Source organism: Saccharothrix lopnurensis (genome assembly GCF_042658445.1).
Classification (GTDB): domain Bacteria; phylum Actinomycetota; class Actinomycetes; order Mycobacteriales; family Pseudonocardiaceae; genus Actinosynnema; species Actinosynnema lopnurensis.
This window is the reverse complement of record NZ_JBHSQO010000023.1, coordinates 1-57,671: the sequence shown is the minus strand read 5'-3', so window position 1 is coordinate 57,671 and position 57,671 is coordinate 1. Positions and strand designations below refer to the sequence as shown.

43 protein-coding genes and 1 pseudogene (1 of these 44 running past the window's edge) are annotated in these 57,671 nt (G+C 74.3%); 28 read left to right on the top strand and 16 right to left on the bottom strand.

The genetic code is table 11. From position 1 onward, the window contains the following. From ACFP3R_RS22025 to ACFP3R_RS22010, 4 genes are all read right to left on the bottom strand, one after another. Positions 1 to 521: the 5' portion of a carbohydrate ABC transporter permease gene (locus ACFP3R_RS22025; protein ID WP_380638257.1), read on the bottom strand. The gene continues 430 nt to the left of window position 1, outside the view; only the first 521 of its 951 coding nucleotides appear in the window; the start codon lies at positions 519 to 521; its stop codon lies off the left edge, out of view. Beyond that, entirely contained in the window at positions 518 to 1,774 is a 1,257-nt protein-coding gene (locus ACFP3R_RS22020) for an ABC transporter substrate-binding protein (RefSeq protein WP_380638256.1), read from the bottom strand. Before ACFP3R_RS22020 ends, ACFP3R_RS22025 begins: the two co-directional genes overlap by 4 nt. Positions 1,775 to 1,917: 143 nt before the next feature. Next, positions 1,918 to 2,103, bottom strand: a complete 186-nt coding sequence (locus ACFP3R_RS22015; protein ID WP_380638255.1) for a hypothetical protein — start codon at positions 2,101 to 2,103, stop codon at positions 1,918 to 1,920. A 72-nt stretch (positions 2,104 to 2,175) separates the two neighbouring features. Further along, positions 2,176 to 2,703, bottom strand: a complete 528-nt coding sequence (locus ACFP3R_RS22010; protein ID WP_380638254.1) for a hypothetical protein — start codon at positions 2,701 to 2,703, stop codon at positions 2,176 to 2,178. Positions 2,704 to 3,362: 659 nt separating this feature from the next. On the opposite strand from ACFP3R_RS22010, the gene ACFP3R_RS22005 reads away from it, so the two are divergent. The 4 genes from ACFP3R_RS22005 to ACFP3R_RS21990 all read left to right on the top strand — a co-directional run bounded on the left by ACFP3R_RS22005 (position 3,363) and on the right by ACFP3R_RS21990 (position 8,974). Continuing rightward, on the top strand, positions 3,363 to 4,310 hold the full coding sequence (locus ACFP3R_RS22005) for an arabinan endo-1,5-alpha-L-arabinosidase (protein WP_380638253.1): 948 nt from the start codon (positions 3,363 to 3,365) through the stop codon (positions 4,308 to 4,310). Positions 4,311 to 4,351: 41 nt separating this feature from the next. Beyond that, positions 4,352 to 5,845, top strand: coding sequence for a family 43 glycosylhydrolase (locus ACFP3R_RS22000; protein WP_380638252.1), 1,494 nt, complete (start codon positions 4,352 to 4,354; stop codon positions 5,843 to 5,845). A 260-nt stretch (positions 5,846 to 6,105) separates the two neighbouring features. After that, on the top strand, positions 6,106 to 7,590 hold the full coding sequence (locus ACFP3R_RS21995) for a glutathione S-transferase family protein (protein WP_380638251.1): 1,485 nt from the start codon (positions 6,106 to 6,108) through the stop codon (positions 7,588 to 7,590). 250 nt (positions 7,591 to 7,840) lie between these two features. Continuing rightward, complete coding sequence (locus tag ACFP3R_RS21990; RefSeq protein ID WP_380638250.1) at positions 7,841 to 8,974, top strand: cytochrome P450; 1,134 nt, start codon at positions 7,841 to 7,843, stop codon at positions 8,972 to 8,974. 41 nt (positions 8,975 to 9,015) lie between these two features. Here the strand turns inward: ACFP3R_RS21990 and nhaA are convergent, their stop codons facing one another. Beyond that, positions 9,016 to 10,308, bottom strand: coding sequence for a Na+/H+ antiporter NhaA (gene nhaA / locus ACFP3R_RS21985; protein ID WP_380638249.1), 1,293 nt, complete (start codon positions 10,306 to 10,308; stop codon positions 9,016 to 9,018). Positions 10,309 to 10,503: 195 nt separating this feature from the next. Continuing rightward, positions 10,504 to 11,232, bottom strand: a complete 729-nt coding sequence (locus ACFP3R_RS21980; RefSeq protein WP_380638248.1) for an MBL fold metallo-hydrolase — start codon at positions 11,230 to 11,232, stop codon at positions 10,504 to 10,506. Between the two features lie 111 nt (positions 11,233 to 11,343). On the opposite strand from ACFP3R_RS21980, the gene ACFP3R_RS21975 reads away from it, so the two are divergent. Next, positions 11,344 to 11,922, top strand: coding sequence for a TetR/AcrR family transcriptional regulator (locus ACFP3R_RS21975; RefSeq protein ID WP_380638247.1), 579 nt, complete (start codon positions 11,344 to 11,346; stop codon positions 11,920 to 11,922). 92 nt (positions 11,923 to 12,014) lie between these two features. Next, positions 12,015 to 13,178: a M23 family metallopeptidase gene (locus tag ACFP3R_RS21970; RefSeq protein WP_380638246.1), complete on the top strand. Its 1,164-nt coding sequence runs from the start codon at positions 12,015 to 12,017 to the stop codon at positions 13,176 to 13,178. A gap of 49 nt (positions 13,179 to 13,227) precedes the next feature. Here ACFP3R_RS21970 and ACFP3R_RS21965 read toward each other — a convergent pair whose 3' ends face one another. Beyond that, a complete protein-coding gene (locus ACFP3R_RS21965; RefSeq protein WP_380638245.1) occupies positions 13,228 to 15,282 on the bottom strand; it encodes a PIG-L family deacetylase in 2,055 nt (684 codons plus the stop codon). Between the two features lie 357 nt (positions 15,283 to 15,639). On the opposite strand from ACFP3R_RS21965, the gene ACFP3R_RS21960 reads away from it, so the two are divergent. From ACFP3R_RS21960 to ACFP3R_RS21950, 3 genes are all read left to right on the top strand, one after another. Further along, on the top strand, positions 15,640 to 17,310 hold the full coding sequence (locus tag ACFP3R_RS21960) for a S1 family peptidase (protein WP_380638244.1): 1,671 nt from the start codon (positions 15,640 to 15,642) through the stop codon (positions 17,308 to 17,310). A gap of 242 nt (positions 17,311 to 17,552) precedes the next feature. Then, complete coding sequence (locus tag ACFP3R_RS21955) at positions 17,553 to 19,679, top strand: tetratricopeptide repeat protein (protein ID WP_380638243.1); 2,127 nt, start codon at positions 17,553 to 17,555, stop codon at positions 19,677 to 19,679. Positions 19,680 to 19,695: 16 nt separating this feature from the next. Beyond that, a complete protein-coding gene (locus tag ACFP3R_RS21950) occupies positions 19,696 to 21,120 on the top strand; it encodes a VWA domain-containing protein (protein ID WP_380638242.1) in 1,425 nt (474 codons plus the stop codon). A 48-nt stretch (positions 21,121 to 21,168) separates the two neighbouring features. Here the strand turns inward: ACFP3R_RS21950 and ACFP3R_RS21945 are convergent, their stop codons facing one another. Next, entirely contained in the window at positions 21,169 to 22,227 is a 1,059-nt protein-coding gene (locus tag ACFP3R_RS21945) for a transporter substrate-binding domain-containing protein (protein WP_380638241.1), read from the bottom strand. Further along, a complete protein-coding gene (locus ACFP3R_RS21940) occupies positions 22,224 to 23,486 on the bottom strand; it encodes a hypothetical protein (RefSeq protein ID WP_380638240.1) in 1,263 nt (420 codons plus the stop codon). The genes ACFP3R_RS21945 and ACFP3R_RS21940 overlap by 4 nt, the downstream gene beginning before the upstream one ends. A gap of 283 nt (positions 23,487 to 23,769) precedes the next feature. Here ACFP3R_RS21940 and ACFP3R_RS21935 point away from each other — a divergent pair, with 283 nt between their 5' ends. Further along, positions 23,770 to 26,877, top strand: coding sequence for an AfsR/SARP family transcriptional regulator (locus ACFP3R_RS21935; RefSeq protein ID WP_380638239.1), 3,108 nt, complete (start codon positions 23,770 to 23,772; stop codon positions 26,875 to 26,877). A 227-nt stretch (positions 26,878 to 27,104) separates the two neighbouring features. Here ACFP3R_RS21935 and ACFP3R_RS21930 read toward each other — a convergent pair whose 3' ends face one another. Then, positions 27,105 to 27,272 (bottom strand): hypothetical protein, encoded by a 168-nt coding sequence (locus ACFP3R_RS21930; protein WP_380638238.1) that lies wholly within the window; start codon positions 27,270 to 27,272, stop codon positions 27,105 to 27,107. A gap of 235 nt (positions 27,273 to 27,507) precedes the next feature. Here ACFP3R_RS21930 and ACFP3R_RS21925 point away from each other — a divergent pair, with 235 nt between their 5' ends. From ACFP3R_RS21925 to ACFP3R_RS21865, 13 genes are all read left to right on the top strand, one after another. Then, positions 27,508 to 28,437 carry a phosphopantetheine-binding protein gene (locus ACFP3R_RS21925; RefSeq protein ID WP_380638237.1) on the top strand — a complete coding sequence of 310 codons (930 nt, stop codon included), beginning with the start codon at positions 27,508 to 27,510 and terminating at the stop codon, positions 28,435 to 28,437. 56 nt (positions 28,438 to 28,493) lie between these two features. Continuing rightward, positions 28,494 to 28,868 (top strand): ectoine synthase, encoded by a 375-nt coding sequence (locus tag ACFP3R_RS21920; RefSeq protein ID WP_380638236.1) that lies wholly within the window; start codon positions 28,494 to 28,496, stop codon positions 28,866 to 28,868. Between the two features lie 75 nt (positions 28,869 to 28,943). Beyond that, positions 28,944 to 29,867, top strand: coding sequence for a pseudouridine-5'-phosphate glycosidase (locus ACFP3R_RS21915; protein WP_380638235.1), 924 nt, complete (start codon positions 28,944 to 28,946; stop codon positions 29,865 to 29,867). Continuing rightward, positions 29,864 to 30,535 carry an HAD family hydrolase gene (locus ACFP3R_RS21910; protein WP_380638234.1) on the top strand — a complete coding sequence of 224 codons (672 nt, stop codon included), beginning with the start codon at positions 29,864 to 29,866 and terminating at the stop codon, positions 30,533 to 30,535. The genes ACFP3R_RS21915 and ACFP3R_RS21910 overlap by 4 nt, the downstream gene beginning before the upstream one ends. Before the next feature lie 5 nt (positions 30,536 to 30,540). After that, the gene (locus tag ACFP3R_RS21905) at positions 30,541 to 31,929 is read left to right on the top strand and encodes an MFS transporter (RefSeq protein WP_380638233.1); all 1,389 of its coding nucleotides are present in this window, start codon (positions 30,541 to 30,543) and stop codon (positions 31,927 to 31,929) included. Continuing rightward, positions 31,926 to 32,714 (top strand): maleate cis-trans isomerase family protein, encoded by a 789-nt coding sequence (locus ACFP3R_RS21900; protein ID WP_380638232.1) that lies wholly within the window; start codon positions 31,926 to 31,928, stop codon positions 32,712 to 32,714. The genes ACFP3R_RS21905 and ACFP3R_RS21900 overlap by 4 nt, the downstream gene beginning before the upstream one ends. 38 nt (positions 32,715 to 32,752) lie before the next feature. Then, positions 32,753 to 34,159 carry a class I adenylate-forming enzyme family protein gene (locus tag ACFP3R_RS21895; RefSeq protein WP_380638231.1) on the top strand — a complete coding sequence of 469 codons (1,407 nt, stop codon included), beginning with the start codon at positions 32,753 to 32,755 and terminating at the stop codon, positions 34,157 to 34,159. Positions 34,160 to 34,165: 6 nt separating this feature from the next. Beyond that, complete coding sequence (locus ACFP3R_RS21890; protein ID WP_380638230.1) at positions 34,166 to 35,305, top strand: acyl-CoA dehydrogenase family protein; 1,140 nt, start codon at positions 34,166 to 34,168, stop codon at positions 35,303 to 35,305. 13 nt (positions 35,306 to 35,318) lie between these two features. Beyond that, positions 35,319 to 36,062 carry a transglutaminase-like domain-containing protein gene (locus tag ACFP3R_RS21885; protein WP_380638229.1) on the top strand — a complete coding sequence of 248 codons (744 nt, stop codon included), beginning with the start codon at positions 35,319 to 35,321 and terminating at the stop codon, positions 36,060 to 36,062. Continuing rightward, complete coding sequence (locus tag ACFP3R_RS21880) at positions 36,059 to 36,817, top strand: glycosyltransferase (protein ID WP_380638228.1); 759 nt, start codon at positions 36,059 to 36,061, stop codon at positions 36,815 to 36,817. Before ACFP3R_RS21885 ends, ACFP3R_RS21880 begins: the two co-directional genes overlap by 4 nt. Then, positions 36,814 to 38,454, top strand: coding sequence for a glycosyltransferase (locus tag ACFP3R_RS21875; RefSeq protein ID WP_380638227.1), 1,641 nt, complete (start codon positions 36,814 to 36,816; stop codon positions 38,452 to 38,454). The genes ACFP3R_RS21880 and ACFP3R_RS21875 overlap by 4 nt, the downstream gene beginning before the upstream one ends. Further along, positions 38,438 to 39,862, top strand: a complete 1,425-nt coding sequence (locus ACFP3R_RS21870; RefSeq protein ID WP_380638226.1) for a glycosyltransferase 87 family protein — start codon at positions 38,438 to 38,440, stop codon at positions 39,860 to 39,862. Before ACFP3R_RS21875 ends, ACFP3R_RS21870 begins: the two co-directional genes overlap by 17 nt. Before the next feature lie 188 nt (positions 39,863 to 40,050). Continuing rightward, a complete protein-coding gene (locus ACFP3R_RS21865) occupies positions 40,051 to 41,628 on the top strand; it encodes a PfaD family polyunsaturated fatty acid/polyketide biosynthesis protein (RefSeq protein WP_380638225.1) in 1,578 nt (525 codons plus the stop codon). 17 nt (positions 41,629 to 41,645) lie between these two features. On the opposite strand, the gene ACFP3R_RS21860 is transcribed toward ACFP3R_RS21865, so the two are convergent. Next, positions 41,646 to 41,807 carry a hypothetical protein gene (locus ACFP3R_RS21860; RefSeq protein ID WP_380638224.1) on the bottom strand — a complete coding sequence of 54 codons (162 nt, stop codon included), beginning with the start codon at positions 41,805 to 41,807 and terminating at the stop codon, positions 41,646 to 41,648. 330 nt (positions 41,808 to 42,137) lie between these two features. On the opposite strand from ACFP3R_RS21860, the gene ACFP3R_RS21855 reads away from it, so the two are divergent. Together ACFP3R_RS21855 and ACFP3R_RS21850 are read left to right on the top strand one after the other, a co-directional pair. Then, the gene (locus tag ACFP3R_RS21855) at positions 42,138 to 43,601 is read left to right on the top strand and encodes an MFS transporter (RefSeq protein ID WP_380638223.1); all 1,464 of its coding nucleotides are present in this window, start codon (positions 42,138 to 42,140) and stop codon (positions 43,599 to 43,601) included. 412 nt (positions 43,602 to 44,013) lie between these two features. Further along, positions 44,014 to 45,237 (top strand): glycosyltransferase, encoded by a 1,224-nt coding sequence (locus ACFP3R_RS21850; protein WP_380638222.1) that lies wholly within the window; start codon positions 44,014 to 44,016, stop codon positions 45,235 to 45,237. 15 nt (positions 45,238 to 45,252) lie between these two features. On the opposite strand, the gene ACFP3R_RS21845 is transcribed toward ACFP3R_RS21850, so the two are convergent. After that, positions 45,253 to 46,890, bottom strand: coding sequence for an FAD-dependent monooxygenase (locus ACFP3R_RS21845; RefSeq protein ID WP_380638221.1), 1,638 nt, complete (start codon positions 46,888 to 46,890; stop codon positions 45,253 to 45,255). Between the two features lie 347 nt (positions 46,891 to 47,237). Between ACFP3R_RS21845 and ACFP3R_RS21840 the strand changes: the two genes are divergently transcribed. Together ACFP3R_RS21840 and ACFP3R_RS21835 are read left to right on the top strand one after the other, a co-directional pair. After that, a complete protein-coding gene (locus ACFP3R_RS21840) occupies positions 47,238 to 48,782 on the top strand; it encodes a flavin monoamine oxidase family protein (protein ID WP_380638220.1) in 1,545 nt (514 codons plus the stop codon). After that, a complete protein-coding gene (locus ACFP3R_RS21835) occupies positions 48,779 to 49,960 on the top strand; it encodes a cytochrome P450 (protein WP_380638219.1) in 1,182 nt (393 codons plus the stop codon). The genes ACFP3R_RS21840 and ACFP3R_RS21835 overlap by 4 nt, the downstream gene beginning before the upstream one ends. A 51-nt stretch (positions 49,961 to 50,011) precedes the next feature. Here the strand turns inward: ACFP3R_RS21835 and ACFP3R_RS21830 are convergent, their stop codons facing one another. The 3 genes from ACFP3R_RS21830 to ACFP3R_RS21820 form a co-directional block, all read right to left on the bottom strand. Beyond that, complete coding sequence (locus ACFP3R_RS21830) at positions 50,012 to 51,166, bottom strand: cytochrome P450 (RefSeq protein ID WP_380638218.1); 1,155 nt, start codon at positions 51,164 to 51,166, stop codon at positions 50,012 to 50,014. A gap of 31 nt (positions 51,167 to 51,197) precedes the next feature. Then, positions 51,198 to 54,128, bottom strand: coding sequence for a ferritin-like domain-containing protein (locus tag ACFP3R_RS21825; protein WP_380638217.1), 2,931 nt, complete (start codon positions 54,126 to 54,128; stop codon positions 51,198 to 51,200). Positions 54,129 to 55,409: 1,281 nt separating this feature from the next. Continuing rightward, positions 55,410 to 56,129 carry a DinB family protein gene (locus ACFP3R_RS21820; protein ID WP_380638216.1) on the bottom strand — a complete coding sequence of 240 codons (720 nt, stop codon included), beginning with the start codon at positions 56,127 to 56,129 and terminating at the stop codon, positions 55,410 to 55,412. A 551-nt stretch (positions 56,130 to 56,680) separates the two neighbouring features. Here ACFP3R_RS21820 and ACFP3R_RS21815 point away from each other — a divergent pair. After that, positions 56,681 to 57,309: pseudogene (locus ACFP3R_RS21815) on the top strand (transposase family protein). Here ACFP3R_RS21815 and ACFP3R_RS21810 read toward each other — a convergent pair. Next, a partial coding sequence (locus ACFP3R_RS21810; RefSeq protein ID WP_380638215.1) for an integrase core domain-containing protein occupies positions 57,297 to 57,671 on the bottom strand: 375 nt, incomplete at its 5' end. The pseudogene ACFP3R_RS21815 and the gene ACFP3R_RS21810 sit on opposite strands and share 13 nt — an antisense overlap.

The following is a 57,671-nucleotide window of genomic DNA, read 5'->3' as shown; positions in this document are numbered from 1 at the left end:
GAGAAGTCGGGGTTGCCCGCCCAGCCGCCGGTGTCGATGCCCACGGCGCGCAGCAGCCGGTCCACCACCGAGTCGTCGCTGAACACCACCTTCCACACGATCGCGATGCTGACGCTGCCGCCGATGAGCGAGGGGCCGTAGAAGGCCGCGCGGTAGAAGCCCTGCCCGCCCCGCCGGTTGTCCAGCAGCACGGCCACGGCGAGCGCGGCGGCCAGCTTCACCGGCACGGCGAGCACCACGTACAGCGCGGTGACCTGGAGCGAGTTCAGCCAGCGGGAGTCGGAGAACATCCGCCCGTAGTTGTCCAGGCCGACCCACTCCGGTGTGCCGAACAGGTCGTAGTCGGTGAACGACAGGTACAGCGAGGTCAGCATCGGGCCGAGGGTCAGCGCGACGATCCCCAGTATCCACGGCGACAGGAACAGGTAGCCCGCCACGCCGTCGCCGGGCAGCCGGCCCCGCTCGCGCGCGGGGACCGGCGCCGCGGCGAGGTCGGGCGGGCGCGCCGCCGTCCTCGTCACGACCCGAGGGTTTCTTCGGCCTCGGCGAAGAACTGGTCGACCGCCTCGTCCACGGTGATCCGGTCGTACAGCAGCTCCTCGACGATCCGGACGAACGCCTGCTCCAGGCTGCCGGCGCCCTTCGGCGGCGCGGGCGGCGTCGGGCCGAAGCGCTCCCGCTCCGCGTCCTCGTAGGCCGCCACCGCCGCGAGCGGCCCCTCCAGCCGGGCGGCGGCGCGCTGGGCGTTGGTCGGGGGCAGGCCCCGGTTGGCGCCGAAGATCTGCCCGGCCTCGGGGTCGTTGACCATGAACGAGACCAGCTCGGCGGCGGCCTCGGGGTGCTCGGTGCGCCGGGACAGGCTCAGCATCATCGCGGGCTTGAGGTACTGGCCGCTGGAGCTCTCCTCACCTCCGGGCACGGGCCCCAGCTCCAGCTCGGCCTCGGTGGCGTTCGCGTAGCGGGCGGTGAAGTTGTCCCAGCCCAGGTCGCCCGCCACCAGGTCCAGCTCCAGCGCGAACGAGGGCTTGATCTGCACGCCCTTCTCGACCGGCAGGACGGCCCCGGCCTCGGAGAGGTCCACGCCCTCCTGGAAGAACCTCGCCAGGCGCGCCTCGTCGAAGCCGAGCCGGCCGTCCTCGGTGTACAGCAGCCCGCCCTCCTGGCGGAGCTGGAGTTCCAGGTTGTAGTAGCTGCCGATGTAGTTGCCGCCGCCGTGCACGCCGGTCCGCTCGGTGATCTGCCGCAGGGCGGCGCGGTAGTCGTCCCACGTCCAGCCCGGCTTCGGCTCGGCCACGCCGGCGCGGGTGAACAGCTCCGGGTTGTAGACGTAGCCCCAGGTGTTGGCGCCGACCGGCACGCCGTAGCGGCGGCCGTCGACCTCGCCCGCGTCCTCGAGCCCCTCCAGGAGGTCGTCGAACTCGATCTTCCCCTCCTGCTCGCCCAGGTCGTAGAGCGCGCCCCGGTCGGCGTACTCGCGCAGGTAGGCGAAGTCCATCTGGAGCACGTCCGGCGCGTTGCCGCCCGCGGTCTCGGTGGCCATCTTCTGCCAGTACGCCTCGAACTCCTGGAAGCTCGGCGTGACCCGGATGTCGGGGTGCTTGGTGTGGAACAGGTCGATGGCCTTCTGCATCAGCTCGGCGCGCTCGGCGTTGCCCCACCACGCGTACCGCAGCGTGACCGGCCCGGACGCCGCGTCGTCACCGCAGCCGGTCAGGACGGCGGCCAGGACCAGCCCCGCCGCCGCCACCTTCCTGAAGTGCCTCGTCGCACCCATGGGCCGTCCTCCGGGGTCGGATTCGTCCGGAACCACGCGCAATAGCGGAAAGCGTTTTCCGGGAGGCTACGAGCCCGTTCCCCCCACGTCAATGGCCGCTTCGGGGTGACGGCGCCGCTCCCGACCGCGGGGGCGGCCGCCCGTCAGGGGAGCATCCGGGCGCCGCCGAGCGGCCGGCCGCCGGCCCGGAACGCCCGGTCCGCGGGTTCGGCCTGCCACCGCACCGCCACCTCACCGGCCGCCGGGTCGACCCGGCCCGCCGCCTGCTGCTCGACGGGCCACCGCCGGCGCAGGTCGCCCCGGCCGTCGGGTGCTACGACCAGTCCCACCTGGCCCGGCACTCCCGCCGGGCACCGCGCCGGGCGCCTACGCGCGGTCGGGCGCCTCCCGGCCGGCGCCGGTCAGAGGCCCACGGTGAGGACGCCCAGCAGCGTCAGGCTGGGGATGCCCGTGGTGGCGCAGCTGATCGGGTCCGGGTTCAGGGCGGTGAGCTGCATCTTCGCCGGCTCGGTGGCGAACGTGCCCGAGGTGATCGACCCCAGCAGCAGGATGACGATGTTCGCGCCCACCCGGCTCGACGTCCGGTTGTAGGAGTAGGTGCTCGGCGGGACGGCCGGGTCGGTCCAGGTCAGGGTGCGGGTGCCGCTGCCCTGGTAGAAGAGCTGGGTGCAGCTGTAGTTCGGCAGCGTGGCGGTCTCGGTGTACGAGCCGGTGGCGGCGGAGCCGTTGAGGCAGTTCACGAGCTGGCCCTGGACGGTGACGGTGACCGTCTGCGGGGTGTTGGTGACCGGCTGGCTGAACGTCACCACCTCGTTGACCAGGCAGGTCTGCGCGACGACCGCCTGGGCGGTCGGCGCGACGCCGGTCAGCGCGGCGGCGGCGACCAGGCAGGGGACGGCGGTGCGCAGGGCGGCTCGAATCCCGTTCATCCACGGACCTCTCGGGTGTCGGACCGGCGCCGGGGTGGCCGGGGCGGGTCTCGGTGGTGGTCACGGGTCACATCGGGCAGGGTTGTCGCTGCGTTACTGGATGAACACCGCGAGTAGCGAAGTTGATCGACGGGAGGGGCGGGCTCGCGCCTTGGGCAGATGTGAGCGATAACAGAAGCGGCTTCGCGGAAGATCATCCGACACGAATCGATCTTGCCTTGTCGCAGCTGACAACATGATTCGTCGAAGCGCTGTCGAACAATTCGACTGCGCAGTGCTTGTTAGCGATAACAGAGTCCCTTGTCAGTCGGTGTCGGGATCGTTATCGTGCTGAGAACGCGCCGGTGGCGCCCGCTCGGAACACCACCCACCGCGCGCCACGATTCCTGCTCGCAAGGAGGCGAAGCATGGGTCCCCGCACGTATGCGACCACCCGGGTGGCCGGGGTCCAGGCACCGTGCGGATCAGCACACCGGTGCCGGACGCCCGCGCGCTGACGCCTGCCCCCGCACCCCGTTCCCCGCACCCCGTTCCCCACCCCCGTTCCCCGCTCCCGTTCCCCCGGGTGCGCGCCCGTCCACCGGACCGGCGCGCACCAGGCCGCGCCGCCGTCGCACCCACCCGCCAGAACAGAAATCGAGGACATCGTGGTCTCATCGATGAAACGCGTTCTGACAGCGCTGCTCGTCCTGTCCGTGACCGCCGTGGCGGCGCCGTCCGCATCGGCCTACCCCGGCCCCGGCCGGGTGACCGGCGACGTCGGCGTGCACGACCCGAGCGTGGTCAAGCGCCCCGACGGCAGCTACCTGGTCGCCCACACCGGCAACGGCATCGCGCTGAAGACCTCGGGCGACCGCACCGCGTTCCGCAACGCCGGCGCGGCCTTCCCCAACGGCACGTCGTGGGCGAACACCTACACCAACAACGGCCGCAACCTGTGGGCGCCGGACATCACCTACCGCAACGGCCAGTACTGGCTGTACTACTCGGCCTCCACGTTCGGCTCGAACCGGTCGGCGATCTTCCTGGCCACCAGCCCCAGCGGCAACTCCGGCACCTGGACCCACCGCGGCCTGGTGATCGAGTCGCGCACCAGCGACAACTTCAACGCCATCGACCCCGACCTGGTGGTGGACGACCAGGGCCGCTGGTGGCTGAGCTTCGGCTCGTTCTGGTCGGGCATCAAGATGATCGCGCTGAACTCCTCCACCGGCCTGCGGTCGGACAGCACGGTGCGCTCCATCGCCGGGCGCAACGGCGGGGCGATCGAGGCGCCGAACATCGTCAAGCGCGGCAGCTACTACTACCTGTTCGTCTCGTTCGACCGGTGCTGCCAGGGCGCCGCGAGCACCTACCGCGTCATGGTCGGCCGCTCCACCAGCGTCACCGGCCCCTACGTCGACCGAAACGGCACTGCCCTGACCTCCGGCGGCGGCACCGAGATCCTGGCGGGTCAGGGCGGCATCCACGGCCCCGGGCACCAGGACGTGCTGGCCGACGGCGACGGCGACGTCCTCGTCTACCACTACTACGCCGACAACGGCGCGTCGTTGCTCGGCATCAACCTGATGAGGCTCGACTCGGCCGGCTGGCCCTACGTCTACTGACCGTCCGGGCACAGCCCGTGCCGCGTCGCAGGGAGAAGACCTTGACACCGATCACCAGCGGTCCGCGTCGCCGACGGCGGACCGCGCTAGTCCTGGCCACCACCACCGTGCTGCTCGGCGGCGTCACCTCCGCCCTGCCGCCCACCGCGTCGGCGGCCACGGTGGACACCGGCGCCTCGTACGTGCTGGTCAACCGCAACAGCGGCAAGGCGTTGGACGTCTACGACCTGGCCACGGCCGACGGCGCGCGGATTTCGCAGTACACGCGCAACGACGGGGCGTGGCAGCAGTGGCAGTTCGTGGACTCCGGCGGCGGTTACTACCGGCTGAGGTCCCGGCACAGCGGCAAGGTGCTGGACTTCACCTCCACCGCCGACCGGACCGGCCTGGTGCAGAACACCGACGCCAACCGCACCGGCCAGCAGTTCCGCCTGGCCGACTCCGACGGCGGCCACGTCCGGCTGCTCAACCGGGCCAGCGGCAAGGCCGTCGACGTGCTCGACTCCTCCACCGCCGACGGCGCCCAGCTCATCCAGTGGCCCGACACCGGCGGCACCAACCAGCAGTGGCAGCTGGTCAAGCTGGGGTCGAGCGCGCCGGGGACGTTCACCAACCCGATCAAGCGCAACGGCCCGGACCCGTGGCTCCAGTTCCACAACGGCTACTACCACCTGGCCACCACCACGTGGAACTCCACCATCACCATGCGCCGCTCGCGGACGCTGGCCGGGTTGTCGAGCGCGGCCGACCAGGTGGTGTTCAACCTCTCGGGTCGCCCCAACGGGTGCTGCAACATGTGGGCGCCGGAGTTCCACCTGCTGGGCGGCCGCTGGTACCTGTACTACGTGGCCGGGCAGAACGTGCCGGACTTCAACCCCACCCAGCGGCTGCACGTGCTGGAGTCCTCCGGTTCGGACCCGATGGGGCCGTACTCGTTCAAGGCCGACCTGGGCAACACCTGGGAGCTGGACCCGAGCATCCTCCAGCACGGCGGGAAGCTGTACCTGATGGGCAGCGCGACCGACGGCACCCAGTCGTTGACCATCACCCCGCTGTCCAACCCGTGGACGATCAGCGGGTCGCGCCGGACCATCTCCCAGCCGACGCTGTCGTGGGAGCGGCAGACCCACCCGGTCAACGAGGGCGCGGAACCGCTGTACCGCAACGGCCGCACCATGATCGTGTACTCGGCCAGCGCCTGCTGGGGCCCGGACTACAAGCTGGGCCTGCTGACGCTGACCGGCTCAGACCCGCTGAACCGGTCGCACTGGACCAAGTCGCCGAACCCGGTGTTCCAGCGCAACGACGGCAACGGCGTGTTCGCCCCGGGCCACAACGGGTTCTTCAAGTCGCCCGACGGGACGGAGGACTGGATCGTCTACCACGCCAACGACAGCGCGGGCGGCGGCTGCGACATGAACCGCTCCACGCGGGCGCAGGAGTTCACCTGGAACTCCGACGGGACACCGAACTTCGGCACCCCGGTCCGGCTGGGCACGCAACTCCCCGCCCCCTCGGGTGAACCCGCCGCCTGACCTCGGCAACCCCGGTGGCCGGCGGCGCCCTTCCGTCGCCGGCCATCCCGGGCGGGTCCGGTGCCGTGCTGCCGGTGACCCCGGCCGGGTCCGGTGCCGTGCTGCCGGTGACCCCGGCCGGGTCCGGTGCCGTGCTGCCGCGACCACCCGTCGGGGATACGGTGGACCCCGGTGGCCGATCCCGGCCGCCGGGGTCTTCGTGGAAGGGGAATCGCTTGTGGGGTCGGTCGTCCGCACGGGAAGCGCGACACCTGGCGGCGGTGATCCCGCTCGTCCTGCTCGCCGGGTGCACGGCCGGGCCGACCGGCCCGGACCGGGCCGCGCCGAGCGCCGCGGAGGTCGCCGCGCCCTCGGCCGCGCTGACCGTCCTGGACGTGGGTGACGGCGGGGACGCCGCGATCGCGACCAGCGCCGCCCTGTTCCGCAGCGCGCCCGTCGTCGTGGTGGCCGGGCACCCGGACGCGGCGGGTGCGGGCGCCGTCGCGGAACGGCTCGGCGCCCCGCTGCTCCTCGCCCCCTCGGGCACACCCGTTCCGCCACCGGCGACCGACGCCCTGCGCCGCGAGCTGACCAGGCTGTCCCCGCGCGCCGTGCTCGCCGTCGGCGCGGGGGTGCGACCCGTGGCCGAGTCGACGGCGGGCGACGTGCCCGTGCTCACCGTCGACACCGCGACCGCCGAGCTGCCCGGGGGCCTGCCGCGGACCGACCCGCCCGCGCCGGTCGGGGTGACCGTGCTGGTCACCGCCACCCGGGACGACGCGGCGGCGGCCGCCACGGCGCGCGCGGCGGGCGCCCGGGTCATCGGCGTGCGCGGGGCCGACCCGCGAGCCGACCCGGCCGCGATCGAGGCGCTGCGCGGCGCCCCGCCGACGGCCGTCCTGGCGGTGGGCGGGGACTTCGGCCCGGCGGACCGGCTCCGGGCCCGGCTGGACGTGGCCTCCCGCGGCGTCGAGCTGCCGGGCGGCGGCCAGGTGCTGTTCCCCGGTCGGCGGCTGGTGTGCCTGTACGGCCATCCCGGCGCACCCGCCCTCGGCGTGCTCGGCGAACAGGGCGTGGACGCGGCCGTCGCGCGGGCCCGGGAGGTGGCGGCCGGGTACGAGCCGGTCAGCGACGTCCCCGTGGTGCCGGCGTTCGAGATCATCGCCACCGTCGCGCAGGCCGCACCCGGTCCCGACGGCGACTACTCGGGCGAAGCCGCCGTCGAGTCCCTGCGGCCCTGGGTCGAGGCCGCCGGGCGGGCCGGCCTCTACGTCGTGCTCGACCTGCAACCCGGTCGGGCCGAACTGCTGGACCAGGCGAAGCGGTACGCGCCGCTGCTGGAGCTGCCGCACGTCGGCCTCGCGGTGGACCCGGAGTGGAAGCTCGGGCCGGACCAGGTGCCGCTGGAGCGGATCGGCGGCGTGGACGCCGCCGAGATCAACGAGACCGCGGCCTGGCTGGCGGCCCTGACCGCCCGCAACGCCCTGCCGCAGAAGCTGCTGGTGGTCCACCAGTTCCAGCTCTCCATGATCCGCGACGAGCGGTCGCTGGTGACCACCCACGACGAGGTGGCCGTGCTGATCCACATGGACGGCCAGGGCACCACCGGTCAGAAGACCGCCACCTGGGACGCCGTCGTCGCGGCGCGCCCCCACGAGGGCGTGCCGATGGGGTGGAAGAACTTCTACGACGAGGACCGCCCGATGCTCTCCCCGGAGCAGACGATGCGCTACCGGCCGGCGCCGGCGATGATCTCCTACCAGTAGGCCGCACCGGTCGGGGCCGCAGGACGAAACGGGTGAACCGGTCGTGCGGTCCATTGCCCCCCGCGGACGGGTGTGGGAACACTGGGTCCCCCAACCACGTGAGGAACGGGTGCACATGAGGCTTCTCAAGAGGATCATCCGGCGTCGCCCCTTCTCGTCCCCCGGCTACTACGCCTACCCGGCGGTGTGAACCGGTGCCGTCCGGGGAGTGCCCGCCGACGGCGTCCCCGGTCGGCCCCGGCCCGGTGACGTGAGGGACCCCCGGGAGGAACTCCTCGCCGCGGCGAGGGCCGGTGACGGCGTCACCGAGCTGCGGCCCGGCCTGTGGCTGGTCACCGACCCTCCCTCGACCGCGCGGCTCCTGGCCTCGCCGGACGCGGTGACCGGCAGGAGCGCGCCGCGCCGCGACCTCACCTCGTGGGGCCCGGACGGCACCGCCACCTGGATGGCGGTCCGGCGCGCCCTGCGGCCGGTGCTGACCGCCCCGCACCTCGAACCCCTGCTCCCGGCCATCGCCGAGCAGGCCCGGCGGACCACCGCGGCCTGGCCCGTGCCCGGGGTCGTCGACGGGGTGCGCGCGGCCGTCCGCCTGGTGTCCGACGCCACCCTGGCCCACCTGCTGGGCGCGCCCTCGGCCACCCTCTCCGCCCTCGTGGACGAGGAGCTGTCCGCCGCGGGGCGCACCCGCGCGGTGCTCGGGCGGCCGGTGCTGGGTCGGCGCAGCCTGGACCGCGCCCGGCGGGCCACCTACGACGCCGTCCGCCACCGGGTCCGCGCCGACCCCGAGGGCCTGCCCGCCCTCCTGGCCGCCCACGGCTTCGAGGAGCACCACATCACCCTCACCGTGCGCACCCTGCTGCTGTCGGGCCACCACGTCCCCGCCTCCGCTCTCGCCTGGACCTTCCACCGGTTGGCGCTCCACCCGGACGCGCAGGACCAGGCCCGAGCGGAGGCCCTCGCCCACCCGGAGCCGGGCGCCGACCTCCCGTTCTGCCGGGGCGTGGTCCGGGAAACCCTGCGCCTGCACCCGCCCGTGTGGCAGTTGCGGCGACAGCTCCACGCGCCCGTCGCCCCCCTCCCGGCCGGCGCGACCGCGGTGTTCAGCCCCTACCTCAACCACCGGGACGCGGCCGCCCACCCCGATCCCGACGCCTTCCGCCCGGAGCGCCGGCACCTCCGCCCGGCCCCCGGCAGCTACCTCCCGTTCGCCCTGGGACCGCGCTCCTGCCCGGCGTCCCGGACGGCGCTCGTCCAGCTCACGGTGCTGCTGGCCGAGGTGCTCAAGACCCACCGGCTGAGCCGGCACCGGGACCCGGGCCCGTCGCGCGGCGTCCTCTACGCCCCGGACGGCCTCGCGCTCCGCGTGGTCCCCGTCAACGCGTAGCCCGGGAGTTGCGGAACGACCCGGACCACAGGAGACGAGCGTCAGTCGACGACGTCCCGCTGGTGGACGTCCGGGATGCCGTCGCGGTCGTCGTCCCGCGTCTCCTCCTCGTGGATGCGCCGGTAGACGCGGTTGCGGGCGCGCAGGATTCCCGTGGCGACCAGCGCGGACAGCAGCGAGCCGAGCAGGATGCCGATCTTGGCGTCGTCGTAGGGCGCGGTGCCCTCCCCGAACGCCAGCTCGCCGACCAGCAGCGACACGGTGAACCCGATCCCGCCCAGCACGGCCAGGCCGACCACGTCGATCCACGAGAGGTCGTCGTCGAGTTGGGCGCGGGTGAACCGGGACACCAGCCAGGTGGCGGCGGTGATGCCCACGACCTTGCCCACCAGCAGGCCCGCGATCACGCCGAGGGCGACGGTGTCGGTCAGCGAGGAGGTCAGGCCGTCGAGCCCGCCGAGGGCCACGCCGGAGGCGAAGAAGGCGAACACCGGCACCGCCACCCCGGTCGACAGCGGCCGGAAGCGGTGCTCGAAGTGCTCGGCCAGCCCGGGGCCCTCGCCGGGGCTGCGGCGGATCACCGGCACGGCGAAGCCCAGCAGCACGCCGGCCACGGTCGCGTGGACCCCGGAGGCGTGCATGAACCCCCAGGTCATCGCGGCCAGGGGCAGCAGCAGCCACCACGACCGCACGCGTCGCTGCACCAGCACGGTGAACAGTGCCAGCGGCACGGCCGTGAGCAGCAGCGGTGTCACCGCCAGGTCGTCGGTGTAGAACACGGCGATGATCACGATGGCGATCAGGTCGTCGACCACGGCGAGCGTGAGCAGGAACGTCCGCAGCGCCGTCGGCAGGCACCGGCCGATCACCGCGAGCACGGCGAGGGCGAACGCGATGTCGGTGGCCGTCGGGATGGCCCACCCGGACGCGGCGCCCGGTGTGCCCAGGTTGACCAGCACGTAGACCAGGGCGGGCACCGCCACCCCGCCGAACGCGGCCGCCACCGGCACCGCCGCCCGCCGCGGGTCGCGCAGGTCGCCGGCCACGAACTCGCGCTTGAGCTCCAGGCCCGCGACGAAGAAGAAGATGGCCAGCAGCCCGTCGGACGCCCAGTGCCCGACGCTCAGCTCCAGGTGCAGGGGGGCGAAGCCGAACTCGGCGCCGCGCAGCGCCTCGTAGGTCGGCGCCCACGGGGAGTTGGCCCACACCAGCCCGAGCAGCGCCGCGGCCAGCATGATGACCCCGCCGACGGTCTCCATGCGCAGCACGTCGGCGATCCGCTTGGCTTCGGGCCAGGTGCCCCGGTCGAACAGCTTGGTGGTGGCGCGAGGCACGGGCAGCTCCCGGGGTCGTCGGATCACATCGCCGACCAGGCTTCCCGGCACACCATGCCCGAACACGGGCAACACCCCGACCTTACCCGGTGGTGCGGCACATCCGGGTGTGGGCCACCGGTCCCGGGGTCGGCCTGCCCTGCCGTTCGGGACCCGCCCGCCGTTCCCCCGGGTAGGCGGCGGGTGAGGACCGGCTCACCGGGCTCCCGCGTCGGCGGCCACCGCCCGAATTCGGCGGACCGCCTCGTCGACACCGCCGTCCCAGGGCGCGCCGTGGCCGGGGACCAGCCAGGTCGCCCGCAGGTCGGCCAGGCGGTCGAGGGAGGCGAGGGCCTCTCCGGGGTCGTCGGTGAACGGGGCCGGCTGGGGACCGCGCCGGCCGGTCAGCACGTGGCGGGTGGTCAGCGCGTCGCCCGCGAAGACGGCGTCGGCGACGGGGACGTGGACGGCGATGCTGCCGGGGGAGTGGCCGGGCATCCCGATGACCCGCGGCGCGCCCGGGAGGTCGAGGACCTCGCCGTCCGCCACCTCGGTCACCTCGGTGAGGTAGGTGGTGCGCAGGCCGCCCTTGCGCGCCGTGTAGCCGAGGAAACGGGCCACCGCCCCGAGCTTCACCGGCCCCAAGGTGGGCCGGGACTTCGCCTCGCCGCGGGCTCGGGCGGCGTCGGCGCCGTGGACGTACACGGGAACACCGTGGTCGCGGCGGAGGCGTTCGGCGAAGCCGAGGTGGTCGGTGTCGCCGTGGGTGAGGACCACGCCCCGGACGTCGTCGGGGGAACGGCCCAGCGCGGCCAGTTCGGCGGTGAACTCGCGCCAGTGGCCGGGAAGACCGGCGTCGATGACGGTGACGCCCTCGTCGGTCGCGATCAGGTGGACCGCGACCAGGTCGTTGCCCACGCGGTGCAGGTTGTTGCCGAGCTTCACGGGTGCGCCTTGTCGTCGGGGGCGGGTGTTGATGGCTATGGTACATAGCCATCATGGCTATCGTCCATAGCTATGATGGGCGCGACACCACCGCCGACCGGAGGGGCACCGATGCCGACGCCCGAACGGACCACGCTCGCCGACATCGTCGGGGCGGCCCGGGACATCCTGGAGGAGGGGGGACCGGCGAGCCTGACCATGCAGGCGGTCGCCGTGCGCGTGGGCGTGCGGGCGCCGTCGCTCTACAAGCGGGTGCGCAACCGCGACGAGCTCGTCCGCCTGGTCACCGAGGCCGCCGTCCGCGACCTGGGCGGGCGGCTCGACGCGGTGGCGGCCGGCGGGGACGCCCGCGAGGACCTGGGGGAGCTGTGCCGGGCGTTCCGGGCGTTCGCGCACGCGCGTCCGGCCGGCTACCGCCTGATCTTCGCCGCGGGACCGGCGGGGAGCAGGCCGGACGTCGCTTCGCTCGCCGCGGCGGCGGCGTCGGTCCTGCGGGTCGCCGAGGAGCTGGCCGGGCCCGACGAGGCGCTGGAGGCGGCGCGGACGATCACGGCCTGGGCGCACGGCTTCGTCAGCATGGAGCTGGCGGACGCGTTCAACCTGGGCGGGGACGTCGGACGCGCCTTCGAGTACGGGATCGCCCGGCTCGCGGACTCGCTCGCGGGTCGTCGCACCCGGCCCTTCCCGTAGGTAAATGACGGTTAACCCGTTTGCATGGTGATTGATTCACCTGGCGGTCGCGATACTGGGTGTCCCCGCAACGCCTTCCCGTGGAGGCCGCCTTGACCACCCGAACTGTCTCCGGCGCGTCCCTCGCCCTCGCCCTCGCCGCGGCCCTCACCTGGTCGCCACCCGCCACCGCCGCCGAACCCCCCGACCTGACCGAGGTGGTCGTCGCCGAGATGCGCGAGCGCGCCCCGGTCGCCGCCGCCGGCGACCGGACCGCCCGGGTCGCCGCCGACCGCCAGGCCGGCGACTGGGCCTTCGGCACCGCGGTGCTGACCACCCGACCGGGCTCCGAGCAGCTGCCCGAGGGGTGGCTGTTCCTCGCCCACCGCGCCGGCGGCGCGTGGACGGTCGCGCTGGAGGGCGAACCCGCGTTCGCCGACCTCGCCGGCCGGACCCCGCTCGTCGGCGGCGAGGAGCGGGCGCTGCTGGTCCGCCAGGACGGTCGCCGGGACGTCGGCGCCACCGCGGGCAACGACCTGCGCACCGGCATGGCCCTGCCGTTCGCGGTCGGCCAGAGCTGGAGCATGACCAGCGGCCCGCACGGCTGGTCCGGCAGCGCGGCGCCGTGGAGCTCGCTCGACCTCGCGGGCGGCGACCAGCGCGTGCTCGCCGCCCGCGCCGGCGCGGCTTACACGATGTGCACCGGGTGGCTGCGCGTGATCCACGACCGGGGCTACGCCACCGACTACTACCACCTGTGGAACAGCATCAGCGTCAACGGCGCCGCCGTCGGCCAGGGCGCCTTCCTGGGCAACACCGGCACGGACGTCACGTGCGGCGGCTCCGCCTCGGGCCGGCACGTGCACTTCGGGCTGCGCCAGCACAACGCCTACGTCGGCATCGCCCAGCACAACATCGGCAAGTGGGTGCCGCAGGCCGGCGGGGCGGCCTACCAGGGCTCGGCGCTGCACGGCAGCGCGCGCGTCAACGCGGGCGGCGCGCTGTACAACTACGGCGCGCTCGGCTTCACGCAGGGCGTCGTCGACGCCAACGGCGGCGGGACCGTCAACAGGCGCACCGGCCCCGGCACCGGCTACGGCCTCGCGGGCGCCGTGGCGGACGGGACCACCGTCGGCATCGCCTGCTCGGCCAACGGCACCAGCCACACCGGGCGGTGGGGCACCTCCGCGCTGTGGAACCGGCTGACCGACGGCACGTGGGTCTCCGACGCCTACCTGTGGACCGGGGTGAACGGCGCGCTCAACGGCAACTGCTGACCCCTCGGGGCCCCTGCGCGTCCGGGGGCCCCGAGGCGGAACCACCGGGTCAGGGCGCCGTGAGCCTGATCCAGCCGCTGAACGTCCTGGTGCGGCGCGCGCCCTCCTTGGCCGCCGGCTCGCTGCTCACCACCACCCCTCCGTCGTCGGTCAGCCCGAACACGGAGACCAACCCCGTCGGGTCCACCGCGGTGGCGGGCTGGCCGACGACGAAGCCGCGCAGGTCGGTCCAGTCCGGGGCGAACCCCCCGTCCGGCGCGACCTGCCGGACCACGCTGACGCCGCCGCCCCGGTTGGCGGTGAAGACGTCCATCCGCCCGTCCCGCAGCGGTGGGCGGGGCGCGTCCGAGGCGGCCGGCGCGCCGACCCCGCCCTGGCCGGAGATCGTCTCGGGCCTCGTGCTCCAGCCCCCGTCGGGGAGCTGCCAGGTGTGGCCGACCGACCCGGCGCGGTCACCCTCCCTGTTCTCCGCCAGCCGGTAGAAGACGTCCTGCCTGAGGTCGTGGCTCCTGGCCGTCGACGGCGGCCCGGCGGGCTCGAACGAGACCAGGTCGGGTTGCGGCGTGAACGGCCCGATGGCCTTGCCCCTGCCCTGCGACGGCGCGGACCAGCGCCGGATGCGGCCGATGCCGTTGTCCGTCGCGTAGCCGAACACGTCGACCCCGCCGGAGCGGTCCAGCCCCACCGCGACGCCCTCCTGGAGCCCCCAGCCGCGCGCGTCCTCCCAGGTGCCGGCGAACGCGCCGTTCGGCTCGACCTGGGCCAGCACGCTCAGGCCGCTGCCGCCGTTCTTGACGAACACGTGGATCAGCCCGTCCGAGGTCAGCCCCGCCACCGGCGCGCTCACCTGCCCGGCCAGGTCGCCGCCCCGGTTCGGGTTGCCCAGCGCGGCCCATCCGGTGAAGGCGCCGTTCGGCTTGACCTGCCACGCCGAGACGATCTCGTGGTCGTCCAGCCGGAGGGCGAACACCTGGAGCCTGCCGTCCTCGTTCGCCGCCACCGACACCCCCGGCGCGAGCGGGCCCGGCACCTCGTGGACCAGGGGGTCGGACCACCGGCCCGAGCTCTTGCGCCACCACGTCACCAGCCGGTTGCCCTGGACGGAGAAGACCTGCGGCCGGCCGTCCAGGTTGACCCCGGCCCACGTGGTGCCGGTGGCGTGGCGGTGGACCATCCGCTTGGTCCAGGCCAGGTAGGGGTCACCCGTCGAGGTGCCGACGTCCCAGCGGTCGTAGGACTCGAAGACCTCCTTCTTGGCCTTCCGCCGGGTGTCGTCCAGGTTCACCTGGAGGTACTGCGTGTTGTAGGCGCGGTAGGGCGCCAGCCGCGTCACCGGGCGGCCGTCCGGTCCGTCGTAGCCCCGCACCGCCTCGGTCGTGAAGCGGGCGCAGATGACGTGGTCGCAGTGGTCGTGCATCCACTCGGGGTTCTCGTACCGGGGATCGGGGTCGGCGTCCAGGGTGCGGACCACGGTCGGCCGCAGCCGGGCGAACAGCTCGCGCAGCACCCCGACCAGGTGGGCGCGGTCGGGGTACCAGGTGCGGGTGTCGGGTCCGTACAGCCTGGTGCCGCTGGGCACGATGGTGCGCGAACCGCGCCGGTCGGACCACAGGTGGTTCAGGCTCGCCCCGAGCAGCTCCGGGGGAGAGTTCCCGCTGCCGTCGGGGACGGTCACGTCCTGGCTCACGTCCCCGAACTCCGGCAGGTCCAGGAACACCAGCCTGAGGTCCGGGCGCGCGTCCAGGGTGTGCACCTCGACGGTGAACCGGCGGTCGCCGAACGCGAGGACGACCAGCTCCTCGGTCCACCTGTCGGCCACGCCCGCCATGCGCGCGTGCGCGGCCCGCGCGCCCAGCTGCCGGCACCGGGCGTAGTCCTCCCGGTCCAGCTCGTCGTCGTCCTTGCACTCCTCGCACGGCGGGTCGCCCGGCCTCCCGGGCCCGGCCGGTCGGGTCGCCTCGCCCGCGGTGAGGAAGATCGTGGCGTTCGGCCGGCCCGCGGTGATCGCGTTCGCCAGGTCGGGGTTCAGGAAGAGGATGTCGTCGTCGGCGTGCGCGACCACGTTGACGTAGGACGCGGTGGGCTCGGCGGTGGGCGGGTTCACGGTGACCTCCCGGCGGTGGTGGGCTGTGGTACCGGTTCGCGGATCGGTCCAGCCCCACGATGGTGCGGTCACGCGCCGCCGGGCGACCGGTTTGTCGCACGACGGGGCAGAAAACTACCCGGTGAGGTGAGGTGCCGGCGTCCGGAGAAGTCCACACAGGACGAAACGGGGGTTTCGCCCGGGGCGTCCACCAGCCTGACTTCCTTTCCACACCAGGTGGAATCCCGGTGCGTCCGAATGCGGGCACTTCGCGGTTCCCGGCCACGCGGTGCAACGTTTTCGGTTTACCTTGCGATCGTCAGGTGTGCGTCGAGACGGGTGGGGGTCGGGGTGACGGGCGGATCGGTTCCGCGAGAGGTGCTCGACACCCACCGCGCCGGGGAGCGGGACGGCCGGGAGAAGTGGCGGGTCCGCATCCGGCGGGCCGAGGACGGCCGGGTGCTGGGCGCGGGGGTCCTGGTGAGCCGCACGAACGTCCTCACCTGCGCGCACGTGGTGGCCGACGCGGAGGAACTGCTGGTCGACCCGGTGGAGGTCCCCGGCGCGCCGTCCTCCCGCGCCCGCGTCGTCGACGGGTTGTGCGTCCCGGAGGCGGAGGGGCCGCGCGGGGACGTCGCGCTGCTGCGGCTGGAGACGCCGCAGCCCCCTGGTCACGTCGCCGCGCTGCGGCGCATGGCGTTCACCCGCGACCGGCCGGTGCACGCGCAGGGCTTCCCCCGCGGCCTGGACAACGGCGTGTGGACCAGGCTGACGCTGTTCGGCCACTCGGGGGCCGAGTGGTTGCAGATGAACCTCCGGACCGAGACCGAGCAGCAGGTGCGGGTCGGGTACAGCGGGGCCGGGGTGACCGACGACGCGACCGGCGCCGTGCTGGGGCTCGTGGTCGCCAAGTACCGCGACAGCGCGGCCGGCCTGTCCTGGATGATCCCGGTGGAGGCCGTCGTCGCGCACCTGCCGGTGGTGGAGAGGTGGGTCGTCGGCGACACCGGGATCGACCCGCTGTTCACCGACGTCTCGGCGGCGCCGGCGGGCAACGCCGACTGGGTGCGCGAGTGGCTGCGCCACCGCGGCCGGGGCGCGGCGGTGCTGGTGGTGCTGGGCCCGGAGCTGTTCGCGGTGCGGCAGGCGGTCGCGGCGTCCGGCGTGCGGTCCGACCGCGGCGACCCGGGCGGCGTGGACCTGGCGCTCGACGTGAGCGGCCGCACGGTGGACGAGGTGTCGCGGCGCATCGTGGACCGCGCGGGCCTGCCCACGTCGGCGGTGGAGAGCGCGAGCGACCGGCTGCGGGCCGACGCGCCCCCGGTGACGATCGTGCTGGACGGCGTCGACGAGGCCGAGGAGCCCGCGGCGCTGGTGGAGGAGGTGATCCGGCCGGTGCTCGACGGCGGCGGCCGGATCGTGCTCGGCTTCCGGCGCGACGACTCGGCGGGGCTGTCGGCGGCCGGCGCGCTGGTCGCCGGGTTCGTGGCGGAGCGGTTGGAGGCGCTGGCACGGCGCATCGACGTGCTGCCCGCCGACACGGACCTGCCGCTGCGGCTGATCGTGCTGCGCCAGGCGGTCAAGCGGTCCCCGGTGCTCGCCGCCCGGCGGCTGGACCAGTTCGAGAGCGCGGTGGAGCGGGCGGAGCGGCGGGCGCGCAAGGCCCGCGCGGTGGACGACGCACGAGGGTTGCTGGAGGCCACGCGCGCCGGCGCCAACGAGGCCGGGCTCGACGAGGACATCGTGCTCGCCGGGCTGTACCGGTTGGCCGACGAGGCGCTGAACGCCGACCCGCCGGACCGGGCCGCGGCGATCGCGGCGGTCCGCACCTACCTGGACGCGGTCCGCCGGGCCCGCGAGGCCGGGGGAGCGGCACCGGCGGGTGAGCCGGGTGGCGCGGGGAGGTCCGAGGAAACGGGTGGGCCCGGCGGACGGGGTGAGCCCGGAGGACGGGGTGAGCCCGGCGGAACGGGTGGGCCCGGCGGAGCGGGGAAGGCGGGGCGACCCCCGGGAGCGGGGCGGGCACGCCGAGCGGAGGAGGACGGATGACGGCCTGTGCCCGACCGGGGTGCGCCGGCTCGATCGACGAGACCGGGTACTGCGACACCTGCGACCTCCCGCCGCTCCTCGTCGCGCCACCGTCCGCCACCCCGCCGTCCGCCGGCCGGTCGACATCGGGTCGGCGCGGGTCGGGTCGGCGCGGATCAGGGCGGGGCGGGTCCGGGCGGCGCGGATCAGGGCGGCGTGGATCAGGGCGGGGCGGATCGGCCGGCCCGGTCGGCTCGGGGGCCGTGCCCCCCGCCGGCGCGGGCGCGGCGCGGCGGCCGGACGTGGCCGACGACCCCTTCCCGCTGCCCGACTTCGCCTTCCCGGACCCGGAGAGCCTCGTGCTTCCCGACCCCCGCGTGCCCGAGGGCGTGCGCCGGTGCGCCAACGAGGCGTGCCCGGACCGCACGAGGCTCCCGCCGAAGGACGTCGGCCACTGCCTGTCCTGCGGCACCCCGTTCTCGTTCCGGCCGAGCCTGGCGCCCGGCGACGTGGTCGAGCAGCGGTACGAGGTGTGCGGCCCCATCGCGCACGGCGGCCTGGGCTGGGTCTACCTGGCCAGGGACAGCAGGCTCAACGATCGCTACTGCGTCCTCAAAGGACTGATCGACGCCTCCCACGCGGCCCTGACCGCGTTCGAGGTCTGGGCGCTGACCCAGATGGACCACCCGAACATCGTCGGCATCTACAACTTCGTCAAGCACCCCGACGAGCGCACCGGCAAGGTGCGCGAGTACATCGTGATGGAGTACGTGCCGGGCCTGCCGCTCAACGTGGTGGCCACCGCGGCGCAGCAGGGGAACAGCCGGTTCGACGAACCGCTGCTGACCGAGCACGTGATCACCTGCGGCCTCCAGGTCCTCGCCGCGCTGGGCCACCTGCACGAGCGGGACATGCTCTACTGCGACCTCAAGCCGGACAACGTGATGATCCGGCCGGCCGACCGGAGCGACCCGGACACCCGGATCAAGCTGATCGACCTCGGCGGCGCGCGGCAGGCGGGCGACACCAGCAGGCCCATCGTCATCACCCGGCGCTACCAGGTGTCCGCGGAGGAGATCTCCGCGCGCGGGATGACCGTCGCCTCGGAGATCCACACCGTGGGGGAGACCCTCAACCAGCTGTACCGGGCGACCTCCGACCACACCGGCCAGGAGGTGCCCGCCGAGCGGCACGGGCGCGAGCAGCAGCGGATCGCGGTGGGCATCGAGTCGTTCAAGCTGGTCTGCGCGCGGGCCCGGCACCCGGAGCCCGAGCGCCGGTTCGCCGGGGCCGCGGAGATGGCCCGGCAGCTGCGCGGGGTGCGGCGGGAGATCGCCTCCCTGCGCGACGGCGTGCCCCGGCCGGAGCCGTCGGCGCTGTTCGCGGACAACGCCGTGCTGCTGGACGCCGGGCTGGGCGCGGTGCCGCCGCTGACCCGGTGGACCCGCCGGGCGGCCGACGTGCCGCTGGGAGCGCTGCCGCTCGACATCGGGACGCCGACCCCGATCGCGGTCGCCACCGGGCTGCCGATGCCCCGCCCGCGGCCCGACGACCCGGCCGCGGACGTGCCCGCGCCCCCCGCCACCGAGGACGCGCCGCGGCTGCTCGCCCAGCTCAAGGCGACCGGCCTGGACACCGCGGAGGTGGCGTTCGCCCGCGTCCGCGCGGGGCTGGCGGCCGGCGAACCCGACGCCGCGGCGGCGGGACTGGCCAGGGCACGCGAGCTCCAGGGGGACCGGGACTGGCGGCTGCGGTGGCACGAGGGCCTGGTGGAGCTGGCCGCGGCGGACACCGCCGCCGCGCGGTCGCACTTCGAGGAGGTGCGCCGCGCGCTGCCCGGGGAGATCGCGCCGGAGCTGGCGCTGGCCTGCTGCGCCGAGCTGCTGGGGACCCCCGAACCGGCGGAGCCCTACTACCTCGCGGTGTGGCGGCGCGACCGCTCGGTGGTCAGCGCCGTGTTCGGGCTGGCCCGGGTGCACCTGGCGCGCGGTGACCGGGCGGGCGCGGTCGCGCTGCTGGACGAGACGCCCGACGTCTCGCGGCACCACGACGCGGCCCGGATCGCCGCCGTGCGGGTGCTCAGCGGCACGCTGCCGGGCGACGACCACCCCACCGGGCCCGACCTGGACGACGCCGCCGCCCGGCTGGGCGCGCTCTACCTCGACGGCGGCGAGCCGGCGGGCGAGTCGCGCACCCGCCTGGAGACCGTCGTGCACGAGGCCAGGTTCGGCCTGCTGCCCGCCCCCGAGGCGGCCGGCCGGGCGGGGGACGACCTGCGGGCGCTGCTGGAGCGGGCCTACCGCGCGCTGGCCCGGCAGACCGCCGACCGGGGCCACCGCTCCGACCTCGTCGACCTGGCCAACGAGCACCGCCCGTTCACCTTCCGCTGACCGCGACGGAGAGACCGTGGAGCACCGAACAGACTTCGACCTGCACGTCAGCCAGAACCAGTACCTGTCCCCGGCGGACCGGGAGGTGCACGCCGCCCTCGTGGTGACCGCGCGCGGCGAGGCGTCCCCCGGCGCCGAACCCGAGGTGGCGCAGGTGATCCTGATCGACTGCTCGGGCTCGATGTCGTTCCCGATCACCAAGATCGGCGCGGCCCGGCAGGCGACCAAGGTCGCCGTCGACGCGCTGCGCGACGGCGCGCTGTTCGCCGTGGTCGAGGGGACCGAGCGGGCCCGGCAGGTGTTCCCCCTCAAGGGGTTGGCCGTCGCCGGCCCGGAGACCCGGCGGGCCGCGAAGGACGCGGTGAACCGCCTGTCCGCCACCGGCGGCACGGCCATCGGGACCTGGCTGACCCTGGCCGGGCGGCTGCTGCGGGAGCACCCGACCGCAGTGCGGCACGTCATCCTGCTCACCGACGGGCGCAACGCCCAGCACGAGGGCGAGCTGGAGCGGGTGCTCGCGGAGTTCGGCTCGGACTTCACCTGCGACGCGCGGGGCATCGGGGCCGACTGGCTGCCCACCGAGCTGCTGCGCATCGCCGAGGCCCTGCACGGCACGGCCGACGCCGTCCGCGCGCCCGCCGACCTGGCCGCGGACTTCGCCGCCATGACCCGCGTCGCCATGGGCAAGCTCGTGCCGGAGCTGCGCGTGCTGGTCCGGACGACGGCGGCGAGCCGGCTGGACTTCCTGCGCCAGACCCACCCCTCCGAGGCGGACCTGCGCGGTGAGGTGGTGGACGAGCGGACCACCGCGTTCACCACCGGCTCGTGGGGCGCGGAGAGCCGCGAGTACCACCTGCGGCTCACCGTCGACCCCACCGGCCTGCCGCACGGCAGCGGGGTCCGGGTCGCCCGGGTGGACCTGGAGGCGCGCGCGCCGGGCGCCACCGCGTTCACCAGGGTGGGCGAGGCGTCGTCGGTGGTCGTGCACTACACCGACGACCTGGAGCGCTCCAGCCGGATCGACGCCAGGATCGCCCGGTACACCGGGCAGACCGAGCTGCGCCAGGCGGTGCTGGAGGGCGGCGTGGCGCACGACCGGGGCGACCGGGAGGCCACCGCGGCGGCCTGGGGGCGGGCGGTCGCGCTGGCCACCGGGCTCGGGAACCGGAAGGTGCTGGAGCGGCTGCTGCGCCTGGTCGAGGTCGTCGGCGCGCCGGAGGAGGGCGTGGTCCGGGTCAGGGAGGGCCTCGCCACCGAGGACCTGCTGTCCGTGGCCGTGGGCTCGACCCTGTCCGGCCTGGCCTCGGAGTCGGTCGCGGGTCCCGCGACCGCGTCGCCGGTCGTGGCGGCGGGTCCCGACGTGACCTGTCCGGAGTGCTCGCTGCGGTGGCCCGCCGGGTCGGCGTTCTGCGGGGACTGCGGCAGCCCGATCGCGGTCTGAGGCGGGGGCCCGCCGGGGCCCGGTCGTCCCGAGGCCCCCACGACCGCCTCAGCGCCGGTACGGGTCCTCGGGCACCGGGAGCCGGTGGTGCGGCGCGAGCCCCCGGAACCAGGTGTCGTACGCCTGCTCCAGGCTGCCGTCCCGGCGCATGTCGTCGAGCACGCCGTTGACGAACCGGAGCAGGTCCTCCTGCTCGCCGCTCACCGCGACGGCCGCCTTGGTCGTCACCGGGCTGCGGTGGTCCAGCAGCACCGTGCCGGGGTCCTGGGCCTGGTAGCCGTGCAGGATCAGCACGTCGGAGTAGACCGCGTCGACGAGCCCGCGCTGGAGCAGCATCAGGCAGTCGCTGGTGTCGTTCACCGCCACCGGGACCAGCTCCCGCCGCCCCTCCAGGCGCTGCCGGTCCCGCACGTCGATCATCTCGTCGCTGTTGGTCGTGCCCCCGCCCGAGCACACCTTGCCGCCGGCCAGGTCCTCCGGTCCGGCCACGCCCGACAGGCCCGCCCGGACGAGCAGGCCGCTGTGGGTCCGCATGTAGGGCCGGGAGAACCGCAGGTCGTGCGTCTCCACCCGGCAGGCCGTCACGCTCACGCCGGCGATCACCAGGTCCACCTCGGGGACGTCGGCGAGCCGGTCGTCCCCCTCCTTGGCCGTGCGGTTGGCCCCGGTGTCCAGGGAGTACAGCCGGCCGCCGGTGGGCAGGCCGATCATGCGCAGCCCCTCGTCACCCGCCGGCACGCCCAGGGCGGCCGCGATCCGCCGGGTGATGTCGATCTCCAGGCCGGACAGCTCGCCGGTGATCAGGTCCCGCTTGCTGCGGAACTGCCCGGTCTGGCTCACCCCGACCCGCAGGCCCTGCTCGCGGACGCGGCGGACGTGGGGCCCGTCGGGTCGGCCGTCCGGCCCCAGCGGGCCGGTGGCGGGGTCGAGGCTGTCGGTCGGGGTGTTCGAGCAGGCGGCGGTGCGCTGGGGGTTCTCCTGGTACCCCGGGGGCAGTTCGAGCGCCGACCCGGACGGCAGGGTGGGGGTGGGACCGGGGACCTCGATGGGCGCGGCGCACGCGGTCAGGCAGGCGAGGGCGGCGACGAGGGCGAGGGCTCTGCTCACGTGTAGTACTCCCTGATCCGGACGCCGAGGCCGAGCACGGCGGACACGACCGCGGCGAGCAGGAGCGCGAGCACGACCGCGTCCCAGTTCGCCAGGGTCGCCTTGGCCGACCCGGCGGAGTCGGTCGCCACCGCCCGGTGCTCGTCGATCAGCGCGGTCAGCCGGGCGTCGAGCTGCCCGCCGAACGTGTCCGCGCTGCCCGGGACCGGGTCGATGATCAACTTCACCAGCTCGGTGAACACCGGCGGTCCGGCGTCGACGTCGCCCCGGACCCGGCCGAGCAGGGCCTGGTCGTGCTCGCGCCACGCCCGCATCGCCGCGAGGGCGACCTCGTCACCGCCCGCGGCCGTCACGCGCTCCTCGATCCCGGTGAACGTCTCGTCCAGCTCGGACACGTCGCCCGCCTTGGGGAAGATCAGGATGCGGGCCTCGGCCTCGTCCGCCTCCCGGCCGAGGTTGCGCGCCTCGGCCAGCGGCCCGACGATCGACAGCTCGCGCTCGCCGACGGCGCCGCGGGCGGCGACGAACCCGATGACGATGCCGCCGCCGAGCAGCGCGACGCAGGTCAGCGCGGTGGCCAGGGCCAGCCCGGGGTTGACCCGGCGACGGGTCCGGCGCGTGACGGACACCTGCGCCGCGACCAGCGCGACGAGCGTGGCCACGCCGGAGAGCAGGGGCAGCCACGGCACCGCGCCCGCGTCCCGCTGCGCCCGCACCACCGCGTCGCTCTGCGCCGCGTGCAGCCGCTCGGCGACGGGCAGGATCTCGGTGCGCACCAGCGCGGAGGCGTTGGACAGGTACGAGATGCCGACCGGGTTGCCCGCGTCGCTCTCGGTCCAGCCGATCTCCACCAGCCGGGTGTAGAGCGGCAGCACCCGGGACAGCAGCCAGACCTGGTCGTAGGCGTCGTCCCCGGTGCCCGCGCTCCTGGACGAGGAGATGTGCAACGCCTCGGTCGCGGCGGAGACGTCGTCGCGGAAGCGCAGCCGCAGCGGGGCGCTCCGCTCGGGGTTGACCAGCACCGCGTTGAGCGAGTGGGCGTCCGCGTCGGCCATGGCGCGGTACACGTCCAGCGCCGACGCGGTGAGCACCGCCCGCCGCTCCGCCGCGTCCGCGGCCCGCTCCTGCCGGAGGTCCAGCGCCGCCCACCCGGAGAAGGCGGTGAGCAACCCCAGGACCGAGATGAGGACGGCGAACGCCAGGAACCTGTGCTCGGTCCGCTCCACCACACCGCGTAATCGCGTTCGGATGACCGGCAACCCACCTCCCGGGGAGTGCGTGCGCGCTGATCACCAGGGTGTCGTCCGCGCCCGGGATTTCGTTACCGGCACCCGGCCGTGTCCGGCGCGCACTTCGTCAAGTCGGGCCCCGAATTCGACGTTTCCCGGATACCGGCGCGCAGGTGGAGGTGACATGATCGTGCGGTAACCGGTGGGGACTTCACGGTCGAGCGCGGGCGTCCGGGCCACGAGCCGCGGCCGGGGCGCACCGTTCCCGGGTCGCCGTCGCGACGACCGCACGAGGAACTGGGGGCGCTTCGACATGGGTCTCAGGTTGCTCGGCCCGGTGGAGCTGGTGCTGGACGGCCGCTCGCTCGACCTGGGCGGCCCGCGCCAGCGGGTCGTGCTCGCGGTGCTCGGCCTCAACGCCAACCGCGTGGTCCCCGTCGACCAGCTCATCGACGCGGTCTGGGGCGTCAACCCGCCGTCGACCGCGCGCGGCCAGGTCCAGATCTGCATCTCCGCGCTGCGCAAGCTGTTCGGCGACGCGGGCCGGTCCGGCGCGATCGCCACCCGCCCGCCCGGCTACCTGCTGCGGCTGGACGCCGACGAGGTGGACAGCCTCAGGTTCGCCGAACTGGTCGCCGCCTCCCGAGAGCAGGCGGACGCTGGCGCGCCGGCCGAGGCCGCCGCCACGCTGCACGCCGCGCTGGAGCTGTGGCGTGGCCCGGCCCTGGCGGACATCCCGAGCGACCTGGTGCGGCGCACCGCCACCGTGCTGGAGGAGGAGCGGCTGGCGGCCCTGGAGGCGCGCCTGCGGCTCGACCTGGTCCTGGGCCGGCACCGCGACGTGGTCGGCGAGCTGCACGCCCTGGTCGACGAGCACCCGCTGCGCGAGCGGCTGCACGGGTTCCTGATGCTCGCGCTGTACCGGGCGGGCCGCCAGGCCGAGGCGCTGGAGGTGGGCCGCCGGCTGCGCGCCGTCCTGGTCGAGGAACTGGGCCTGGAACCCGGCCGGGAGCTCCAGGACCTGGAGCAGGCCATCCTGCGCCGCGAACCGGCGCTGGGCGAGGCCGAGCCGCCGCCCCCGCCGCCCGTGCTCGCCCCGCCGCCCGCGACCGAGCGGCCCCCGCCCCCGGTGGAGGTGGTGCCCCGGCAGCTGCCCGCCAGCATCGCCGACTTCACCGGGCGCGAGGAGCAGCTGGACGAGATCATGCGGCTGCTGGACGTCGACGGCCGGGACCCGCAGACCTGGGGGATGCCGATCGTCGCCCTCTCGGGCAAGGGCGGCGTCGGCAAGTCGACCCTCGCCACCCGCGCCGCGCACCAGCTCAGCGCCCGCTACCCGGACGGCCAGCTCTACGCCGACATGTGCTCGGCCACCGCGGGCAACGACCACACCGCCAAGCTGCTGGCCCGGTTCCTGCGCGCGCTGGGCGTGCCGGGATCGGCGGTGCCCGAGGACGTGGAGGAGCGCGTCGAGCTGTACCGCAGCACGCTGTCGGGCAAGCGGCTGCTGCTGGTGCTCGACGCCGTCGCGGACGAGGCGAAGGTGCTGCCGCTGCTGCCGGGCAGCGCGTCCTGCGCGGTGGTCGTCACCAGCCGGGTGCGGCTGAGCGGCCTACCGGGCGCCCACCACCTGCACCTCGACGTGTTCGACGCGGCCGGGTCCCTGGACCTGCTGACCCGGATCACCGGCCCCGGGCGGGTCGAGGCCGAGCCGGGCGCGGCGGCCGAGCTGGTCCGGTTGTGCGGAGGGTTGCCGCTGGCGCTGCGGATCGCGGGCGCCCGGCTGGCCTCCCGCCCGCACTGGCGGCTGGCCGGCCTGGTCCGCCGGCTGCGCGACGAGGCCGGGCGGCTGGACGAGCTGGCCCACCACGGCCTGGAGCTGCGGCCGACCTTCGCCATCACGCACCGGGTGCTCGACGAGGGCGCCCGGCGGCTGTTCCGGCTGTGCTCGCTGGTCAGCGCGCCGGACTTCCCCGGCTGGACCGCCGCCGCGCTGCTGGACACCACCGCGGCGGACGCCGAGGAGGTGCTGGAGAGCCTGGTGGAGGCGCAGCTGGTGGACATCGTCCAGTACGGCGGCGCGTCACCGCGCTACCGGCTGCACGACCTGCTCCGGGTCTACGCCGCGGAGCAGCTCCAGCGGGACAGCACCGAGGAGGAGCGCGCCGCGGCGCTGGGCCGGGTGCTGGGCGGGTGGCTGGCGCTCGCGGAGGAGGCGCACCGCCGCGAGTACGGCGGCCACTACACCATCCTGCACGGCGGCGCGGCGCGGTGGCGGCCGGACGCGCGCGAGCTGGACGACCACCTCGGCGAACCCGCGCACTGGTGGGAGGGCGAGCGGCGGGCGCTGGTCGCCGCGGTCCGCCAGGCGGCCGGCGCCGGGCTCGACGAGCTGTGCTGGGACCTCGCCCTGACCTCGGTGACCCTGTTCGAGGCCAAGGGCTACTTCGACGACTGGCTGGAGTGCGCGCGGGTGGCCCACGAGGCGGCCCGGCGCACGGACAACCGGGTCGGCATGGCCGCGATGAGCTACTCGCTGGGCACCCTGCACATGTTCCAGACCCGGCTCGACGAGGCGGAGGAGTGCTTCGCGGACGCGCTGGAGCTGTTCCGCGCCGCCGGCGAGGAGCACGGGTGCGCCCTGGTGCTGCGCAACTCCGCGCACGTCGACGCCCTGCGCGGGGACACCGCGTCGATGGTGGCGAAGTACACCGAGGCGCTGGCCACCCTGCGCGAGGTCGGGGACCGCATCGGGGAGGCGCACGTCCTGCGCGGCATCGCCAAGCACCGGCTGGACGAGGGCGACACCGAGGCGGCGGCCCGGCTGCTGGAGCGGGCGCTGGCGATCACCAGGGAGACCGGGTGCCTGCGGGTCGAGGCGCAGGTGGCGCACCGGTTCGCCGAGCTGCACCTGGCCACCGGCCGGCTCGACCTGGCCCGCGACGCGCTGCACCGGGTGCTGCGCATCGTGCGGGACAACGGCGACCGGATCGGTGAGCTGTACGCGCTCTACGGGCTGGGTTCGCTGCGCCACCGCGAGGGGCGGCTGGACAGTGCGGAGACCACCCTGGGGCACGCGCTGGACCTGGCGCGCCGGCTGGGGGAGCGGTTGATCGAGGCCAGGTCCCGGTACTCGCTCGGGGAGGTCGCGCTGGCCCGGGGCGACGCGGCGGGTGGGGTCGGGCACCTGCGCGCGGCGGAGGAGCTGTTCGACGGGCTCGGGTCGGCGCTGGGGCGGGCCGGGGCGCTGGCGCTGCTGGCCGAGGCTTTGGGCGCGACCGGGGACCGCGCGGAGGCGGAGGAACTGGTGGAGCGGGCGTTGCTGCTGCTGGCCGACGCCGATTCCGCCGAGGCCGTGCGGTTGGTGGCCCGGCTGCGGGAACGCCTGGTCGGCGGGGCGGTCGTGCGCGACCTGGTCTGACCTCGCGAGCCGGGTGCCGGGCGTGCGCGGGGAGCGGGTGCCGGGCGTGCGCGGGGAGCAGGTGCCGAGGTCGGCCGCCGGAGCCGGCCGCCGGAGCCGGCCGCCGGGCGTGCGCGGCCGGGGTTGACCGCCGGCGTACACCCGGGCCGGCCGCCCGCGTGCGCCGGACCGGGCGTTGGCGTGCGCCGGGGTCGGCCGCCCGCGCGGCGCCCCGACCGGCGGCGTGCTCACCAGTGCGTGTCGTCCGCGCGCACCCGGCGCTCCTGGCTCCAGTGGGTGTCCTCGGTGCGGTCGGGCACCGCCGACGCGGTGGTGGGCGCCGGGGCGGCGACCGCGAGCGGGGCCGTGGTGGCGGCCAGGCCGATCGCGAACGCGGTGAGCGAGGACTTCAACACCGGAATCGCCTTCTCTCCGTGAACCGTGGTGCGGGGAACCGCGCTGCCGGGAACCGTGGTGCCGGGAACCGTTGTGCGGTGCAACCAGTGGACACCCCGGTTCCTTCCCCGCGCCTTCGATCGCCTTGAGCCGGGTGCCGCGGCACCGATAGCGCGTGGAAAGCGGATCGACAGAACGCTCCCGCACCGTGGTCCTCACACCGGCCAGGACGACCGCGGAAGGGAGCGCACCACCATGAACGGTTTCCCCGGACACCACAGGCGACACGACGGCGCCGACCCCGTGGACGCCCTGGCCGAGCGGCTGATGACCGGCGGCGGCGTCGAGGCGGCGCTGTCGTCGGTGGCCGCGCCGGAGCACCGCGCGGCGGTGCTGGCCGCGCTGTCGGCCCGGTACCTGCTCGCGCCCGGCGTGGTCACCGCGTCGGTCGTGGGTGCCGGGCGGGCGGTGCGGGCGCAGCTGGACGCCGTGGCCCGGCACGTGCCCGGCACCAGCCACGTCGCGGTCCGCCTGCTCGACGGCGAGCCGCTGGACCGCGACCTGGTCGACCGGCTGCGGCGGACGGGCATCGGGCTGTCCGTGACCGCCACGGCGGGCGAGGCGGTGTTCGGGGCGACCCTCGTGGTGGTCACCGACTTCGCCGACCCCGACACCTGGCCCACCCACCTGCCCGGCGGCTCGGTGCTGGTCAACGCCACCGGCGACGACCTGCCCCCGGCCGTGACCCGCGTGGCGGACCTCGTGTTCGTCGACGACCTGGGCCTGCTGCGCCCCGGCGGACGCCCCGTCGAGGCGGACCTGCGGCAGGTCGTCACCGGCGAGTGCGCGGGACGCACCAGCGCCGACCACGTGCTGCTCGTGGAGCTGCTGACCGAGGGTCGGCAGCCCGGACCACCCCTGGAGGGACTCCCCGTGTCGACCGAGAACGAGATCAAGCGCTTCGTCGTGACCAGCTTCGCCCCCGACCTCACCCCCGACCAGCTCCCGTCCGACCTGGACCTGCTGGACAACGGCGTGGTGGACAGCCTCGGCCTGCTGCGCCTGATCGCGTGGGTGGGCGAGCGCTACGGCATCCCGGTCGAGGAGAGGGACATCTCCCCGGCGCAGTTCAGCTCGGTGGAGGCCATCGGCGCCTTCATCCGGGAATCACGCAGCTTCGTCTGAAGCGGACACCCCTCAAGCAGACAGAACGACACCGCGGACAGGAGAGGTTCACGAGCATGATCGTGCGGGCCAAGGCCGGCGTGACCGGCGTCGACTGGGGGAACGGGCTCAGCTACCGGCTCCTGGTGGAGAAGGACAACATGGGCTTCACCGTCGCCCACACCGTGGTGAAGGCGGGCTCGAAGTCCCCGCTGCACTACCGCAACCACCTGGAAGCCTGCTACTGCATCTCGGGCCGGGGGCAGGTGATCGACGCGGACGGGACCGCCCACGACATCGAGCCGGGCGTCATCTACGCCCTGGACCGGCACGACCAGCACTTCCTGATCGCCCACCCCGAGGCGGACCTGGAGCTGATCAGCGTCTTCAACCCGCCGCTGCGCGGGGACGAGCGGCACAACTTCGACGCCGACGAGTTCTCGCACTACTGACCGGTCACGGGTGGGTGCGGGGAGCGTCCCCGTTCCCCGCACCCACCCGCCGACCCGACCACAGGAAGGACCGCAGTGTCCACACGCGACGAGTTGTTCTCGCTCTCCGAAGAGGTGGCCGACGCGCTGGCCTCGGGGTTGCCGGTGGTGGCCCTGGAGTCGTCCGGCGTGGTGCAGGGCCTGCCGCACCCGCTGAACCTCCAGACCGCCCTCGACCTGGACAAGACCATCCGCGCGGGCGGCGCCGTGCCCGCCCGCACCGGCATCGTCTCGGGCCGGTTCGTGGTGGGCATGTCGGACCGGGAGGTGGAGTTGTTCGCCACCACGCCGACGGTGCCCAAGGTCGGCGCCCGCGACCTCGGCCCCGCGCTGGCCGGCGGCGGGCACGGCGGCACCACGGTCTCCGCGGCGCTGGTCGCGGCCGGCCGGCTGGGCATCGAGGTGTTCGCGGTCGCGGGCATCGGCGGCGCGCACTTCGGCGCGCAGCGGAGCTTCGACATCTCCGCGGACCTCGTGGAGTTCACCCGCCACCGCGTCGCCGTGGTCTGCGCGGGCGCCAAGTCGCTGCTGGACCCCGCGCTCACGCTGGAGTACCTGGAGACCGCGGGCGTGCCGGTGGTCGGCTACCGCTGCGACGACTTCCCGGCCTACTACAGCGTCTCCAGCGGCGAGCGCAACCCGCGCCGGGTCGACGACCTGGCCGAGCTGGTGGCGGGCGTGCGCCTGCACTGGGCGGTCGGCAACCCCGGCGGCTTCCTCATCACCCACCCGATCGACGCCGCCGACGCGCTGCCCTCCGACGAGGTCTACGCGCTGGTGAGGCAGAAGCAGGCCGAGGCCGAGGCGGCGGGGGTGCGCGGCAAGGACATGACGCCCGCGATCCTCAGCGCGGTCGGCAAGGCCACCCGGGGGCGCACCGGCGAGGCCAACCGCTCGGTGCTGCTGTCGACCAGCGCGCTGGCCGCGGAGGTGGCCGTGGCCCTCAAGGAGCGGTCGTGAACACCGCGGTCCTGTTCGACGTCGACGGCACGCTGGTCGACACACCGGCCGGCATGACCGTCGTCCTGCGGGACGTGGTGGCGGAGTTCGGCGGCGCGGCGGACGAGCCCCGGCTGCGCGCCACCGTCGGCCGCCCGCTGGTCGCCTCCCTGGCCCTGCTGCTCGACCTGCCCGCCGACCACCCCGACGCGGCGCGCGCCGCCGACCGGGCGCGGGCGCTGTTCACCGAGCGGGTCGTCCCGGTGGCGACCGACCTGGTCTTCCCCGGCGTGCCCGAGCTGCTCGCGGAGCTGCGCGAGCACGGGCACCGGCTCGCCGTGGTCACCAGCAAGGTGCACCGCAGCGCGGTGGAGCTGCTGGAGGCCACCGGGCTGCTCGGCCACTTCGACGCGCTGTCCTGCCACGGCATGGCCGAGCGCGGCAAACCGCACCCCGACCTCGCCCTGCTCGCCGCCGACGCGCTGGGCGTGCCGCCGGAGCGCTGCGTCGTGGTCGGCGACGCCGTGGACGACGTGCTGATGGCGCGCGCCGCGGGCATGGACGCGCTCGGCGTCGCCACCGGCGTCGCCACCCCCGACCAGCTGCTGACCGCGGGCGCCCGAGCGGTGCACGCCGACGCGGCCCGGCTCGGCGAAGTCCTGGTACCGCTCGGCTCCCCCCAGAGGTGATCCCCATGACCAGCACCCGCACCGGAACGGTGCGCGCGCGCTCGGCGAACGCGACGCTCGCGATCCTCGCCGTGGCCCAGTTCCTCATCGCGCTCGACTACTCCATCGTCTACATAGCACTGCCCAGCGTCGGCGCGGAGATGGCGCTGACCGAGAGCTCCGTCCAGTGGGTGGTCAGCGGCTACGCGGTGTTCTTCGCCGGGTTCCTGGTCGTCGGCGGCCGGGCGTCGGACCGGTTCGGGCCGCGGAACCTGTTCATCGTGGCGATGCTGCTGTTCGGCGTGGCCTCGCTGGTGGGCGGGCTCGCGCCGGGCGCGCCGATGCTGCTGCTGGCCCGCGCGGTGCAGGGCGTGGCCGCCGCGGTGCTCCAGCCCGCGGTGATCGCGCTGATCAACACCTCGTTCGCGGCGGGACCGGCGCGCAACCGGGCGCTGGGCGTGTGGGGCACGGTCGGCGCGTCCGGGCTGGCCGCGGGTGTGGTCATCGGTGGCCTGCTGACCACGGTGTCGTGGCGGTGGGTGTTCCTGATCAACCTGCCGCTGGCGGTGCTGTGCGCGCTCGCCGCGCCGAGGCTGCTGCCGCGCAACACGACCGCGGGCCGCGAGCGCGGCGGGCTGAACGTGCCCAGCGCGGTGCTGTGCACCGGCACGGTCCTGTCCGCGGCGCTGGCGCTGACCCAGGCGTCGGGCAGCGGGTGGACCCACCCCGGCACGCTGGCCGCGTTCGGCGCGGCGGCCGTGCTGCTGGCCGCCTTCGTGCTCCAGGAGCGGCGCAGCGACCGCCCGCTGGTGGACCCGGTGCTGCGGGCCACCCGCTCGCTGCTGGTCGGCTGCGGCGCCACCGCGCTCTACATGGCCAGCGTCGGCAACCAGTTCTTCGTGGTGACCCTGCTGGTGCAGCAGCTGCGCGGGTACGACCCGCTCGCGGCGGGCCTCGCGTTCCTGCCCATGGCGGTGGCGATCGCGGTGGCCAACTCCGTGGCGGCCCGCATCGTGGCCGCGATCGGCGTGCGGGCGACGCTGGCGCTGGCGTTCGTCGCCGACGCCGCGGGCCTGCTGCTGCTGGCCCTCCAGGTGCACGGCGACGGCTACGTGCTCAACCTGCTGCCCGGCCTGCTCATCACCGGCTTCGCCCACGGCGTGACCTACGTGTCGATGTTCATCGCGGGCACCGCCGACGTGGCGGACCGCAACCAGGGCACCGGCAGCGCGTTGATGACCACCTCGCAGTACATGGCGGGCGCGCTGGGCGTGGCGGTGCTGGTCCTGGTGCTGGGCGTCGAGCCCGGTCCCGACGCCTTCGCCTGGGCGTTCGTCACCACGGCGATCGCGGCGGCGGGCGGCGCGGTGCTGGCCTGGTTCGGGCTGGCCCGGCGCGAGCGGAGCCGGTCGTGAGGGGCCGGGCCTGGGTCGCGCGGCTGGGGGTGCTGGTCGTGCACAACGACCCGGTGGTCGAGGCGGAGCTGTGGGACATGGCCCCGCCCGGGGTGACCGTCCACGCGGCCCGCTTCGAGAGCCCCACCAGCACCGGCGCGGAGTACACCAGCGAGTCCTGGGAGCGGGTGGTGAACGCCCCGGACGTGCGGCGCGGTCTGGTCCAGCTCGGCCAGCTGGACGTCTCGGCGATCTGCCTGTGCTTCGGCTCGGCCAGCTTCTTCGGCGGGCTGGGGTTCGACGACGGGTTCGCCGCCGCGGCGGTCGGGCTCACCGGCGGCACCCCGGTCTACACCGCCGGGCAGGCCATCCGCGCCGCGCTGACCGAGGTGGGCGTGCGCCGGCCGATGGTGCTCGCGCCGCCGTGGTTCACCGAGCCGACCTTCGCCGCGACCGGGTCCTACCTGACCGCGTCCGGGTTCGAGCCGGCCGCCCTGGTGCCCTTCCGGCTGGGGGCGCGCTGGGACGGCGTCGAGCGGCACCGGCTGTTCGACCGCGGCGGGCGCTGGGACGTCGACCCCGACGAGGTGCGCCGCCAGGTGGTGGCCGCGTTCCCGGCCCACGCCGACGGCGTGCTGCTGCCCGGCAGCGGGTTCCGCTCCTGGGAGGCCGTGGACGCGCTGGAGCGGGAGCTCGGCGTGCCCGTGGTGACCTCCAACCAGGCGTGCCTGTGGCGGTTGCTCGACCTGACCGACCTGGACGCGACCGTGCCCGGCGCGGGTGGCCTGCTGGCCGCCCGCCGGTAACCCGGTCCGCCCCGACCCGACGACCCGAGGGGAACCCCATGCCCACCCGATCCTTCCTGACCGCGTTCGCCGCGCAGGTGGACGCCCGACCGCACGCCCCGGCGCTGTCCTGGGCCGGGACCGAGGTGGACTACGCCTCCCTGGACCGGCTGGCCCGCGAGGCCGCGGCGCTGACCGCCGGCATCCCGGCCGACGTGCCGGTCTGCGTGCCCGCGCACAAGTCCCCGGAGACCGTCGCCCTGCTCATCGCGTGCTTCCGGCAGGGCAGGCGCGTGCTGCTGCCGTCGGCCTCGCTGGGCCCGGACGCGCTGCTGCGGCTGTGCGAGCAGGTCGGCTGCCCGCACGTGGTGACCCCCGGGGTCGTGCGCACCACCGGCGCGGACGCCGGGTCGCTGCCCGGACCGGGCCTGCTGCTCACCACCTCCGGCTCGACCGGCACGCCGAAGGTCGTCGTCCTGGCCGAGGAGGGCGTGGACAACTTCCTCGCCTGGGCGGCGCGGTCGTTCGGCATCGGCCCCGGCGTCGGGGTGCTCAACTACGCCCCGCTCAACTTCGACCTGTGCCTGCTGGACGTGTGGGCGGCGCTGGCCGCCGGCGCGTGCGCGGACCTGGTCGACCCGGCCCACGCCACCGACGGCGCCCACCTGGCCGGGCTGCTCGCCCGGCGGGAGCCCGCCGTGGTGCAGGCGGTCCCGCTGTTCTTCCGGCTGGTGACCGGGACCGGGGGAGTCTTCCCGAGCGTGCGGGAGGTCCTGCTCACCGGTGACGTGACGCCGCCCGCGCTGCTGGCGGACGTCGCGGCGGCGTTCCCGAACGCCCGGCTGTGGAACGTCTACGGCTGCACCGAGACCAACGACAGCTTCGTGCACCGCGTCGACCCGACCTCGGCGCACACGCCCATCGGGACACCCGTCGACGGCGTGGAGTTCCGCGTCCTGGACGAGGACGGGCGCGAGGCCGACAGCGGCGAGCTGGTCGTGCGCACGCCCTTCCGCGCCGAGGGCTACCTCGACCCCGGGCTGAACCGGGGGCGGTGGCGGGACGGCTGGTTCCGCACCGGCGACCTGGTCCGCCGCGACGGGGACGGGCTGGTGCACCTCACCGGCCGCAACGACCACCAGGTCAAGGTGCGCGGCGTGCGCACCAACGTCCAGGAGGTCGAACAGGTCGTGCTCGCGCACCCCGCGGTGCTGGAGGCCGCGGTGGTCGCGGTCCCCGACGAGCAGGCCGGGAACGTGCTGCACGCCGTGGTCCGCCGCGCGGCGGGCTCCCGGCTCAACGGGCTCGACCTGCGGGTGCACTGCGCCGCCGCCCTGCCCCGGACCGCCATCCCCGGCGCGTTCGAGATCGGCGACACCGCGCTGCCCCGCACCTCCACCGGCAAGGTCGACCGCCACGCCCTGCGCGCGCGGCGGGTCGCGGTCACGATCACGGGAAAGGTGTGAAGAACGGTGATCGAGTGGAACGAGGACCAGCGCGCGCTGCGCGCGGCGATCGAGGACATGGGCGCGGTGCTCGGTGAGGGCCACGTCGAGCGCGACGCCGACGGCGAGTTCGCCGAGGGCGCCTGGAAGACCCTGCGCGAGACCGGGCTGCTCGGCCTGCCCTTCGGGGAGGAGTGGGGCGGCCTGGGCCAGGACCTGCTGACCACCATGTACGTGCTGGAGGGCCTGGGGCACGCCTGCCGCGACGGCGGGTTCGGCTTCTCGGTGTCGACCCACGTGGTCAGCACCGGGGTCCCGTTGCAGCGCTTCGGCTCCCGCTACCTGAAGGACCGCTACCTCACCCGGGTGTGCGACGGCTCGATCATCGGGGCGCACGCCATCACCGAGCCCCAGGGCGGCTCGGACGTCATGGGGATGCGCACCGCCGCGGTCCGCGACGGCGACCACTACGTGCTCAACGGCAGCAAGGCGTTCATCAGCAACGGCCCCCTGGCCGACGTCTTCGTGGTCTACGCCCGCACCGGCAAGAGCGGCAGCCCCGCCGCCCTGACCGCGTTCCTGGTCGACCGGGACACGCCCGGCCTGATCGTCGGCAACCCGGTGGCCAAGATGGGCCTGCGGACCTCGCCGCTGAGCGAGCTGTTCTTCGACGACTGCCGGGTGCCCGCCGCCAACGTGCTCGGCTCGCCCGGTGCGGGGTTCCTCATCCTGGACCACGTGATGAAGTGGGAGATCCTGTGCTCCTTCGTCATCAACGTCGGGGAGATGCAGCACCGCCTGGAGCGCTGCGTCGACTACGCCCGCGAGCGGGTCCAGTTCGGGCAGCGGATCGGCTCGTTCCAGTCGGTGTCCAACCGGGTGGTGGAGATGCGCATCGCCGTGGACACCGCCCGCAAGTGGCTCTACGACACCGCGGTGAAGCTCCAGAAGGGGGAGAACGTCACCGTCGACCTCGCCATCAGCAAGATCGTCGCCAGCGAGGCCAACGTCAGCACCGCCCTGGCCGCGGTGCAGCTCTTCGGGGGTTACGGCTACACCGCCGAGTACGGCCTGGAGAAGGACCTGCGCAACGCCGTCGGCGGGACCATCTACTCCGGCACCTCCGACATCCAGCGTCAGCGCATCGCCTCCATGATCGGTCTGTAGAGGGAGAGCAACGATGTCAGTGCAAGCGGTCAACCCCGACACCACCAACACCGACACCGACACCACCAACACCGACCTGCCCCACCCCGGCCTGCTGGCGGTCACCGAGTTCCTCGACCACGACCGCGAGCCCGTCCGCGACCTCGTGCGCAAGGCCCTGCCCGACGGCGGCCGGGGCCTGACCGACGTCGAACGCGCGCAGGCCCTCTACTACGCCGTGCGCGACGGCATCCTCTACGAGGTCTACGGCGCCGACCTGTCCCGCGACGGCCTCAAGGCCAGCTCGACCATCCGGCGCGGCACGGGTTTCTGCGTGCACAAGTCCATCGTGTACGCCGCCGCCGTGCGCTCGGTCGGCATCCCCAGCCGCATCTACTACGGCGACGTGCGCAACCACCTCGCCTCGCCGAAGCTGGAGGAGCTGATGGGGGGCAACATCTTCACCTACCACAGCCTCACCACGGTCTTCCTGGACGGCAGGTGGGTGCGCGCCACCCCGGTGTTCAACAAGGTGCTGTGCAAGCTCTACCGGATCAAGCCGCTGGACTTCGACGGCCGCACCGACAGCATGTACCACCCCTACGACGAAGAGGGCCGCCGGCACATGGAGTTCCTGCGGGAGCACGGCGAGTTCGACGACGTCCCCTACGACCGGGTCGTCGACGGCATCCGGGCCAACCACCCCAGGCTGTTCGCCTCCCGGAACACCACCGCGCGCGGCTCGCTGGTCGCCGACGCCCAGGGGGACCCGTCGTGACCGCGCAGCCGGTCGACTCCCTGCCGCGACCGCGCGCGCCCCACGACCCGCGCCTGCGCTCGGCGGTCGACCTGGAGCTGGTCGTGCCCGCGTTCAACGAGGTGGGCAGGCTGCCCGGCACGCTGGCGGAGCTGACCGGGTTCCTGGCCGACCGGCCGTGGCGGTCCCGGGTCGTGGTGGTGGACAACGGCAGCACCGACGGCACCGCGACCGCCGTCGCGGACCACCCGGACGTGGTGGTCATCGGCTGCGCCCGCCCCGGCAAGGGCGCGGCGGTGCGCCGGGGCATCGAGAGCAGCACGTCCCGGTTCGTCGGGTTCCTCGACGCCGACCTCTCCACCCCGGTCGGGACGCTGACCAGGGCGGTGGCCGAGCTGGAGGCGGGCGCGGCGGCGGCCATCGGGTCGCGGCACGCGCCGGGCGCGCGGCTGGTGCGCCCGCAGCCCCTGGGCCGCCGCGTCGGGGGCGCGGTGTTCCGCGCGCTGGCCCGCCGGCTGGTGCCCGAGGTGCACGACACCCAGTGCGGGTTCAAGCTGTTCGAGCGGGTCGCGGTGCAGCGGGCGCTGGCGCACTGCCGGGTCGACGGGTTCGCGTTCGACGTGGAGCTGCTGCGCCGCATCTGGCTCGCGGGCGGCCGCATCGCCGAGGTCGCGGTGGCCTGGACCGACGACGAGCGCTCGACCTTCCGCCCGCTGCACGACGGCCGCGTGGCGTTCGCGGACCTGCTGCGCCTGTACCGGGTCGAGGCGCGATGAGCGCCGGGCGCCGGGTGCTGCTGGTCGGCGAGCGCGACGTGCGGCACCCGCTGGCGGGCGAGGAGGAGCGCTACCTGCACGAGGTCGCGCGGCGCTGGGTCGCCGAGGGCACGCGGGTCACGTGGGCCGTCGGCCGGCCGGCCGGGGCGCCCGCCCGCGAGGTCGTCGACGGCGTGGAGGTGCTGCGCTCCGGCGGGCCGCTGGGCCCCGGTCCGCTCGCCGCGCTGCGGCTGCGGTGGTGGGAACCCCGGTTCGACGCGGTGGTCGACGCGACCACCCGGCCGGCGTTCGCGCTGCCGCCGGTCGCCGGGTCGGCGTTCACGGCGCGGCCGGCCGCCGGGCAGATGTTCACGGCGCCGCCGGCCGCCGGGTCGACGTTCAGGTTGCCGCTGGTCACCAGACCGGCGTTCGCGGCGCCGCTGATCACCAAACTGTCGTTCGCGGTGCCGTTGGTCGCCAGGCTGTCGTTCGCGCTGCCGCTGGTGGTCAGGTCGGCGTTCGCGGCGCCGCTGGTCACCGCGTCGGCGTTCGTGGTGCCGCTGGTCGCCGGTCGCCGGACCCCCGTCGTGCGGGTCGCGCACCGGGCGCGGTCCCGCGCGGGCGCCGGGACGCGCGGCCGGGCGCTGGTGGACGCCCTGTCCCGGCGGCTGGCGCGGTGGCACCGCGACGACGTCGCGACCGTCGTGCCGTCCCCGTCGACGCGCCACGAGCTGCGCCGCCGCACCGGCCTGCGCGGTCCGGTGTTCGTCGCGCCGCCCGGCACGTCGGCCGGCCCGGGGGAGCGGGCCGAGGACCCGGTGGTCGTGGTGGTCGCGCCGCTGGTGCCCGAGCAGCGCCTGGACCTGCTGCTGCGCCGGCTCCCGGGGGTGCTGGCGCGGGTGCCGGGGCTGCGCGTCGAGGTGATCGGCGCCGGGCCGGAGCGCACCCGGCTGCTCCGGGTCGCGCACGAGGAGGGCGTGGCGCGGGCGGTGGTGTTCCGCGGTGCCCTGCCCGACGCCGAGCGCCGCGCGGCGCTGGGCCGGGCCTGGCTGGCGGTGACCGCGGCCGACGAGGTGTCCGGCGCCGCGGTCCTGGAGGCCGCCGCCCACGGCGTGCCGTGCGTGGCGCTGGAGGCCGTGGGCGCCCGGGACTTCGTGCGCGTCGGCGAGGTCGTGCGCACGCCGGACGCCCTCGGGCCGGCCCTCGTCCGGCACCTCGCGGAGGCCGCCGACCCCGAGCACGCCCGGCACGTCGCGCGGCGGTGCCGCGCCTGGGCCGACCGGTTCCACTGGGAGCGCACCGCGCGGCTGCTGGCCGCCGTGGTGGAGCACCAGGTCACCGCGTCCCGGCGACCGGGCCAGCGCCGCCGCGCCCGTTCCGACATCTCCGCGCTGGTGCGGCTGCCCGCGGGTGTGCGCCCGCCGGCGGGCGCGCTGCGCGTGACCGACGAGGTCGACGAGACCGGCGGCGTGGTCAGCGCGCTGCTCAACGGCTGCGACGACCACGACGCGCTGGGCGTCCTGGAGCGCCTCGGCTGCGAGGGCGCGCAGGTGCGGCTGGCCGGCCACGACGACCTGCTGCTGGGCCCCCGCCCGGCCCCCGAACCCCTCGTCCCCACCCTCCCGAGAAAGGTCGACTCCCATGTCAGGTCCTGCTGACCCCCGAGCCGCGGTCCCCGCCCCGGCCGGCACCCGGGCCCGGGTGCTCACCTGGTCCGCGGTGACCGTCACCGCGTTCGCCCTGGCGCTGGTCGCCCAGGCCGTCTACACGAGCGACCCGCACTGGGGCATCCGCTACATGGCGGACCTCTGGGTCTACGTGGCCAGCGGGCAGGCGGTGCGCGACGGGGTGTCCCTGTACGACGTGGTGATCATGTCGCCGCTGTACGGGCCCATGCCGTACCTGTACCCGCCGCTGACCGCGGTGGTGCTCTTCGTGCCCCTGACGTTCCTGCCGTTCGGGGCGGCCGGCCTGGTGTGGAACACCGCGACGCTGATCGCGCTGGGCGCGGTCGTGTGGATCTCCCTGGGGATCGCCGGCGTCCTGCGGACGAGGACGCGCACGGTCCTGACCGTCGTCGGCCTGGTGCTCGTGTTCTGCCTGCTGCCGACCCGCATCCACCTGATCTTCGGCCAGATCAACGCGTTCCTGGTGCTGCTGGTGCTGCTGGACTTCCGCCGCGGCGCGGGCCGGTGGCGCGGCATCGGCATCGGCGTGGCGGCGGCGCTCAAGGTGACGCCGATGATCTTCATCGTCTACCTGCTGATCACCGGCCAGTGGCGGGCGGCGCGGACCGCGGTGCTGGCGTTCCTGGGCACGGTCGCGATCGGCTTCGCCGTCGCGCCCCGGGACTCGCTGGAGTACTGGGGCGGGCTGGTCTTCGAGTCCTCGCGGGCCGGCGCCGTGTACGCCACGCCCAACCAGTCGCTGGCCTCCGCGATGGCCAGGGTGTTCCGGAGCGAGGTGTTCGCCACCTGGTGGCTGGTCGTGCTGGCGGTGGTCGGGGTGCTGGGGCTCGCGGTGGCGCGCCACGTCCACCACCGGGGCTCGGACTTCCTGGGCTTCTGCGCGGCGGTCCTCACCGGGCTGCTGGTGTCGCCGGTGAGCTGGGAGCACCACTGGGTGTACGTGGTCCCGCTGCTGGTGTGGCTGGCGGTGCGGGCGCACCAGCGGCGCTCGGCCGGGCTGGCGGCGGTGACGGTGCTGCTGTCGGCGGTGTTCACCCTGCGGGTGTTCTGGTGGGTGGGCGTGCAGGAGTTCCCGCCCGAGCCGATGGACCTGAACCCGTGGCAGCAGCTGGCCTCCTCGATGATGCCGGTCGCCGCGCTGCTGCTGCTCCTGCTCGGGCCGCTGTGGGCGCGCCACGAGTTCCGCTCCCGCCCGGCGGGTGCGGGTGCGGGGGCCGTCGCCCAGGCCCAGGCCCCGACTCGTGCCCCCGCCCCCGCCTCGCCTGCGGTCCCTGCCCCGGCGGCGACCCCTGCCCCCGCCTCAGCCCCGGACCCGGCCGCGACGCCCCCGGCCACGTCCACCACCCCCGTCGTGCCGGAGCCGACCCGATCGGGGTGAGGTGGGTGCGGTCCGCGGTCCGGTCACCCACGACCGGACCGCGCGCGGTTAGCTCGTCACGGTGATCTTTCGCCCGGATGTCCTCGATCGGGCGAAAGATCGCCGTGGTGGCCCGGCGGTCTGTGCCACAGTTCCCTCCCGTCCCGGCCCGGCGGCGGGGAGGCCACCGGATGTTTTGGAGCAGCGTGATGTCGGTGCCGGCGCCCCCGGTCGTCGCGGGAGCGGGCGCGTCCGCCTTCACCGCGAGCGCTGTGGTGGACTCCGTGCGGCGGTTCCGGGAGCACGCGCACGTGGTGACCGACCCCGCCGGCCGCCGGCTCGGCGTGCTGACCGGGCCCACGCCCCGCGAGCACGTCGTCGGGTCGCTCCCGCCGCTGTACCCGGAGTGGCTGGGCGGCCGGGGGTTCTGCCAGGCGCACGGCGTCCGGTTCCCCTACGTCGCCGGGGAGATGGCGAACGGGATCGCCACCACGCGCCTGGTGGTCGCGCTGGCGAAGTCCGGGATGCTCGGCTTCTTCGGCTCGGCCGGCCTGGACCCGCGCGAGGTCGAGGACGCGGTGCACGAGCTGGCCACGGCGCTGCCCGGCCGGGCGAACTGGGGCGCCAACCTCGGCCACACCCCCGGTGAGCCCGAGCTGGAGCGGCGGGTGGCCGAGGTGCTCCTGCGCGCCGGGGTCCCCCGGATCTCGGTGTCGGCGTTCACCGACCTCACCCCGGCGGTGGTGCGGTGCGCGGCGTCCGGCCTGCGGCTCGACCGCGACGGTCGGATCGTGCGCCAGACCCGCCTGCTGGCCAAGGTGTCGGGGCTGGAGGCGGCCGAGAAGTTCCTCTCGCCCGCGCCCGCCGCCCTGCTGCGGGCGCTCGTCGGCCGGGGCGACCTGACCGAGGAGCAGGCGCGGCTGGCGGCCCGGGTGCCGGTGGCCCAAGACCTCACCGTGGAGGCCGACAGCGGTGGCCGCACCGACAACCGGCCGCTGACCGCGCTGCTGCCGGCGGTCCTCGCGCTGCGCGACCGGCACACCCGGCGGCACGGCCACCACGTGCGGGTCGGCGCCGCCGGTGGGCTGGGCACGCCCGAGGCGGTGGCCGCGGCCTTCGCGCTGGGCGCGGACTACGTGGTGACCGGCTCGGTCAACCAGGTCGCGGTCGAGGCCGGGGTCTCCGAGACCGCCAAGCGGATGCTGTCCCGGGTGGACATCGGGGACGTGGCGATGGCCCCCGCGGCCGACGGGTTCGAACTGGGCGCCCGCCTCCAGGTGACCAGCCGCGGCACGCTGTTCGCCGCGCGGGCGGCCCGGTTGGAGGAGGTGTACCGGGACCACGCGGGGCTGCACACGCTGCCCGCCGCGGTGGCGGCCCGGCTGGAGCACGAGGTGTTCCGCCTGCCGCTGGCACGGGTCTGGGAACTGACCCGCGAGTTCTGGCAGCGCCGCGACCCGGCCCAGCTCGTGCGCGCGGACCGCGACCCGAAGCACCGGATGGCGCTGGTCTTCCGCTGGTACCTGGGCAGCTCCGCCCGGTGGGCGATCACCGGCGACCCGGACCGGCGCACCGACTACCAGCTGTGGTGCGGCCCGGCCCTCGGGGCGTTCAACCGCTGGGTCGTCGGGTCGTTCCTGGCCGATCCGGGCAACCGGACCGCGGTGCAGATCGCGCTCAACCTGCTCGAAGGCGCCGCCGTGGTGACCCGCGCCCACCAGCTGCGCACCCACGGCGTGGCGGTGCCCGCCGCGGCGGCGGTGTTCCGGCCCGTGCGCCTGGCCTGAGCCCCGGTAGGGCCTGGTCACAGCCGCGTGGCCGTGCGGACTCGGGCGAGGGCGGGGGCGGGGGCGCGGCTGCGCGTCGGCCCGGCGATGGGGGTGGTGACCAGCGGCGCGTCGGTCACGGGAACGGCACCGTGGTCGAGCCGCAGCCAGGCGCGGCTGGGGACGGGAATGGCGACCACAGCGCGCCCGAGGGTGATCAGCTGGGTCGGACGATCTCGAAGAGGTCGTCGAAAGACCTGTCCGGCGGCAACGACAACCTCAACCAGCTCCTGCCGTTGTACGACAGCGACCCGCACCGCGCAGCGCCGGCGCGGTAGCCCGTCGACCTGCCGGCACGTCCACCGCGTACCGCGGAACACGCCGCTGCTGGGCGCACGGGTGCCTCCGAACGGGTTAAGATGCAGTCCTGCTCGGCCACGGGGTCGAGGTGGTCCGGCCCGCCGGTGCGCGAGCTGATCCGAGGCTTGAAACCTCCAGCGTTCCGTCGTGCGGAAGCAGGAGGCTTCACCGTGTCCGTCCCCGTCCCCGTCCCCGTGCCCTCGCCCGATCCGCGGCGCTGGTGGGCTTTGGCCGTGCTCTCCCTGACCCAGCTCGTGGTGGTGCTGGACGCCACGATCGTGAACGTCGCCCTCCCGCGCGCCCAGGAGGACCTGGGGATGAGCGACGCGCAGCGCCAGTGGGTCGTCACCGCCTACGTCCTGGCGTTCGGCGCGCTGCTGCTGCTCGGTGGCCGGGTCGCGGACTACTGGGGCCGCAAGCGCGGCTACGCGGTCGGGATGATCGGGTTCGGCGTCGCGTCGGCGTGGGGCGGGCTCGCGCACAGCGGCACCGAGCTGATCGTCGCCCGGGGGCTGCAAGGCGTGTTCGCCGCCCTCCTCGCGCCGGCGGCGCTGGCCCTGCTGACCGTGACGTTCCCGTCCGGGCGGGAACGCGGCACCGCCTTCGCCGTGTTCGGCACGGTCGCCGGGACGGGCGCCGCGGTCGGCCTCGCCCTGGGCGGTGTGCTCACCCAGTTCGCGGGCTGGCGGTGGTGCCTGCTGGTGAACATCGTCTTCGCGGTCGTCGGCCTGGTCGGCGCGCTGGTCTTCGTCTCCGAGAGCAAGGCCGAGGGCGACAACCGCTACGACGTCGCCGGGGCCGTCACCGTCACCCTCGGTCTGGGCAGCCTGGTCTACGGGTTCACCCTCGCCGAAGGCGGCTGGTCGGACGCGGGGACGGTGGCCTTCCTGGCGCTGGGCGTGGTGCTGCTGGCCCTGTTCGCGTGGGTCGAGTCCCGGGTCGCCCAGCCCCTGCTGCCGCTGCGCGTCGTCCGGGACCGCGTCCGCGCCGGCGCGCTGCTCGTCCAGGCGGCGGTGGGCGCGGTCTTCATCGGGATGACCCTCTACCTGGCGCTCCACCTCCAGCTCGTGCTCCGCCTGAGCCCGCTGCCGGCGGGCTTGGCCGCCCTGGGCATGACGCTGGCCACCACGGCCACCGCGCCGGTCGCGGCGAGGCTGTTCGCGAGGTTCGGCGCGCGGGTCCTGATGACCGCGGGCCCCCTGGTCGCCGCGGCCGGGGTGCTGTACCTGACGCGCGTCACCCCGGACGGCGGTTACTGGGACGAGGTCCTGCCCGGGCTGCTCGTCATCGGCGTCGGCATCGCCTCCACCATCGTCCCGCTCCAGAACGTCGCCCTCACCGGCGTCGCCCCGCACGACGCGGGGGCCGCCTCGGCGCTGGTCAACTCGGTCATGCAGATCGGGGGCTGCATCGCCCTGTCCGTGTTCACGACCATCTACGCCGCCAAGACCCAGGACGTGGCCGGGGCGGGCGGCTCGCCCCTGCTCGCGTTGACCGAGGGCCACGCGGCCGTCTTCCTCGCCACGGCGGTCCTCCTGGTGCTCGCCGCCCTCGTCGCCGCGACCACGCTCCGCGGCCACCGCGCGCCGCCGCACCGCGCGGCCCGGGACGAACGGCTCACCCACACCGGCTGAGGTCGTCCGCGCCGGGGGCGCACTCGTCGGGGACGTGGGCGCCCGCGCTTGTTCCGGAATTCGTCGTGCACGCCTCAAGCCGGCTGCGTCGATCTCACGTCCGGGACGTGGTCGATCTGACGGGAGGTGACCCGGACGGACGACGGCAGGGGCGCCGGCACACCCGCGTCCCGGTCGGGCACCGTCACCGGCTTCGGGCCGCCGCGGGCGTCGACGAAGGGAAGTCCCGCAACGCCGGGCGAGGGGGGACCCGGTCGGCGGTCGGGGCCCGTCTGCCCGTCGACCCGTTCGGGTGCGTGCCCAGGTGGCGCGACCTGGTTCGCCTTACCGTGGTCGTCGACAGGTGACGGTCACCGGGCGGTGGTCGGATCAGGGGCAAACCGAGAGGCACGCCATGCGAGTGCTGTGCTGCGTGGCCACCGCTGTCTCCCACGCCAGGGCGCTGCTCCCGGTGGCGCGGGCCCTGGCGTGCGCGGGGCACGAGGTCCTGGTGGCGACCACGGTGCCGCTGCTGCGCGTGTTCGACGGCGAACCGTTCCGCGCCCGAGCGGACCTGCCGCCGCTGATCCCCGACGTGAGCCCGGCCCTCGCGGAGGCGGGCCAAGGCACCGAGGAGGACGCGATCACCCTCGCCCGCAAGGTGGGCGTCCGCCTCTTCGCCGGTCCGCACATCGTCGAGGGGTACCACGCCCTCGCCGCGGTGGCCGAGCGGTTCCGCCCCGACCTCGTGCTGCGCGGCGAGGCGGAGTTCGCGGCCGTGCTGCTCGCCGAGGACCTCGGTGTTCCGCACGTCCCCGCCCCGGCCGGTAGCGCCAACGCGCTCCTCCCGGACTACCTGCTCTTCCTGCTCAACGCGCGCAGGCGCGAGCTCGGCCGACCGGAGTGGGACGACCTCGAACCGCTCCACCGCCACGGGCGGCTCGACTTCATGCCCGCGTCGTACTCGTTCGCCCCTCCCCACCTGCCGGCCGCGATCACCTGCCGGCAGCCGGACGCCATCGACCGCGCCGAGGTCCTGCCGGACTGGGTCCTCGCACTGCCCGCGGACCGCCCCCTGGTGCTGGCGTCGTTCGGGACCGTCATCTCCGTGCTGCACGCGCAGGCTGTCGACCCGTTCACGGTCGCGGTGCAGGCCGACACGCGGTCGGCCCTGCTGGCCGTCGTCGCCGCGCTCGCCGAGACCGACTGCGTCGGCGTGGTCGCCACCGGCGGCCTGATCCCGGCCGACTCCCCGGTCCCCGGGAACGTCCGGCTCGCCGACCACGTCCCCCAACCCCTGCTGCTGCGCTGCGCCCGGCTGTTCATCACCCACGGCGGCTACAACGGTATCCGGGAGTCGATCGCGGCCGGCGTGCCGATGGCCGTGCTGCCCCGGTACGGGGACCAGTTCGCCAATGCCCGCCGGGTCCGGGAACTCGGCCTGGGCCTGCACGTGACCGACAGCTCTGCGGGGGCGATCGCCGCGGCGTGCCGGACCCTGCTAGCCGACGCGGCGGTGACCGCGCGGGCCCGACTCGCCCAGCGCCACATGCTCGCCCTGCCGCCGGTGGAGGACCTCGTCCCGCGCCTGGAGCGGATCGCCGCCGGGACCGGTGCCCCGGTGCCCGTGGGCACCGGGGCTTTCCCGGTCTCATAGCACGGGCCCGTGCCGTCAGCCCGACGGCACGGCCGCCGGGACCGAACCGCGGACCGCGTCCACGAGCCCGACCGGGTCCGCGGGCAGCCGCTCATCCCGCCAGGCGACGTGGCCGTCCGGGCGGACCAGCACGAACGGGCACGCGTACAGCCGCGCCACCTCCGGGTCGTCGCACTCGACGACCCGGAGCGGGACGCCCCGCGCGTCGAACGCCTCCCGCACCTCCTGGGTGCCCCACGGGTCGTGCTCGAAGCACAGGAGGACGAATTCCCCACCGAACAGGTCCAGCAGGGACACACCCGGCCGCAGCCAGGCGTGCGCCGCCCGGGAACCGGGGTCGCTGCCCGGTCGCCACTCCGGCGTCAGGTCGGCGCCGGCGCCGATGACCAGCGGGGACCGGTAGCGGTAGCCGAAGTGGACCTCGGGGTTGTCGAACTCCTTGTCGGCGCCACTGGTGCGCAGCCGTTCGGCCATCTCGGCGCGCCGTCGCCCGCCCTCCGGCGTGTCCGCGCGCAGGTCGACGGGCAGCGCGCGGGTCAACGTCCGCTGGAGGTGCCGGTTGGCGGCTTCGAGGCTGTCGAGCGCGACGGGCCGCCGCTCGGCCTCGTAGCCGGCCAGCAGGTGCTCCCCACCCCAGCCGTGGAGGTGCGCGGCCAGCTTCCAGCCCAGGTCGGCGGCATCGGCGATGCCGATGTTCATGCCGAACCCGCCGGACGGCGACACGGTGTGGGCGGCGTCCCCGACCAGGAAGACCCGGCCGTGCCGGTAGCGGTCGGCCACCCAGTGGGTGAGGTGCCACTCGTCGTCGGCCACGGGTTCGACCGGTGTGTCGAACGCGATCGCGTCCCGCAGCAGCGCGGTCGAGTCCGCCGTCAGCGCCGGGCCCGACACGGTCAGGTTGAACAGCTCCCCGCCGTCCATCGAGCGCAGCGGGTAGCGCAGCTCGTCGGAGAGCATCAGGAAGTAGACCATGGCCGGGCGGTGGCCGCGCTCGCGCAGGCGACGGGTCAGCTCCGGCGCGCGGAACAGGATGTTGCGCAGCACCCTGGCCTCGTGCCGCGCCGGCGCGTCGATGCCGCACCAGCGCCTGACCGGGGACGAGGCGCCGTCGCAGGCGACCAGGTACCGGGTCCGGATCACGCTCGTCGTGCCGTCGCCGAGGTCGGTGACGCGCGCGGTGACTCCGTCGTCGTCCTGGGTGAACGAGTCCAGCCGGTGGCTCAGCAGCAGCGGGCCGTCCGGGGCCTTGCCCACCGCGCCCACGAGCAGCGGCTGGAGCCAGTGCGCGGGGCAGACCTGGTCCGGTTCCGGCGTGTGCCGGAACTCCGGGCGGGTGGCGACGCTGCCCCGTTCGAAGCGGTGCAGCTCGTGCCCGCCGACCCGGGTGACCCAGGCGATGTCCAGCGGGTGGTCCGGCGGCCAGCCCGCGGCGCGGATGTCGTCGGCCAGTCCCCACCGCCGGAACAGCTCCATGGACCGCGGTCCGATCGTGCTCACCCCGGGTTGGGGCACCCGTCCGTCCCGCCGCTCGACGACCAGGTGGTCGATCCCCCGGTAGCGGAGGTCCAGCGCCATCGCCAGGCCCACCGGGCCGGCTCCGACGACCAGGACGTCCGATTCGCGGGTCGAGGGTGGTGCACTGGCTGAGGGCACGGGAGCCACCTCCGGGGCATCGTCGTGATCGGTCCGCTCCTCCCCTGGATTCTGCTGGCCGCACGGGGTGCGCACATCTTCGGCCATCCGATCGGGTAACGACCCGGGGCTCGTCGCCGTGTCCACTGGGGACAGGAGGGCGGTGGGACGGCGTTCCCCGGGCGACTTCCCCACCCGGCGCGCGCCGGTTCCGCTGTGTGACCGGTGTCCTGGAATCCGCTCTGACGGTGGGAATTTCGAGTGGCGCCAAGGGCAGGGGGGTTGCTGGGGCAAGGGAACTCTGCTCACCGTGGTGGTGCAACGAGGGCGGGACGTGGTTGCTGAGGTGCCTTATCTGAGGAGAGTTCATGCTCGGCATGCACGTGGTCGACCGTCGTTCCACCACCGATCACCCCGACGGTGCGGCAGGACCCGATCCGCTGCGCGGTGTACGCGTCGTGAGCCCGGTCGGCTGCCCGGCGGCCGACCGGTGTCCGGACGCCCCGCCCATCACGATCCTGGGTGCGGGCATCGCAGGGTTGGTGGCCGCACACGAGCTGGAGTTGTTGGGGCACCGGGTGGAGGTGCTGGAGGGCAGCGGACGCGTGGGCGGTCGCATCCTCACCCACCGCTTCGGCGCCGGCGGGCCGCTGGTGGAGCTCGGCGCCATGAGGGTGCCCGGCGATCACCGGTACACTTTGGACTACTTCGCCCGGCTGGGCCTGTCCGGGAAGGTCCGGCCGTTCCGGACCCTGTTCTCCGAACCGCAGGCGTACCACGCCACCAGTCGGGGCTTCGTCCGCCTGGGCCAGGCCGCGCGCATCCTGGTCGAGGACTTCCGCGCGGAGCTCGCCGACAGCCGTTACCGCGAGGAGACCGTGCTGTTCGGCGCGTGGTTGACCGCGATGGGGAACGCGATCGGTCCGGCCGGTTTCCGCGAGCGCGGTTTCACCGCGGAGCTGCTGGACGCGGTGGACCGCGTCGACCTGGCGCCGTTCGTGGTGGGCGCCGACCGCGATCAGGTCGACCTGCACGCCTTCTTCGCCGCGCACCCCGGGGCCCGGGCCGGCTGCGGTGGCCGGTTGGCCCGGTTCATCGACGACGTGCTGTCGGAGACCAGCCCCGACCTGGTGCGGCTCGAAGGCGGGATGGACCAGCTGGTCCAGGCGCTGGTGTCGCGGTTGCGGTCACCGGTGCGCCTCGGGTGCGAGGTGGTCGGGCTGGAGGTGTGCGCCGAGCGGGTGCTGGTGCAGGTCCGCACCGGCGACCGCGTGGTCACGCGGAGCTGCCCCGAGGTGCTGTGCACGCTGCCGTTCTCGGTCCTGCGCCGGATCCGGTTGTGCAACCTGAGCCGGGCCAAGGTCGAGGCCGTCCGCGGTATGACCTACTGGCCGGCCACGAAGGTCGCCTTCCACTGCCGGGAGGCGTTCTGGACCGGGGACGGGATCTCCGGCGGGGCGTCGTTCAGCGGCGGGCGCGTGCGCCAGACCTACTACGTGCCGGCGGAGTGCGACCCGGCGCGGGGGGCCGTGCTGCTGGCCAGCTACACGCTGGGGGAGGAGGCCGAGTCCTTCGGCCTGATGCCCGCGGAGGACCGGCACGAGGCGGTGTTGCGGGAGGTGGGCCGGATGCACCCGGAACTGCTGGAGCCCGGCATGGTGATCGGCGCGGCCAGCATGGCCTGGGGCCACCACTGGTGGAGCAGCGGTGCGGCGGTCAGCCAGTGGGAGCTGGACGACGCCGGCCGGGCGGAGGAGCGGCTGCGGGCGGCGAGCCCGGAGAACGGGTTGTACTTCGCGGGGGACCACTGCTCGGCGAACCCGGCGTGGATCGACGGCGCCATCCGGTCCGCGGTCGACGCCGCGCAGCAGATCCACCTGGACAGCCGGACGCGGACGGCGGTGTCGGCGTGAGCGTGCCCCCCGTGCCCCGGTCCGACCTGCCGCCGTTCGACCACCGCTCCCTGGGGCAGGAGGAGATCATCCGGCCCTACCCGCTGTACCGGCGGTACCTCGCGGAGGAACCGGTGCACTGGAGTTCCGGGAGCGGTGCGTGGTACGTGTTCGGCTACCGGCCGACGATGGAGGTGCTGGGGAGCCCGGACTTCACCCGCGGCGGGTTGGTCTTCCCCCCCGGCTGCGACGCGCTGGCCCGCCTCGTGCGCGACTGGCTGGTGTTCCTCGATCCGCCGCGGCACACGCGGCTGCGGTCGGTGCTCGCCGGCCGGTTCACCCTCGCCGCGGTGCGCTCCCTGCGCCCGCAGGTGCAACGGGTCGCCGACGGCCTTGTCGCCGCCCTCGCGGGCCGACCGGAGATCGACCTGGTGGCCGACTTCGCGACCAGGCTGCCGCTGCACGTCATGTGCGACCTGCTCGGCCTGCCCGCGGCCGACCGGGAGTGGCTGCACCAGCGCGCGCTCGTGCTCCAAGAGGCCAGCTCGACCCGTCAGGGCGACTACGCCGCCGCCGAGGAGGCGGCCCGGGACCTGGGCGACTACTTCCGCCGGGCCGCCGCCGACCCGGCCGAGGACGGGCTGCTCGCGCCGCTCGTGCGGGCCGGGTGCACCCCCGACGAGGTCGCCGGCACGGGCGTGCACCTGCTCACCGCGGGCCACGAGACCACGGCCCACCTGATCGGCAAGTCCGTGCTGGCGCTGCTGGACCACCCGGGGGTGCTGCGCTCGCGGCCGGTGTTCACCGCCGACCACGTGGACGAGCTGATCCGCTACGACGGTCCGGTGCAGATGGTGAGCCGGCGGGCCGGGCGGGACGTGGTGCTGGGCGGTCGGCGGGTCCGGGCGGGAGACAAGGTGGTGCTGGTGCTCGGCGCCGCCAACCGCGATCCCGACCGCTTCGCGCAGCCCGACGAGCTGCGGCTGGACCGGGCGCCCCGCCGGCACTGCGGGTTCGGTCACGGCGCCCACCGGTGCCTGGGCGCCGCCCTGGCGGGCCTGGAGGCACAGCTCGCTCTGACCGCGCTGGTGCGGGCCCTGCCCGCGCCGCACGCCGCCGGGCAACCGGTGCGCTACCACCACGACCTGATCTTCCACGGTCCGCGGACCCTGCCGCTGCGCACCGGCTGGCCGGGGTGACGGAACAGCGCCCGGTGCCCGGGGCGGCGTTGCGCCGCCCCGGGCACCAATTCAGGCCGCGTCCCCGGCGGGGGTGAGGCGGACCGGCAGCGAGGTGAGCTGCCGGATGGCGTACCCGCTCACCCAGCGGGTTTCGCCGGTCGTCCGCGTGGCGTCGGGGAACTCCCGGAGGAACTCGGTCAGGGCGATCCGGAGTTCGGCGCGCGCCAGCGCCGCGCCGACGCAGTAGTGGACGCCGTGGCCGAAGGTGTAGTGCGCCGTGGGCGGCGAGGCGTGGTTGGCAGCGGGGATGTTGAGCAGGACGGGCTTGCCCGCCGGGATCTCGTGCTCCTGGAGCAGCACCGGGGAGGTGGTGAACCGCCAGGTGGCCAGGGGGAACGGCGGGTGGAGGCGCAGGGCGCGCTCGACGTGCTCCTCGATCTCCTCCGCGGTGGTCGGGCGCCTGTCCGGTGGTTCGGCCAGCACGTCGGCCAGCAGCGCGGCCAGCACGCTCGTCGTGGACTCGTGCCCGGGGACGACGAGCCCGGGGGTCCAGGTGGCGATCTCGACGGTGCTGACCGAGCCGTCGGTGTCGTGCAGTTCCAGCAGGTCGGCGATCATGCCGGGGCGCAGTTCGTGCCGTCGCGGGCCGAGGAAGGCCCCGACGCCGCCGTAGAGCTGGGCGCGCCCCCGTTCACGCTCGGCGTCGTCCGCGCCGTAGGTGAGCAGGCGGCAGGCGGCGGTGAGCGGTTCGTGCATGTCCGGTGGCAGCCCGAGCACGGCGCTGATGGCCGCCACGGGCAGCGGGTAGGCGAACCGGGACACCAGGTCGACGTCCCCGTCGAGTGATCGCAGGAGGTCGCGCACGATCTCGGTGATCAGCTGCTGCCAGCGCTCCCGGTTCCGGGCGGAGAAGACCACGGCGTGCAGTTTTCGCTGCCGGGTGTGCTCGGCGCCCTCGCTGGTGATCATCTCGGCGGCGCGGGAGGTCTGGGTGGAGCCGATCAGCCCGGTGACGTCGGTGAACCAGGGTGGCGCCGCGCCGGCGTCCTTGGTGAGCCGGCGGTCGCGGAACGCCAGGCGGACCAGCTCGGGGTCGTTCACCAGCCACACCTCGCCGCCGGCCCAGGCCACGCGGGCGAGCGGGTGGCGGCGGGCCACGTCGAGCAGGCGCTCCTGCACATCGCCGGGGCTCACGTCGAGCTGCATCTCGACCAGGTTCGTCATGTCGGTTCCCAGGGGGTCGGGGGTGGGTCGGTCAGCGGGGCGGCCCGCCGAACCGCGCCGCGAGGTGGGCGCTGATCCCGGCCACCCGGTCGGGCACCCGGTCGTCCTGGCGGCACCGCGCCGCGAGGTCCGCGAACTCCCGCGCGATCCTGCGGCGGGCCACGTCGGGCCGGGACAGCGGGACGGGGGGTTCCGGCAGTTCGAAGGAGGGGCCCGCGGTGCGGCCGGGAACGCCGGAGGGCAGCGTCACCAGCAGCTCGGCGAGAGGCCGCATCATCCCGGTCATCACGTCGATCGCGGCGTTCATCAGCTCGGACCGGCGCAGGCTGGTGTCGGGTCGTTCGGCGAAGTGCTGCGCGGTCAGCAGCAGCATCAGGTAGTACGACCTGTTGAACAGCGCCATGACCCGCGCGGTGTCGGGGTCGGTGACGGGTTGGCCCACCCCGGGACCGGTGCCCGTGGTCGGGTTGCGCAGCACGGGGTGGGCCGGGTGCCACCGCCCGCCTCCCCCGCGGAGGTGCTCGGTCATGAGCAGGTCGGCGATCCGGCGGAAGGTGTCGTGGTGCGACGGGCCGGGGTCGCCCACCGCCGGCAGCACGCCGCCCTCGCCCTGCTCGGTCACGAAGTCGACCGCGAACAGGGCGCTGGACAGGTCGTCCACCTCGAACTGGTAGTCGGGGTGGGTCGTGTCGATCGACTCGCGCAGGAACAGGTGGTGTTCACCGCCGCCCCTGCCGCGCTCGACCGCGAACAGGTCGGGCACCCGGGTCAGGCCGTCGCGGATGGCGCTGTACAGCTCGCTCAGCGACCGGTACGGCCCGCCGCCCGGCCGGCCGTCGTCGGGTTCCTCGATGGCGATGAACCGCTGCACGCTGCCGAGGTGCAGCGGTTCGAGCGCGAAGTCCACCGGCAGCGGCAGGCGGGCGTTGATCGTGGCGAAGTCCACCTCGGGCACGTGGAACGGCTCGCCCACGGCCATGAGGATGTTGTTGACGACCAGGTAGTGCGCCATCTCCTCGCGGGCGACCCCGAGCAGGCCACCCCGGATCCCGGTGTGCAGCGTCCGCCCGCCGTCGCCGCAGGCGAGTTCGAGTTGTTCCGCGGTCCACCGGCCCTCGCGCACCCACGCCGCGCCGACGCCGTAGGTCGGCACGGAGTACGCCGCGTAGAGGTACTGCAACATCACCGCCAGTTCGAGGGTGACGGCCTGGCGCAGCGCGGCGACCAGCGCGGCGCGGGTGGTGATCGGCGGCGTCCACGACGTCTCCGCGGCGATCGGGCGCGGCGCCCGCCGCTGTTGGCGGCGCAGGTACTTCAGCAGCAGTCGCGCTTTCGGCGCCGACAGGTCCCTGGTGGGCGGCATGTAGTAGGTCTTGCCCCTGTTGCGCGGGTCGCACATCTGCCACATCAGCGTCGCGTAGGTCTCGACCTTGCACCGGTCGGCGAGGCTGAACACCTCGGTGCGCATGAACGAGGACACCAGTTCGTAGTAGGCCAGGACCTTCTCGTGCACGAGCTCGAAGGTGACGTCCTGCTCCGGGATGTCGTCCAGCTCCCGGTCGTCGGGCAGCACCCGGACCGCCACGACGCCGTGCGGTCCGAGCTCGACCCGGGTGACACCGGCCCGGAGCCCGCGGACGGTGAAGCCGCCGAGACCGGTGCCGTCGACGTCGACCTCGCCGATCGCGAGCAGGTCGTGCCGCTGGCGCACGACGAGGGCCACCGGGTGCGGCCTGCCCCGCAGGTACGCCCGGAACGTCACCCGGGCGTCGTGCTCGGGGGTGCCGTCGGTGTGGTCGAGGACCAGGGCGGCGTCGTCGGACTGGACGTTGAGCTCGACCTCGCGCAGCAGCTCCACCGGGTGGCCGTGCCGGTCGAGGCGGACGACCCGCAACGCCTGGTCGTTCGCCGCCCGCGCCCCGGACGCCGCGGGCACGGTGACGATCCCGCTGGTCGGCGGGTGCTCGTGCGCCTTGTCGGGCACGGTCGCGACCAGCTCGTCGGACTCGACCGTGCGGAGCAGCAGGTCGCCACCGCGCCAGGACTGCGGCACGGCCGTGATCAGGTTGAACGTGACGTGCGTCGACGCCACGTCGACGCTGAGGGTGTGCAAGCCGGTGCGCTCGCCGCACGGCACGAGCAGCCGCCCGGCGGGGTGGGTGCGCAGTTCCGCCGCGCGCCACGGTGCGATGGTGCCCCGCAGCCGCCACAGGTTCGGCGTGTCCGGCGCCGTGGGCGGGGACATGTGGCCGAGCGCGAACTGGACCACCAGCCCGTCACCCGCCGCGGCCCTCAGGTGCTCGACCGCGGGGGAGGTGCCGTCCAGCCACCGCGGCTCCTCGACCACGAACTGGTGGACCACCGACCTGCGCAGCTCCGCCGCCAGGAAGTGCTCGCCGACGTCGGGCAGGTGGTCCGGGTTCTGCCACCGCGGCGGCGACGTGCCCGCCACCTGCCCGGTGACCGCGTACCCGACGTCGTGCGACCGCCCGGCGCGGCCGAAGCCGAATTGGCCGACCACCAGGGTCATCGTGTCCGCGGCGGTCGGGTCGACGTCGAAGACCCGCGCCCGGTTGACGGTGGTCGCGAGGTACTCGTTGTGGTGGCCCCACATGTCCACGCAGCGGCCCACCAGCGGGTCGTCCGGGTCCAGCCGGCCGGCCTCGCGCTCCACCCCGGTGATCGTCGCGTCGATCGCGAAGTGCCCGCTGCCGCCGAAGTTCCAGCCCGCGGTCGCGCTGAACACCCCGTCGGGGCAAGGCCGGCCCGCGGCGTCGTACCGGGGGCCCTGGTCCACCAGGTACTCGTGGTACTCGCGGGCCGGCCGCCCCACCGGGAACGGGCCGCTGTCGGTGAGGGCGGTGTTGGTGGTGACGTCCACCAGGCCGCTGCGCGGTCCGGTGGGCAGGCTGGTCCGCGCCGTGCCGCCGAAGTGCAGCCGGGGCAGGTCGAACACGCTCACGGCTGCTCCAGGACGGCGCCCCGAGCTGGATCCGACCTGCTCATCGGCACCTCCGCACCGTGTCGCGACCCGCACCGGAACCGGTCCCCGGCTCCCGCTCCCACGGTGTGCGGATTCCGGCCCGCCCGGCAACCCGGTTCCGCGCCGGTCACCCGAAAACCCCACCGTTGGAGCGGCGACCCGGACTTGGCGTCACCCAGCGGGGTCGCCCTGGGAGCGGACCTGATCGACGAAGCCGCGGTGGTTGGCGGTGAACGCCCGGTCGCGCGGCAACCACCTCCGACCGGTCCGCCACACCTCGCGCCACCCCACCGCCTGCGCGAACGCGGCTTCCGCTGCCGGTGCCCCCGGCAGTGACAGCGACGACGCGCGCGTGTGAACGACGCGCAGGCCACGCACACCACCGACTGCGGCAGGTCACCTGTGGCCTGTTGATGGCGAGCCCTCGGGCTGACGACCGGTCCTGATCGGCTGGACCCGCCCCTGGCGCCGGGAGAACCGGCGCGCGCTCTGTTCCACGCGATCAAAGGTGGTGGCCACCGACGATCGGTGCCGCCACTCGTCGGTGCGGACGGGTGTCCGGAACGGCCGCCGGATTCGCGCCCGCCTCGACGAGCCGACAGGTCGGCGGCGACCGAAGGAGCTGGTGAGTCGTAGTAGCCGCAGGCCGCGTCGGCGCGGGGAGCGCGCCGGCATGGGCGGGCGCTCCGCGCTGGAGGGGCCATCCCCGCTCGCGCGGGCAGCACGGCGGCGAGTCCGACCAGCACCCCGTCAACGGCGGACCACCCCCGCTCACGGGAAGATCCCAATGACTTTTCATTACTTCAGTGTTGAACAAAAAGTACAATCCCCGCTCGCCCGCGGAGCGCAGGTGGACCTCGTCGTGGTGTGCGTTTTGTTCGGCTCGTCCCGGTCTCGTACGTGGGTGGCCGTCTGCCCTCTTCGGGAGGGCGGTGAGGTTCACCCCGAACGGTGGACAGGGGCTCACGGGGGTCGGGCAGCCGCTTGAAGCGGTTTCTCGTAGTCGTCGGGACTGATCACATCGAGCGCGGAGTGCCGCCGGACACTGAGCCCTTCCCGGTAACAGGTGGTTGCTCTGAGCAGCTACGCAGTGTATTGCCCTGAGCTGCGGCGATCATCGAACTCTGTGGTAGAACGGTGTGAAACCCCTGGTATGAGCAGCCCGGCTTCCCAGCGCCGGCGCGGCCCTGGACGACGGACAGCCGGGCTCGCGCTCTACGCGATGCCCGTATCCGCACGATGCCGAGTCCGTAGTCGGCCCTACCCGGCGTCCTGTGCCTCGATCAGGTCGAGGTCGCGAACGCAGAAGCGGTGGTGCTCGAAGGTCTCGTTCAGCACCGTGCCGAGGCACCGCCGCACCGAGCGGCCCCGGGCGTACGGCGGCCAGACATCGTCGTCGGGCACCGGCGCCGGCGCTGCGAGCTGCTCAGCGGTGACCTTGTCGAGCCAGGCCTCGAGCTCGGCGGCCTGTGCGTCACGCACGCTCACGATCTCGTCGAAGTCCGGATCGAGTGAGAGGTCAAGCCCGTGCGCTCCACGGTAAGGCTCGACGTCCGGCCCGATGCCCATCGGCGTGAACAGCTCCGTCGAGCCCAGGCAACAGCGGCGGAACCACGAGTCGTGCACGAAGACCAGGTGGCGCATCGTCTGGACCGCCGACCACTCGTCGTTCACGCTGTGGCGCTCGATGCCGGGCGTACGGCGGATTCGCTCGATTGTGGCGGCCCAGCCGGCATGGAGCTGACGCGACGCCTCGCGCAGATCGGCAAGGTCCTCGGAGCGGATCAGCACCCGCACCGGATAACGCCGATCAAGCTCTGCCTCGACGTACCCGGTGACCTCGACACCGTTCACCACGAGGTTGGTGATGAGCCCATCGATCACGGCATCCTGCATGACGACACCGATCAGGCGTGCCCCGGTCAGGTCGCACTCGCGGAATTCCGCACCCTGCAGATCCTCGTCGATATGTCGTGTCATGGTCCGCATACTAGGTCCGGGCACCGACAAGCCGGCATCGGCGCTGACAGACGGCGGTAGCCAGAGCTCTGACTGCCTCAAGTCGAATTCCGACAGCAGGTCGGGATCCCCGCATCGCGCGACGCGGAGATCGGGTCCGGCCGGCGTCCAGAGCGCTGAAAGTCGCAGAGGCGCCGGCGCTCCCGCGCTACCCGGTGAGCTCGCGCGGCGCTTGAGCTGGGACGGCAGCGGTGGCCTTGAGCTCGGGGAGGTGCCGGTACAGCGTGGCCCGGCTGACGCCGAGCAGTTTGGCGATCGAGCCCGTCGACCGGTCCGGCTCGGCGAGCAGCGCCGGCGGTATGCGATCTTCTCCGGGGTGAACGCCGGCGGCCGTCCGAAACGCTGGCAGCGTCCAGGTCCTCATTGGTGTTGGCCACGATGGTGGTGCGGATGAACTCGGCCAGCGCGGCGGAAACGGTCAGCCGGTCCTGCTCGGCGATGAACCGGGTCTTCGTACAGATCAACTTCACACCGCGAGGCTTCACGTGGACTCCATCGTGACATACACCGCCGTGCTCGACGTAACAGAGGACACGGTGTTCTTCCTGGCCCGCCTGTTGTGGCTGCGGCGTCGTGAGCTGGGCACGCGACGAACCCGCCGCTCGCTGGGCTGCTACCGGCAGGCGGTGCTGGTCATCCGCTGGTTCCTGGATGGCACCAGGATTGCCCAGCTCGCGGTCGACAACGGCACCGGCGGCTCGACCGCGTATCGCTACGTCCATGAGGGCATCGACGTGCCGGCCGGCCGATCCGGGTCTCCGACGTCCGTCCCGGCTGCGAACACGACGTGACCTGCGCGAAGGCCGCCGCCGGACTGATGCCGGCGTTGGAGCAGTCCGCTGCCGAGGGTGTAGCGACCCTGACCGACCTGGGCTACGAGGGCCTGGCCGGGCCCGCACTGCGGATGCCGGTCAAGAAGGTGAAGGGCACCGAGCTGTCCGAGGCGCACAAGCAGTACAACTTGATCGTCCGCGGTGTTCACGGCGTCGCCGAGCGCGCGGACTCCCTGCTGGAGACCACCTCCAAGGCCCTGCGACGCGTCAGCGTCTGCCCGTGGCGGATCGGCGCGATCGCCAAGGCCGCACTCGTCCTGCTCCACCTCGAACACGGCCGCCCCCTCCCAGCCCATCACCCAACGTGAACACTCATTACCGGGAATGACTCACTGTTGTAGAACGTGATCCACTTGTCAATCGCGGCAACGAGTTCGGCCTTCGTGGCGTAGACGTGCCGGTAGTGGTGCTCGTGTTCGAACGTCGACCAGAGCGACTCCGCGGGGCTGTTGTCCCGGCAGATCCCGGTCGCGCCCATCGACCGGCGCAGCCCGTGCCGGAAAAACGCCTGTGCCGTCAGGTTCGCGGTGTACTCCTTGGATTCAATCGGTCGTCGCAACACCGGTGCCTTAGTAGCCGTTTCCGAGCTTGGGCAGGTGACGGCTCTTTGGTGCGCAGACGAGGGAACTCCTGGTAGATCGGACGTTGTCGAAGCGCCGTTCTGCCAGGA

What these genes read in the sequence shown, in the direction of transcription:
- ACFP3R_RS22020 (WP_380638256.1), bottom strand. Translation starts at nt 1,774, where the DNA reads ATGGGTGCGACGAGGCACTTCAGGAAGGTGGCGGCGGCGGGGCTGGTC.
- ACFP3R_RS22010 (WP_380638254.1), bottom strand. Translation starts at nt 2,703, where the DNA reads ATGAACGGGATTCGAGCCGCCCTGCGCACCGCCGTCCCCTGCCTGGTC.
- ACFP3R_RS22005 (WP_380638253.1), top strand. Translation starts at nt 3,363, where the DNA reads ATGAAACGCGTTCTGACAGCGCTGCTCGTCCTGTCCGTGACCGCCGTG.
- ACFP3R_RS21975 (WP_380638247.1), top strand. Translation starts at nt 11,344, where the DNA reads ATGCCGACGCCCGAACGGACCACGCTCGCCGACATCGTCGGGGCGGCC.
- ACFP3R_RS21935 (WP_380638239.1), top strand. Translation starts at nt 23,770, where the DNA reads ATGGGTCTCAGGTTGCTCGGCCCGGTGGAGCTGGTGCTGGACGGCCGC.
- ACFP3R_RS21925 (WP_380638237.1), top strand. Translation starts at nt 27,508, where the DNA reads ATGAACGGTTTCCCCGGACACCACAGGCGACACGACGGCGCCGACCCC.
- ACFP3R_RS21920 (WP_380638236.1), top strand. Translation starts at nt 28,494, where the DNA reads ATGATCGTGCGGGCCAAGGCCGGCGTGACCGGCGTCGACTGGGGGAAC.
- ACFP3R_RS21905 (WP_380638233.1), top strand. Translation starts at nt 30,541, where the DNA reads ATGACCAGCACCCGCACCGGAACGGTGCGCGCGCGCTCGGCGAACGCG.
- ACFP3R_RS21895 (WP_380638231.1), top strand. Translation starts at nt 32,753, where the DNA reads ATGCCCACCCGATCCTTCCTGACCGCGTTCGCCGCGCAGGTGGACGCC.
- ACFP3R_RS21885 (WP_380638229.1), top strand. Translation starts at nt 35,319, where the DNA reads ATGTCAGTGCAAGCGGTCAACCCCGACACCACCAACACCGACACCGAC.
- ACFP3R_RS21875 (WP_380638227.1), top strand. Translation starts at nt 36,814, where the DNA reads ATGAGCGCCGGGCGCCGGGTGCTGCTGGTCGGCGAGCGCGACGTGCGG.
- ACFP3R_RS21870 (WP_380638226.1), top strand. Translation starts at nt 38,438, where the DNA reads ATGTCAGGTCCTGCTGACCCCCGAGCCGCGGTCCCCGCCCCGGCCGGC.
- ACFP3R_RS21865 (WP_380638225.1), top strand. Translation starts at nt 40,051, where the DNA reads ATGTCGGTGCCGGCGCCCCCGGTCGTCGCGGGAGCGGGCGCGTCCGCC.
- ACFP3R_RS21840 (WP_380638220.1), top strand. Translation starts at nt 47,238, where the DNA reads ATGCTCGGCATGCACGTGGTCGACCGTCGTTCCACCACCGATCACCCC.
- ACFP3R_RS21830 (WP_380638218.1), bottom strand. Translation starts at nt 51,166, where the DNA reads ATGACGAACCTGGTCGAGATGCAGCTCGACGTGAGCCCCGGCGATGTG.
- ACFP3R_RS21820 (WP_380638216.1), bottom strand. Translation starts at nt 56,129, where the DNA reads ATGACACGACATATCGACGAGGATCTGCAGGGTGCGGAATTCCGCGAG.